Raw genomic sequence first — 57,671 nt, forward strand, 5'->3', positions numbered from 1 at the left:
CTGATGCTGATCGGCACGATCGGCTTCGGCGCCGTGCTCGAGGCGGGGGCGGTCCTCGTCTGGGGCGCCACCGGGCACGCCGTGCCGTCCCCGGTCGCGACCGGGCCGATCGATCTGGCCGGAATCCGCATCCCTACCTATAGCCTGCTGGTCATCGCCGTGGCCGCCGCCGCGACCGGGCTGCTGGCGCTGTTCCTGCAGCGCACCAAGCGCGGCGCGGCCATGCAGGCGGTGGCCATGGACCACCAGGCCGCCACCGCCGTCGGAATCCACGTGGGCCGCAGCAACGCCATGGCCTTCGCCATCGGCGCGGGCCTGGCGGCGCTCGCGGGCAGCCTCGTCGGGCCCATGCTGTACGTCAACCCCACCATGGGCGGCACGCTCGGCATCAAGGGCTTCGCCGCGGCCATGCTCGGCGGCTTCGGCAGCATGCCGGGTGCGATCGTCGGCGGCCTGGTCTTCGGCCTGCTCGACTCCTTCGCCGCCGGCAACTTCCAGGAGTACTCCGAGCTGGTCACCTTCCTGGTCTTCGCCGTCATCGTCATGATCCGCCCCACCGGCATCTTCGGAGAGGCAACGGTGAACCGCGCATGAAACGTCTGATCTGGCTGGTGCCACTGGTCGTGGCGGCCTGGCTGCTGCCGTACGGCCTGGGCGGTTACGCCATCCACGTCGCCGATGTCGCGATCATCTTCGCGATCCTGGCCATCGGGCTCGGCCTGACCATGGGGGTGGCCGGGCAGATCAACCTGGCCCAGGTCGCCTTCTTCGGCGTCGGCGCCTATACGGTCGCCATCCTCACCACGAAGGCGGGGTTCGGTTTCTGGACGGCGTCCGCGCTGGCGCTGCTGGCCGCCGTGGTGTTCGGCGTGCTGGTCGGCATCCCGGCGCTGCGCATGCAGTCGCACTACCTCGGCATCGTCACCCTCGGCCTGGCGCTGGCGTTCACCAACTGGGTCACCAACGCCCACATCGCCGGCCGCGCCGAAGGCATCAGCGACATCCCGGTCCCGCCGATGTTCGGCATCGACCTGTCCAGCGGCTACCTCTTCTACTACGTCGAACTGATCGTCTTCGCCGTCGCCCTGGCCTTCGCGCTGCTGGTCACGCGCTCGCCACTGGGTCGCCGGCTGCGGGCGATGCGCGACGACGACCTGGCCGCCGGGGCGCTCGGGGCGGAGATCCCGCTGCTGCGCATGACCGCGTTCGTGCTGTCCGGCCTGTACGGCGGCCTGGCCGGGATCCTGTACGCCGGGCTCATCCGCTTCGTCGCGCCCGAGTCGTTCAACATCGCCAACATGTTCCTGCTGCTCGCCATGGTCACCATCGGCGGCCGCAGCAGCATCCTGGGCTGCGTGGTCGGCGCGGTCGCGCTGGCCCTGGTCAGGGAGGCGCTGCTGGACGCCTCGGGCTATGCCCAGCTCGGCTACGGCCTCGTGGTCGTGCTCGTGGTGGTGTTCGCGCCCAAGGGGCTGGCGGGCCTGCCCGGGCAGCTCCGATCTCTGCTGCGCAGGCGCGGCGGCGGCTCGCGGGCCCAGCTCGGCCCGTTCCAGCCCTTCGAGGCCGCACCGCAGGCCGGCAAGGAGGACGCGCTGGAGATCCGGGACGTGACGATGCGGTTCAAGGGCCTGGTCGCCCTCGACCACGTGTCCCTCACCGTTCCCACGGGTCAGATCCGCGGCATCGTCGGCCCCAACGGCTCGGGCAAGACGACCTTGTTCAACGTGATCAGCGGCTTCTACACGCCCAGTCAGGGATCGGTGGTCCTGCGCGGGCAGGACGTGACCGGGATGGCGCCGTACCAGCTGTCGCTGCGCCGTGTCGCCCGCACCTTCCAGAACCTGCGCCTGTTCGAGGACCTCAGCGTGCGCGAGAACCTCCTGCTCGGCCTGGACCGCACCCGCACCTCGTGGATCTGGCGCTATCCGGGCCTGCCGTGGAAGGTGCTGGGGTATGAGCGGGCGCTGCGCCGGCGGGCCGGCGAACTCATCGAACGCTTCGGGCTCGCCGAGGTCGCCGACGCCGAGCCGCGCTCGCTGCCGTACGGGATCCAGCGCCGGATCGAGCTGGCCCGCGCCATGGCCATGTCCCCCACCCTGCTGCTGCTCGACGAACCCGCCGCCGGACTCAACGGCGAAGAGGTGCGCCAGCTCGCCGAGATCGTCCGGTCCATCAGGGACTCGGGCGTCACCGTGATCGTCATCGAGCACAACATGGGTCTCGTCATGTCCCTGTGCGACCAGGTCACCGTGCTGTCCAGCGGCAAGGTGATCGCCGATGGCCAGCCGGCCGAGGTCGCCGTGCACCCCGACGTGGTCGCCGCCTACCTCGGCGACTCGATGTCCGCACCGACCGAGGCGACCGCCGAGGCCGCCGTCGAGGAGGCTGCCCGATGACCACGCTGACCGTGGAGGGACTGTCGGTTCACTACGGCGGCGTCCGTGCCGCCCACGACGTGTCCTTCACCGTCGAACCCGGCCAGTCGCTCGGCATCATCGGCGCGAACGGAGCGGGCAAGACCTCCACCCTCAAGGCGGTCATGGGCCTGGCACCACGCCAGGCCACGACCATCCGTTTCGGAGAACACGATCTGCTGCGCGCGCCCGCCCACACCTTGGTGCGGCACGGCATCGGCTACGTCCCCGAGGGCAGGCACGTCTTTTCCGGGCTCACCGTGGAGAAGAACCTGTTGCTCGGCGCGTACACCAGCAGCTGGAAACGCACCCCGATCGACGAGGTGTACGAGCTGTTCCCGGTGCTGGGCGAGATGCGGGGCAGGCTGGCCGGCGCGCTGTCCGGCGGCCAGCAGCAGATGCTGTCCGTCGGCCGGGCCATGATGTGCCGGCCCAAGGTGATGCTGCTGGACGAGCCCTCGATGGGGCTGTCGCCGAAGCTCGTGGGGGACATCGCCGGCGTCCTCAAGAAGCTCAACGCCGCCGGCCTGGCCATCCTGCTCGTCGAGCAGAACGCCAAGCTCACCTTCGACGTCACCACCACCTGCCTGGTCATGGAGAACGGTGAGATCGCCGCGCGCGGCACCTCGGCGGAGCTGAGCAACGACCCCGAGGTCCGGCGGATCTATCTCGGCCTGTGACAGCCCGAATCTATGGTGCGTCCATCAGTCGGATACAACAGTCCACATAGTGGAACGTGAAAGGATGATCATGGTCCGTCGCAGAGAATTACTCGCGGGCGCCGTCGCCGCCGTCGCGCTCGCGGGAGCCGGGCAGAGGCCGGTCTCCGCGGCCACCAAGGTCGCCGACCGGAACTTTCCGAAGGTCGGCGGCAACCTGGCGAACCAGAGCCACACCGGGCTCCGCGACCTGCACCCGGGCAACGTCAGCCGGCTGCGGGCGGCCTGGGTGAACAACATCGAGGGCGGGCTGATGGCGGGCAACAGCCAGAGCACCGCCGTAGCCGTGGACGGCGTCCTCTACATCGAGTCGGCCCTCGGCAACGTCGTCGCGGTGAACGGGCGCACGGGCGCGACGATCTGGAAGTACGCGCAGACGCGCGGCGCGGTCACCCGGCGCGGGGTGGCGGTCGGCGCCGGCAAGGTCTTCACCTGCGGCAACGACAACTGGCTCATCGCCCTCGACCAGCGCACCGGCCAGGTGATCTGGGAGCGGCAGCACAACGGGTACGGCAACCTGGAGAAGGTCGCGGTCACCTACCACGACGGCATGCTCTACTGCGGCACCAACGACGGCCCGCGCGGCGCGGCCCTCGCCTTCGACGCCGAGAGCGGCGACCTGCTCTGGCACTTCTGGGGAACGGCAAGCCCCGGCCAGGTCGGCGGTGACACCTGGGAGGGCGACTCCTGGCAGACGGGCGGGGCCACGCCCTGGATGCACTGCGCCATCGACGCGGAGCTGGGGCTGGTCTACTGGACGTTCGGCAACGCCAGGGGCGCCCGCTCCTCCCAGGACGGCTCAGAGCGCGGCGGCCAGAACCTGTTCGCCAACTCGATCGTGGCCATGGATCTGAAGACCGGCGCCTACCGCTGGCACTTCCAGTCCATCCACCACGACATCTGGGACATGGACAACGTGATGGCGCCCGTCCTGCTCGACGCCCGCATCCGGGGCCGAATGCGCAAGCTGGTCGTGTACGGCAGCAAGACCGGCATGTACTACATCCTCGACCGCGCCGACGGCTCGGCCCCGCTGGGCATCGACGAGGTGCCCGTGCCGCAGGAGCCGCGGCAGAAGACATGGCCGACGCAGCCGTTCCCGCGCCAGGGCGGCTGGACCGAGCAGACCCCCGTGTGGCAACCGCTCGGCACCGAGATCCCCGGAGCCCCGCACCGGGCCGTGCCCAACTACACGATCGGGTCGCTGTACACGCCGCACTGGGACGAGCCCATCCTGACCATCCCGGGCCACGGTGGCGGCGCCGACTGGAACCACCAGTCCTACAGCCACAGCACCCGCCTGGTGTACACCGGCTTCGGCTACGTTGCCGCCGCCCACTCCCTCACCGAGGCGTCCAACGGCCTGCGTCCGCCCGGCGAGTACATGACCGGCGGCGTCGTGGCCGTCGATCCGAGCTCGAACCGGGTGCGGTGGAAGAAGAACATGCCGTACTCGCTGGCCCACGGCAACGGCATCCTCACCACCGCCTCCGACCTGCTGTTCATCGGCCAGCCGGACGGCAACCTGCTGTGCATGGACGCTCGGGACGGCCGTGAGCTGTGGCGCTGGCAGACCGGGGCCGCGGTCAGCAGCAGCCCCATCTCGTACGAGATCGACGGCGAGCAGTACATCGCGGTCTACGCGGGCGGGACCAGCATCCCGTACGGCAACTCCGCGGCGCGCGGCGACCACCTGTGGGCCTTCAAACTCGGCGGCACCGTGCCCCCGGCCGCCACGCCACCCGCACCCGTGGTCCGCCGCCCGGTCTCCGGAAGCCCGGTGGACGGAAGCGCCGTGAACAACACCGTCGTGCTCGCCCGCGTCTACGATTCCGCCACAGGCCAGGTGGGCACGGTCGAGTCCACGGCTGTGAACGCCATGGCGCCGACCCACCTGCGCGTGCCGGTCGGCACCACCGTCACCTTCGTCAATCCCGCCGACAACGTGCACGTCCACGGGGCCACGCAGTTCTTCGAGGGACTCTTCGACGTCCGGCTCAAGCCGGGCGAGTCGTTCCAGTACACCTTCACCAAGCCCGGCGAGTACTTCTTCAACGACAGCCACAGCCCGCGCCCGACAGGCAAGATCGAGGTCCTGCCCGCCTAGGGCGCGATCACGGCGACGTCGCTCCCCAGCAGGGGGAAACGTTCGAGCACCAGCGGATCATGGCCGGCGACCACCAGTTCGGGGCCGCCGGCCAGCTCCTTGATGCGGTCGAAGGCGCCGTACATCCCGGTCATGCTGTGCAGGATCGGGAAGGGACGGTCATTCTCGATGTTCTCGTAGAAGTGGCTGGCGTCGGAGGCCAGCACCACGGGCCCGCGGGCGGTGGCGACCCGCACCACCTGCATGCCCGCGGTGTGCCCGCCGACCAGGTGCACGCTCAGGCCCGGCACGACGAAGGCGTCGCCGTCCACCGCCTGCACCCGGCCTTCCTTGCGGGCGGAGCGCAGGTGGGCGAGGTCGTGGTCGTTGAGCAGCCAGCGCTCGCGGGTGATCCGCTCGGCCCAGGGGCCGGTCCAGTAGTCGAGCTCGGCCTGCTGCACGACGTAGCGGGCCCGGGGGAACTCGTGGGCGGTGCCGGTGTGGTCGTAGTGCAGGTGGGTCAGCACCACGTCATCGACCGACTCGGCGGCGACGCCCAGCTCGGCCAGGGCCTCGACGGGCGAGCAGCGGTAGTCGAGGCCCTCGACGCGCGCCGCCCGCTCCGGCGCGATCCCGGTGTCGACGACGACCGTGTGCTCGCCGGAGACCGCCAGCCAGACGTAGTAGGCGGTCGGGTGGGAGCTCTCCCCGCCGGGCTCGTAGCCGTGGAAGTGCTCGCCGCGCCGGGCGTCGCGCTGGGCGTAGCGTACGGCGTGGACGCGCCAGCCGCTCATACCTTCACCCGCCCCGGGAGCTTGACGCCGAGCTGCTCGGTCGGCACCCGGTAGGTCTCCTTGGCGGTCGCGACCGCGGCCACGTTCACCAGGCACACCACCGCGGTGATGATCGAGACGCCGAGCCAGCTCTCCGGGCCGGTGCCGGCCACCGCGGTGGCCACCGTAGGCGCGAAGCCGGCGATGGCGAAGCCGATCTGGGTGCCGATCGCCATGCCGGACAGGCGGACCCGCGTGGTGAACATCTCGCCGTAGAACGAGGGCCACACGGCACTGGTGGCGCTGTGCACGATGCCGAACATCACGATGCCCGCCACGAAGATCAGGAAGAGGTTTCCGGCGGAGATCGACCACAGGTAGACGAACATCAGCACCGCGCAGCCCAGCGAGCCGCCGATGAAGACCGGCTTGCGGCCGACCCGGTCCGACAGCCTGCCCCAGAGCGGGATCGTGATCACCGCGGCGACGTTGGCCAGCACGCCGACCCACAACATCGGAGTGCGCTCCAGACCCATGGTGTTGACCGCGTAGGACAGGGCGTGCACGGTGAAGATCGTGCTGACCGAGGCGATGACCGCGGCGACGACCACGCGCAGCACGTCGCGCCACTGCTCGCGGAAGAGCACGGCGAGGGGCATCTTCGGCACGGTGTTGGTGGCGACCTCCTGCTCGAACGCGGGCGTCTCCTCCAGCGTGCGCCGGATGACCAGCCCGACCACCGCCACCACGACGCTCAGCCAGAACGGCACCCGCCAGCCCCAGCTCAGGAGCTGGTCCTCGGGCAGCGCGGCGATCGGCAGGAAGATCGCGGTGGCGATGATCTGACCGGCCTGCGTGCCGTTGAGGGTGAAGCTGGTGTAGTAGGCGCGCCGGTCTTCGGGGGCGTGCTCCAGCGTCATGGAGTTGGCGCCCGCCTGCTCGCCCGAGACGGAGAAGCCCTGCATCAGGCGCAGCACCACGAGCAGGATCGGCGCCAGCACGCCGACCTGGTCGTAGGTGGGCAGGCAGCCGACCAGGAACGTGGAGCCGCCCATCATCACCAGCGTGGTGACCAGCACCCGCTTGCGGCCGAACTTGTCGCCGATGTGCCCGAGCACGAAGGCGCCCACGGGCCTGGCCAGATAACCGACGCCGAACGTGGCCAGCGCGAACAGCGTCCCGGTGGCGGGCGCAGAGGACGGGAAGAAGATCTTGTTGAAGACCAGCGCGGCCGCGGTGCCGTAGATGAAGAAGTCGTAGTACTCCAAGGCACTACCGATCCAGGCCGCAATGGCCGCTTTGCGGGGTTTGCCCTGCACCGTCACAATATGCTCCTCGCGGTGACATCGGGGGGAGTGCGGTGACAGGAAACTAACTCACTGGTTCGTACATTACAAGAGTGTTGCCGCAGGATTAAGCACTCGACCCAGGATCAGGCGCCCGCGCCCCGCAGATAGGCCACGACCGCATCCCCCACCATCGCGCGCAAGCGGGCACGGTGCTCGGGCGCGGTCATGTCCCGTCCGAACAGCGCCCCGAACGTGTGCTGGTTGGCCACCCGGAAGAAGCAGAACGAGCTGATCAGCATGTGCACGTCGATGGCGTCGGCCTCGGTGACGAAGTCGCCGCTCGCCGTGCCGGCGTCGAGGATGCGCGAGATGAGGTCGAGCACCGGCGTGCCGAGGCCGGCCAGGGCCTGCGACTTGCGGATGTGCTCGGCCTGGTGGATGTTCTCGATCGCGACCAGCTTGATGAAGTCGCGGTGCAGGTCGTGGTGGTCGAAGGTGAGCTCGGCCAGCGCGCGGATGGCCTCCACCGGGGCCAGGTGCTCCACCTCGATCGTCCGCTCCATCTCGCGGACCTCGGCGTAGGCCTTCTCCAGGACCGCGATGTAGAGCCGCTCCTTGCTGCCGAAGTAGTAGTAGATCATGCGCTTGGTCGTGCGCATGCGGGCGGCGATCTCATCCACCCGCGCCCCCGCGTAGCCGTGCCGGGCGAACTCCTGCTGCGCGACCTCGAGGATCTCCGCCTTGGTGCGCTCGGCATCCCGCTGGCGCTCGGACGTGCCGGACCCGGGCACACGCTCGGTCGTGCCGGACCTGGGCACATGGGACGCGGCGGCGGGTTGAGAGGTCATTCGCCCATCCTAGTGACCTCCCGCGTGCTGCACGGCGAGCCGGATGGGGGCGTTGCCTGCCCCGTAGCCTTGGTATCCACCGATCCGCTGGACGATCTCGAAGAAGACCCGGCCCACGGTGACGGTGTACAGGTGCAGGAACTCGCCACCGTGCTCGTCCCGGTCGTAGAGCACGCCGAGGTGACGCCACTCGGGATCGACCCCATGGCGGGCCTCCAGGTCGTCGTAGTAGTTGCCGGGGATCGGCAGGAGCAGACCGGGACGCTCCTTTCGCAGCCTGCGGGCGACGGCCAGGACGTCATCGCAGGCCAGCGCTACGTGCTGCCAAGGGAGGCCGCCGGCGCCGACCTGGGCGATGTTCAGCACCATGCGGACCACGTTGTCGGGACCCGACATGGCCTTGCTGCGCAGCAGGCCGTACGGATCGGGCAGCTCCAGGCTCTCCTGCGGGCGCAGCCCGAGCACGCTGCGGTAGAACAGCTCGGCCTCGTCGAAGTAGTGCCACGGCTGGGTGAGGGCCACGTGGTCGATGCCGGTGACCGGGCCGGCCACCGGTCCCGAGGGAGCGAAGTCGGCGAGCCAGGCGTCGTCGCAGAAGAAGATCTCGGTGCCGTCCGGCGCGGCCACCGCCTGCAGCTTGGCCTCCTCGGGGGCGCGCTCGCGCGGCAGGACCGGTGACAGCAGCGACCCGGCGTGCTTGGCCGCGCCCGCCGGGTCCGGGCTGTCCAGGCCGAGGGCGATGAGCGCGGGGTCGGCTCCGGTGGCGTTGAGCAGCAGCCGCGCGCCGCCCTGCTCCCACAGCTCAACCGGTTTCGTGGGATGCGTCCCCGTACGCGCGAAGCCGAGCGCGGCCAGCACCCCGCCGAGCGAGCCGGCAGCGTCTGATGTGCCCGAGTCCGGCACGACGGCCAGCTCGGCGAAGGCGAAGCCGGTGGGCACGGCCGGGTGCGTCACGCCGGTCAGGCTCTGCTCCAGGGCGATGAGCGAGCGCATGCCGTCCAGCGCGGTGCGCTGCGCCGACGCCTGGCGGAAGACGTCGTTGAACACCTCCAGCGACAGCGGCCCGGCGTAGCCCGTGCGCCGCACGCTGGCGACCAGCCCGTCCAGGTCGAAGCCGCCCTGTCCGGGGAAGCAGCGGTAGTGGCGGCTCCACTGCAGCACGTCCATGGCCAGCAGCGGAGCGTCGGCGAGCTGCAGGAAGAAGATCTTCTCGCCGGGGATGGCCTCGATGCCGATCGGGTCGGAGCCACGCGAGAGGATGTGGAAACTGTCCAGGCAGGTGCCGAGATTGGGGTGATCGGCCAGGCGGACGATACGCCAGGCGTGCAGATACTCGTTGACGTGCCGCCCCCAGGCCAGCGCCTCGTACGCGATGCGGATGCCGTGCTCGGCGGCCCGCTCGGCCAGCAGGCGCAGCTGCTCGGCGGCCAGCTCGTCGTCGCCGATCGCCGACGGGGAGACGTTCGAGCAGACCAGCAGCAGGTCCGCGCCGAGGCGCTCCATGAGCTGGAACTTGTGCTCGGCCCGGCGCAGATTGCGCGCCAGCACCTCGGCGGGCACCGCCTCGAAGTCACGGAAGGGCTGGTAGAGGTCGATGCCGAGCCCGAGGTCGGCGGCCTTGGCTCGGACCTCCTCCGGCGACAGCGGGCAGGCCAGCAGGTCGTTCTCGAAGATCTCCACACCGTCGAACCCGGCGGCGGCGATCGCCTCCAGTTTTTCCGTGAGAGTGCCGCTCACCGACACGGTGGCGATGGACTTACGCACGCTTCCTCCTTCAGACGGCGATGAGATCGGTCAGGTGGGCGAGCATCCGCTCGGCGTCCGGCTCCCGGCCGGTGAACAGCCTGAACGCGTGTACGGCCTGGAAGACGACCATCCCGCCGCCGTCCAGCGTCCGGCATCCCGCGGCCCGCGCGTGCCGCAGCAGCTCGGTCTCCAGCGGCCGGTAGACGATGTCGGCCACCCACAGCCCGGGATGGAGCAGCTCGGCCGGCAGCGGCAGGCCGGGATGGTGGGCCATCCCGGTCGGAGTCGCGTGCACCAGGCCTTCGGCCTGGGCCAGGAGCTCCGGCAGCTCGGCCGGGAGCGCATGGCGTGCACGCCCGGCGCCGAAGCGGGCGGCCAGCTCGCCGGCGAGGGCCCGCGCCCGCGCCGGGTCCGCGTCGACGACGGTGATCCGGTCGGCGCCCATCGTGAGCAGCGCATGCGCGACCGCGGCTCCCGCGCCGCCGGCGCCGAGCTGCACGACCTGGTGGGTGGGGGCATCGGGCAGGCCCCGCGCGAACGACTCGGCGAAGCCTGTCCAGTCGGTGTTGTGCCCGACGGCCCGCTCGCCGTCGAAGACCACGGTGTTGACCGCGCCCAGCGTGGCGGCGTCCGGCGACAGCTCGTCCAGGTGCGGGATGACGGCCTGCTTGCAGGGATGCGTGATGTTGAGGCCGTCGTAGCCGAACCGGCGGGCCGTGCGGACCAGCTCCCCCACGTCACACCCGAGGCGGTCGGTGTCGAGCAGCCGGTAGACGTAGTGCAACCCGTGGTGTCCGGCCTCCTGCTCGTGCAGCGGCGGGCTCAAGGAGGGACCGATGCCCGAGCCGATCAACCCCACCAGGAACGAGGCCATCACTTCTTCCTTTCAAGCAGGTGCGACAGCTGCGTGAGCGTCAGTGCGCGGAGGTTGGGCCCGCTGAGGACCAGGACTCGAGACATGATTCTCTAATGTACGTACTAGTGAGTTAGCTGGCTAGACCCGCGTCCTTGCTGCTCGCCGAATGCGAGCGCGCCTGGTGTCAGGTCAGCGCGTAGTCGTCGGTGCCATGCCGGCGCCCGCGGTCCAACGGATACCGTCAAAGAGCGAGCGCGCGGACCGCTTGCTCGTCCACGCCGATCCCCAGACCCGGGCCGGTGGGCACGTGGGCGACGCCATCGGCGACGGTGATGACCGGATCGGTGGCGTAGGGGCTGGTGATGAACTGCCGGCCGTTGAGGTCGACCGGCGTGTCCACGCCGAACGCGGCGAACAGGTGGAGCGAGGCGGCCAGCCCGACGTCGGACTCGGTGAGGCCGGAGCCCATGATCGCCAGGCCGGAGTCCTCGGCGAGCTGGCACTGGCGCAGCGCCAGGGTCAGCCCGCCGCAGCGCTGCACCTTGGCGACGGCGACGTCGATGGCGTCGAGCCGGACGAACGTCGCCAGGTCGCTCGGGTGGCGCAGGCTCTCGTCCACGGCCACCGGGACGGGGCTGGCGTCACGCAGGCGGCGCAGGCCGGCGATGTCGTTGGACGGCAGTGGCTGCTCGAAGACGGCGACGTCCAGGTCGGCCAGGCGCCTGGCCACCCGGAGTGCGGCGGCGGCCGTGTAGCCCTGGTTGGCGTCCACCCACAGCACGGCGTCGGGGGCGACGGCGCGTACGGCGGCCACGATGGCCACGTCCTCGTCCTCGGCGTGCAGGCCGATCTTGACCTTGAGGTGGCGGTAGCCGTGCGCGCTACCCTCGGCCACCGAGTCGGCTGCTTCGGCCGCCGACTGGCCGGCCACGATCCAGGCCAGCTCGATGGTGTCGCGCCTGCGCCGGCCCCACAGCTCGCCGAGGGACACGCCCAGGCTGCGGGCGAAGGCGTCGTGGCAGGCCACGTCGACCGCCGCGCGCGCCAGCGGCATGCCGATCGAGAAGCCCTTGCTGATGGTGCGGTCGAAGGCGCGGCAGAGCCCGTCCAGATCCCACAGCGGGCGGCCGACGGCCGCCGGGGCCAGGTAGCCGTCGATGGTGGAAACAATGGACTCGGTGGTCTCGTACGTCCAGGAGGGAATCGGGGTGGCCTCGCCCCACCCGGTGGTGCCGTCGTCGGCCGTGACCTTCACCAGGACTCTGACGGCCGGGCGGCCGCTCTGGACGACGGACCCGCCCGCGACGGCGAAGTCGCGCAGCGACGGCAGGGCCACGGTGAAGGTCTCGACGTGTGCTATCCGGTTCACGTCGCAGGCATCCCGAGGACGAACATGCCGCCTTCAGGGACCGTGACGCCGGCGGCCGAGCCGGTCAGTACGACGCGCGCGGGGTCGCGGAAGCCGGCGATGAGGCTGGCACGCTGGATCCTGGTGGGCGTGGGGACCCTGGCCTCGGACCGCCAGTGGGTGCCGTTCTCCAGGATGGAGGTGGAGACGGCCGAGGTCCCGTCGGCGGGGTTGGCGTAGACGCGGAACGCGGTCGGGGAGATCTGCTCCTTGTCGAACAGGGTCGCATCCCTGGTCATCTCGGCGATGCGCCATTCGTGTCCCTGCCACGCGGCCGCGTGCACGACGGTGGTGTCGCCGTCCTGGAGCATGAACAGCAGCACGGGGCGGTTGCCCGCCATCGACCCAACCAGATGGGTGTAACCGACGTCTCGTGACAGCGGCTTCGCCCGCTTCAGCTCGGTCTCCAGGACGAGCGGGAGCCGGGAGGCGTCGCCGCAGTCCACGCGGGTGCCGAGGTCGTCGCCGGCGGCGTTGTAGAAGTGCCGGTCGCCCGGCTGGAAGGCCGCGTAGTACAGGTTGCGGTGGTAGTAGTCGTGCTCGTGGCGGTCGGGTCCGCCGCCGGCGAGCGTCCAGACGAAGTGGAACCGTTCCGGCACGTTCCCCTGCGCCGGGGTGACCTCGATCTCGCCGATGTAGATCTCGTTGCAGTTGTCGGACCGGTCGGTGGAGCCGATGGCGAACGGGATGCCCTCCAGGTCCTTGGAGTGGGTCCAGGTACGGCCGTCATCGGTGGACAGGAGGTAGTGGATGGGCCGGTAGTCGGTGGGGAAGGACGGGTCGTCGTTGCGTGGGGTGTCCCGGAAGAAGAGGTAGATGTCGCCGTTGCTCGCCTTGACGGGCATGGGGTACGACGAGCGCGGCGCGGCGTCGACGGTCCCGTCGGTCCAGTCACCCTCGACGGTGTGCGGCTGGGAGGTGGCCAGCCGCTGGACGCTGTTGTGCGAGCCGTAGAAGACCAGGAGCCGGCCGTCGTCGGCCTGGATCATCACCGGGTAGTGGTGCGAGTCGCCCTTGGGCGACTGCCCGACCTTGATCGGCTGGGTCCACCTGCCGGTGGCGTGGTCGTAGGCGGCGACGTACGGGTTAGTGTTCTCCCCCGTCCAGGAGATGAACGTCTTGCCCGCGACGGGGTCGTACAGGCCGCCGGCCATGGCGCGCCGATCGCTCTTGGCCGCCACACCGGTGGCGACGGTCTGAACGGCGAAGCCGGAACTCGCGAGCGCGGGCGAGTCGGGCAGGAGCGGAGCCAGGGCGACTAACGTGCCGCCGAGCAGGAAGTTCCGTCTTTTGATCATGTCAGTACCATTCAGACTTGTCGACCAGATTGATCAGTTCCCGCCCGGCCACGAAACGCCGGGCGTTCTCCAGCAGGACGGCGAAGCGCCGCTCGCCGGCATGCGGCCCCACGCCAGCCACGTGCGGGGTGATGAGCACGTCGGGACGCCGCCAGAGGGGATGATCGGCCGGGAGCGGTTCGGTCTCGAAGACGTCCAGGGCCGCGCCGGCCAGGTGCCCCGCTTCCAGGGCGGCGGCGAGGTCGTCGAGCCGGACGGTGGGCCCGCGGCCGATGTTGACGATGTACGCCCCGGGCTTGGCGAGGGCAAGCCTCCGCGCGTTCAGCAGGCCCTCCGTGGCGGGGGTGTGCGGGACCGTGAGGATGACCAGATCGGCCTCGGGGAGCAGCCGGTCGAGGGCGTCGGCCGGCAGCACCTCGGCGAAGCCCGGCACGGGGCCGCCGCGCCGGGCGTCCACGCCCACGACCCTGATGCCGAACGCCGCCAGCAGCCTGCCGACCTCGGCCCCGACCGCGCCCACCCCCACCACCAAGGCCGCGGCCTCGCCCAAGGAGAGCACGGTGCCGGGGTCCCAGTGGGGTGCCCAGCGCGCGTGGGCCTGGTCTCGGGCGTACTTGGGCAGACCCCTGGCCAGCGCGAGCACGAGCGCCAGCGCGTGCACGGCCACGTGGTCGGTGTAGGTGCCGCGCATGTTGGTGACCTGCACGGGGTGCGCGACCAGGGCCGGATGGTAGAACCCCGGAGGCGGCCCGGCCTGTGGGGCCTGCAGCCAGCGCAACCGCCCGGCGTGCGCCAGCAGGTCCGCGGGCAGCGTGCCGTAGGCGGCGTCGGCCTCCGCCAGCGCGTGTGCCGCCTCCTCGCGGGTCTCCGGCCGAAGCACGACGAGGTCCGGCACCGCCTGCTCCAGCCGGGCCTGCCAGCCCTCGGTGGCCGGATCGTGCGGCGGCAGCAGGACCAGGGTGGGTAGGCCTCGGCGGCCACTGGTGCTCATGCCCTCCTCGCCAGCCCGGACTCGGTGATCTCGTACAGCAGCGGCTCTCCCGCGACGTAACGGGCGAGCTCCTCGGCCATCGCCTCCCCGTGGCGGCGCCGCTCGTGGCCCAGGCTGCCCGCCACGTGCGGGGTGACGACGATGTTGGGCATCGTGAACAGCGGCGAGCCCGCGACGGCCGGTTCCGGGTCGGTGACGTCGAGCACGGCGAACAGGTCGGTCCGCCGGCCCAGGACGTCCACGAGCGCGGCCTCGTCGACGAGGCCGCCGCGCGCGGTGTTGATCAGGGTGGCGTCGGGCTTCATCGACTCCAGCTGCCCGGAGCCGACGAGGCCGCGCGTCTCAGGGGTGAGCGGCGCGTGCAGGCTGACCACGTCGGAGGTGGCGAACAGCTCCTCCAGGCCGACGAGGCGCACCCCGAGCCGCTCCGCCTCCTCCGGGTCGGCGTACGGGTCGCAGGCCTGCACGACGAGGTCGTGGTGGGCGAGCAGCCGCGCCGTGGCCCGGCCCGTGGCGCCGAGCGAGACCAGCCCGACCACCGCGTCATAGGCGCCGATCTCGGGCCCGCGCACGGCGGGGGCGGCGGTGGCGCGCGCGGTCAGCACGTAGCGCCAGCCGTGCTTGAGTGCGTACAGGATCTGCGAGAGCGCGAACTCGGCGACCGGGGTGGCGTTGGCGGTGGCCGCCGAGGTGACCCGCACTCCCCTGGCCCACATCTCCGGGGTGACCAGCGGGCGGATGGAGCCCGCGCCGTACAACACCAGCGAGAGCTTGGGCGCGGCGGCGAGCAGCTCGGCGTCCAGCCTGGGCGCTCCCCATCCGGTCACCAGTACCTGGAGGTCGGCGAGCACGTCGGGGGTGAGCCGGTCGGCGGTGAGCGGGGGCGAGGCGATGGTCAGGTGCCGCTCGATCGCGGCCCGGGCCTGCGGGCCGTAGACGTCGTCGAAGCGGTTCGGATCCATCACGTACAGGCCGTTCAGCATTGCCTCTCCTTCAAGCGAGCCGCCGCCCGCATGCTGGCCAGGCGGGCAGGCGAGCCCAGCCCGGCGTGGTAGTAACGCAGGTGCCGCGCGCCCCCGGCGACGAGGTCGGCGGCGAGAGCCGGAATCCGGGCGTGGCCGTCCTCCAGCACGGTGAGGTTGGCGACGAGCGGGACTTCGGTACGGCTCGCCGCGGCCTTCACCTGGGCCAGTGCCGCGTCCTCCGGGCCCCAGCACTTGAGCACGTACGCGTCGACCGGCGCGTCGAAGGAGGCCAGGTCGATGCCCACGTCGGGGCCGGTGACCTGCGGGTCGTCGGTGGCCATGAGCAGCAGCTCGCGGTCGCCGGCCAATGCCGCCACACCGTGGACCAGGCCGGCGATGACCTGGCCGCGGTGACCGTACAGGGCCTGAGCGCGCTCGCGGCCGAGCGCTTCGTCCAGGCTGGTCCCGGCCGGGACGCCCTGCTGGAGCTCTCCGTCCACGGCGGCGCGCACGTCGCGCGCCAGCTCATCGACGTCCAGGCCGCCCCCGGCCAGCGCGGCCCGGCAGGCCGGGCAGAGACAGAGGGACAGCAGCGCCCTACCGCACGCGGACAGGTGCGCGCCGGAGGTCTTCTCGTGGTGGCCGGCGTGCTCGGCGCCCAGCCAGCCGCACGCCTCCAGCATCAGCGCGGGCACGTCGTACTGCTCACACACCTCGCTCACGAGGGTCAGCGCGTAGTCGTGGACGGCGGGCTGAGCGGGGCAGAGCGCGTAGGGGTAGGGCTCGCCGTAGGCGTTGCGCACCGTCAGGTCGGGCGCTTCGCGGCCCAGCACCGAGGAGTGCGTGAGCACCAGCCAGGCCTCGGCCCGCAGCCCGGTCCCGGCCAGCGCGGTCAGCGCCGCGCCGAACCTGTCCTCGTCGGGCACCCCCCAGCTCGGCGGGTACGGCCGGAGCCGCCCACGCCAGCGCTCTGGGCGCAGCCGGAAGTAGGCCGCCGCGTGGTCGGCCTGCACGATGCGGTGGCGCGGATGCCACGGGGTGGTGGCCCGGACCGAGTGGTAGGCGGCCTGCACGGTCACCGTGCTCACGCCGAGGCCGGCGATGCGCTCGGCCGCCGCGGGGTCGCCCACGATGTCCCAGGTGTAGGCGAACGCGCCGTGCCGCACCGTCGAGGGATCACCAGCGGTGATCTTCAAGCGGATTGTCACCCCTTCGTGGCGCCGGCCAGGCCGCGCGTGAAGTAGTTCTGGAAGAAGAGGAAGATCATCAGCATCGGCAGGAACGAGATCGTCATTCCCGCGGCGAACCCGGTCCAGTCGGTGGCGTACTCACCCTGGAAGGACATCATCCCGACGGCGAGATTCTGCAGGTCGGGCTGGCCGAGCGTGAACACCAGCGGGATGTTGAACTCGTTCCAGCTGCTGATGAACTGGAAGATGACCACCACCGCGATGACCGGTTTGGCCAGCGGGAGGATGAGGCCGAACGTCTTGAGGAAGCCGGCCCCGTCGAGCTTGGCCGCCTCGAACAGGTCGGCCGGGACGCTGGAGAAGAACCCCACGAACAGCAGGACGTAGAGGGCGCCGGCGCCGCCGGACATGGCCAGGATGACCCCGGCCCGTGTGTTCAGCAGGCCGAGGTTCTCGATCAGCACGAACTGCGGGACGATGATCGAGGCGACCGGGATGAACAGGGTCCCCACGATCATCCGGTAGAGCAGGGTGCGCCCTGGGAACTCGTACCTGGCCAGCACATAGCCGCACAAGGCCGCCTTGACCAGCTCGATGAAGGTCGAGACGACCGAGTAGAGCACCGTGTTGAAGAAGTATCCGGAGAAACCGGCGTTGACCCAGGCCCGTACGAAGTTGTCGAAGTTGAGCTGGTCCGGCACGAGGCTCGCGCCGCTGGTGAACATCCCGGCCTGGGTCTTGAACGCGGCCGAGATCGTCCACAGGAAGGGATAGGCCCACACGAGCCCGATGACCAGCAGGATCGGCAGGGCGATGAGGTTGCCCCGCACGGTGTGGCTGCGCCGGGCGGCCTGAGTGATCGTCGTCATCAGACGCCGTACTCCTTCCTGAGCCGCTGCGCCCGGCGGACCGCGAGGCCCTGAGCGGAGACCAGGACGAAGGCGATGACGGAGAACAGCAGCGCCGCGGCCGAGGCGTAGCCGTAGGCGAACGGAACCCTGCCGAAGGCGTTCTGGTAGATGAAGTAGGACACCACGTAGGTGCTGGTGCCGGGCCCGCCCGCAGTGAGCGTGACGACCAGCCCGAAGACGTGCATGGCGTTCACCAGGCCGAGCAGGGTGATGATCACGGCGACCGGCCTGATGATCGGCAGCGTGATGCGGGTGAGTTTCTTCCACTCGCTCGCGCCGTCGATGGCGGCCGCCTCGTAGAGCTCGTCCGGCACGTTCTGCAGCGCCGCCATCCAGTAGATCATGTACTGGCCGAAGATCTGCCAGATCGAGACGAGCACGAGCACGAGCAACGCGCTCCACCGGTTGGCGAACACGTCGAACCCCTGGTCGACCAGGCCGAAGTCACGCAGGATCGCGTTCAGCGCGCCGTTGGACGGGTTGAGCAGGTAGGTGAAGACCAGGCCTGCCATGGCGACGGGGATGATGAGCGGCGCGAAGAACACGGTCCGGAAGAACGGCTTGCCGCGCAGCCACTTTCGGGTGAGCAGGATCGCCGCCACCAGCGAGATCGGAAGCTTGATGGCGGTCGTCAGCAGGGCGAAGACGAGCGTGTTGACCACTGAGACCCAGAACAGCGGATCGGCCAGGATCGTGCTGTAGTTGCGGGTCCCGACGAAAGGCTCGATCGGGCCGATGCCCGACCAGTCGAAGAAGGAGTAGTAGATCGTCGCGATCAGCGGCCAGATGGTGAAGCTGAGGTAGAGCAGGAGGAAGGGGGCCAGGAAGACGAGCAGCCAGACCGTGTCGAGGCCGCGGACGCGCTCGCGGGAGTGATCGACGCGTTCAGGCACACGCTCGGCGGGCGACCGGTCGCTCTCCGTCACCCTCTCCCTGCCGGGGGCAGGGGCGATGGTTGTCATGGATGTCCTCACGAAGGGAAGGGCACGCCGCCGGCGCGTGGCCGACGGCGCCGTCCGGTCTTAGCTCTTGTACATGTCCGAGGTGTAGTCCTTCGTGGTGTCCCAGTCAGGGAAGGTGTAGCAGTCCATCGACACCTTCAGGCCGCTGGCCGCCTCCTGTTTGAGCCCTTCCTCCAAGGCGGTCTGCCGCTGCTTGACGACGGCGGCGCCCACGGACGCCAGAGGCTGGCCGCTGACCAGCGCCTCGTTCATGGCCTCCCACTCCGCGTCGGGGGTCTTCGTCAGCGCGTTGACGTACGCCTTGGATTTGGCGATGTCGGGGCACTTGAGCAGCGGCTCGGGGAGCTGGACCCGGTAGCCCGGCTTCGAGCCGATCTCCATGATCTGCTTGAGCACCGGATGGGTGACCATCTTCTGGTTGTCGACGTAGGACAGCGTGCCGAAGGCGTTCTTGTAGTACTGCTGGACGAAGTAGCCGTTCGGGTCGGTCATCCATTGGATGAACGTCCAGGCGGCGTCGGGATGCTTGGTCTGCGAGCTGACCCAGTACTTGTTGCCGTCGTACGTGCGGCCGCCCGCGCCGGCCTGCCCCTCGTCCGGGTCGACGCGCGGCGCCACCACGTAGTTGTCGCTGCTGAAGCCCTGGCTGTCCCACACGCTCAGCATCCAGGTGCCGTCGAAGTAGATGCCGGCCTGCCCGGCGGCGAACTGCTGGCGGGAGAAGTTCTTGTCGTTGGTGCCCGGCGCCAGGTACCCGGCCTTCTTGAGCTCCTGGATGAAGGCGAAGGTCTTCAGCTGCCCGGGCTCGGTCAGGTTGAACTTGCCCGTCTTGTAGTCGAAGAAGTCGGTCGACGAGGTCGAGACGCTGCTGAGCAGCCCGTACCAGATCCGCTGCATGTCCTCGCCCTTGGTGGGCGCGGCGATGCACTCCGCCTTGGTCTTGGCCTTGATCTGCGCGCAGGCGTTCTTGAGGTCGGTCCAGGTCTTGGGCGGGTTGTTGACGTCCAGCCCGGCCTGCTGGAAGACCTGCTTGTTGAGGAACATGTAGCCGGAGCCCCAGTAGAGGTTCTCCGTGAACGGGAAGCCGTACGTCTTCCCGTCCTGCATGTTGATGCCTTCCAGGAAGGATCCGTCCGGCCAGCGCTTGGTGAAGTCGGCGGGGACGGTCCCGCTCGGGCTGAGCGGGCGGATCCACTTCTGGTCCAGCAGTTCCGACAGCCCGGCGGCGTTCCAGTAGAACATGTCCGGCGCCTGGTTGCTCTGGAAGGCCAGAGGCAGGGTCTTCATGTAGTCGGCCTGGGTGATCGAGCGCCACTCGATCGTGATGTTGGGATGTTCCTTGGTGAACTGCGCGCCAACATCCTTGTGGAATTGCACCTGTTCGGCGGAGAAGTCCCAGATCTTCAGCGTGGTCTGCGTACCACCGCTGCCGCTACTGCTGCTGTTGGTCGATGTGCCGCACGCCGCCACGAGTAGTGACGCGATGGCTGCGGTGATGATCGCGGCGGTGCCACGCCGATGAGGATTCATGGAGCCCTCCCTAAGAGGCGGAGGCCAGAGGGGTGCTCGGACAGACGGGAAAGCGCTTGCCCGAGGTTTGTCGAGAGTAACCCGGCTCATAACTCGATTCAAGACTTGTGAGAAAGCGGTTTCAGATCGATGCTCGGTCGGCGAAGACCTGTCGTCGACGGCTGTTACAGCTCGCCGTTACCCAGAACAAGCGGATATACAGGCATTTTCCGGCGGATCGCGGCGGTAGGGTCGCGACAGGGTTGCGGCAATCGGCAGCCTTGAAACGAAGATCTACAAGCGCTTTCTGACCACGAGGAGTACGTGTGCACCTGCTTGCCTTCACCAAGCCCTTCGGTCCCATCGATGCCGCCCGGCTGGCCGAGGCCCTGGCCTCGGTGGGCGCCGACGGGGCGGACCTCGTCGTGCGTGAGGGGCAGACGGTCAGCCCCGCCGAGCCCGGCGGCATCGCCGTCGTCGCCGCGGAGCTCGAGCGCCGCGGGCTCACCCTCGACGTCGTCACCACCGACCTGCTCGACGCCGATGCGGACGCCGAACGGATCATCGCAGCCTGCGGCGAGACCGGTGTCCCCCTCGTGCGTGCGGGCTTCTACCGCTACGACCCCGCCGCCGGATACCACCGCCGGTTGGCGGAGTCCAGGGCCGCGCTGGTCCGCCTGGCCGGCCTCGCCGCCCGGCACGGTGTACAGCTGGCGCTCCAGCTGCATCACGGTACGATCCATCCATCCGCCTCGCTCGCCCTCGCGCTCGCAGGCGACCTGAACGACGTGCGCTTCTATGCCGACCCCGGCAACCAGGCCAAGGAGGGCAGCGAGGCATGGGCACTCAATGTCGATCTGCTGGGCGATCGGATGGCCTGCATGGGAGTGAAGAACGCCGTCTGGCGATCCACTGCGGACGGCTGGGTGTGCGAGTGGCAACCGTTTGCAGACGGGGGCGTCGTCCGCTGGCCGGAGATCATCTCTGGTCTGCGCGCACGTGGCTACACCGGAGCCCTGTCACTGCACGTCCACTATCCGGCGGCCGACCCGGCGGCGGCCGTACGGCGGGATCTGGATCATCTGCGCGGGCTGCTCGGCTGATGGCCGCTTCACGGGGGTAGGAGGAGCAGGTGCGTAATCTGCGGCAGGGCCGCTCGACCCGGGTGACGATCAGCGACGTCGGGGCGGCGGCGGAGGTGTCGGTCTCGACGGTCTCCCGCGTGCTCAATGGCACGGCCAAGGTCGACCCCTTGCTGGCGGCGCGCGTCCACGACGCGGTCAGGCAGCTGGGCTACCGGCCCAACGCCGCGGCGCAGGGGCTCGCCCGCGGAGAGTGGGGCACGATCGGCGTGCTGGTGCCCGACCTGGCCAACCCCTACTTTCCCGAGGTGCTCAAGGCCGTCTCGGACGTCGCCCGCTCCCACGGGCGCCGCGTCATGGTCATGGAGTCGGACGAGGACCCCGCGATCGAGCACGACCTGGTCGAGGACCTGATGCGCAGCTGCGACGGGGTGCTGCTCTGCTCCCCCCGCATGGAGCGCTCCGACCTGGTCGGCCTGACCGCCCGGGACCATCCGCTCGTCCTGCTCGACCGGATAGTCTCCGGCCTGGCCGCGCCCGCCGTCTCCGCCGACTTCTTCGGCGGGATGATGCTGATCTGCGGCCACCTGGCGCAGCTGGGCCACCGCCGGGTCGCCTACCTGAGCGGGCCCGAGGTGTCCTGGGCCAACTCCGAGCGGATCAGGGCGCTGGAGGCGGCCAAGGCGTTCGGCCTCTCCGTCACGATCCTGCCGTGCGGGTCCACCAGCCACTCCGGGTACGAGGCCGCCGCCGAGGTGCCCGGCACCGGCGCCACCGCGCTCACCACCTACAACGACCTGGTGGCCCTGGGGGCGGTGACCCGGATGCGCGAGCTCGGGGTGCGGGTTCCCGAGGATCTGTCGGTGGTCGGGTTCGACGACATCGAGCTGGACCACGTGGCGCACACGAGCCTGACCACGGTGTCGGTGCCCCGGGGACAGCTCGGCAAGCAGGCGGCCGAGATGCTGGAGATGCTCATGACCGAGGGGCACGACGGGGAGCCGGTGTACCTGTCGATGGAGCTGCACGTCCGCGACAGCACCGCACCCCCGGTGACCAGGGAACTGGCCGGGTAGCCGTACGACAGGCCGTTGACAAGTGAGGGCGGCGGCGGGAACTCTTTCTCTGAAAGCGCTTTCCAAGGGAGAGAGACTCTGTGGACACCGACGACCGCGCAGGACGGACTGGCAGCGACCGAGATGACCTGGGCCGTCAGGTCCTAGACCTGGTGGAGCCGCTGATCTCCCGGTTCAGCCCGGGTAGGGGGCGGCTGCGGCTGGGGTTCAACACGGCGCATTACGACCAGGCGGCCTCCGAGCTGGAAGCGTTTGCACGCCCGCTGTGGGGGCTGGCGCCGCTGGCGGCCGGCGGCGGGACGTTTGATCACTGGGAGCTCTGGCGCGCCGGCCTCGCCGCCGGGACCGACCCCGATCACCCTGACTACTGGGGCGCGGTCTTCGACCGGAACCAGCGGCTGGTGGAGACCGCCGCCATCGGCCTGACGCTCGCCCTGGCCCCCGAGCAGATCTGGGACCCGCTGACCGGCCGGCAGCGCGACACGGTGGCCGCCTGGCTGCGGCACGCGGTCACCGTGGAGCCGAACAACAACAACTGGATGTTCTTCCCGGTCATGGTGGGGCTCGGGCTCCGCCGCGTCGGAGTCTCCTACGACCACGACGCCAACAGGGCCAGGCTCGACCGGCTGGAGCAGTTCGATCTCGGACGGGGGTGGTACTCCGACGGGCCCACGTGGCAGCGCGACTACTACATCCCCTTCGCCATGCACTACTACGGCCTCATCTACGCGGCGCTCGGCGACGACCCGGACAGGGCCGGGCGCTTCCGCGAGCGGGCCGCGACGTTCGCCCAGGACTTCCAGCACTGGTTCACCAGCGAGGGGGTGGCCGTCCCGTTCGGCAGGAGCCTGACCTACCGCTTCGCGCAGTCGGCGTTCTGGGGGGCGCTGGCCTTCGCCGGTGTCGAGGCGCCGCCGTGGGAGGTGACCAAGGGGCACCTGCTGCGGAACCTGCGCTGGTGGGGCCGCCGGCCGATCCGCGACACCGCCGGGCTGCTCACCATCGGCTACGGCTATCCCCAGCCGCACCTGGCCGAGCAGTACAACGCGCCCGGCTCGCCGTACTGGGCCATGAAGGCGTTCCTGCCGCTCGCCCTGCCCGCGGAGCATCCGTTCTGGGCCGCGAAGGAGGCCGACGCTCCCCCGCTGCCCGAGGTCAGCACCCAGCCGGAGGCAGGCGTGGCGCTGATGCGCTGCGAGGAGGGACGGCACGTGGTGATGCTGAGCGCCGGGCAGCGCAACCCGTGGGCGCGGCACGGCGCGGCCAAGTACGCCAAGTTCGCGTATTCCACGCGTTTCGGCTTCAGCGTGCCCGCCGGGACGCTGAAGCTCGAGCAGGGCGCCTTCGACAGCACGCTGGCGCTCAGCGAGGACGGCGAGCACTGGCGGCCGTGCGAGCTGCCCGACGACGCCTCCGCCTCCGACGGCGTGCTGCACGCGCGTTGGACGCCCTGGGATGACGTGGAGATCGAGACCTGGCTGGTGGCGCTGCCCCCGTGGCACGTGCGGGTGCACCGGATCAGAACCGGGCGGGCGCTGCGCACCGCCGAGGGCGCCTTCGCGGTCGACCGGGACCGGCCGCCCACCCGAGTCGACACCGGTCCCGGCCGGGCCAGGCTCGACTCGCCGAACGGCCTGTGCGCGATCGAGGACCTGTCCGGCCGGCGGGAGGGAGCCCTCATCACGGCCCTGCCCGGCACCAACGTGTTCGCCCCGCGCACCACGATCCCCACGCTGAAGGGCGACCTGCCGCCCGGCGAGCACCTACTGGCCTGCGCGGTCGTCGGCCTGGAGGGCGCGGGCCCGGCTTCGGCGGGACCAGATGCCGCAGGCGGGGGCGGGTGGCCGAAGCCTCCCGCGTGGGATTCCATCGAGCGTCTGCGTGTGGTCACCTGACCGCGCCGACGCACCCGTCCGGCGGCAACTGGTCCCCGCAGCCGGTCACCAGCGCCTGCCACGACCTCACCGCGTTCCCTGCGCTCAACCTGGTCGCCGGCGCCTGCGCCGGCGACGGCATCCTGCTCGACACCACAGACCCGGTCCGGCTGGACGAGGTCTCCGACCCGAACTTCGCGTACTGGCACTCGGCGACGCTGAGCAACGACGGGAAGAAGGTCGTCTTCACCGACGAGTGGGGCGGCGGCACCGGCGCACGCTGCCGGGAGACCGACGCCAGCTGTTCACCGGCGGCATCTGGTCCGCGTACTACTACAACGGCCACGTCTACGGCTCGGAGATCGCCCGCGGTCCGGACGTCTTCGAGCTGACCCCCACCAAGGACCTGGCCGAGGCGGAGATCGCCGCCGCGGCCAAGGTCAGGTACGACGTGTTCAACGCCAGCACCAGCCGCAGGTGACCTGGCCAGAGCTCTGGACCAGCGGCAGGACGACGCCATGAGGGGCGCTCCCGCCAGGAGCGCCTTCTCGCCATGGTGCTGAACCGTCCGTTCACCGGACATCCGACGGTGGAGTGGTGAGGAAGGGAGAGCTCAGCCTTCGCGGATCCGGATGCCGGGACGCCAGCCGAGCTGCCGCGAGATCCCCAGGCCACTGGCCAGGACCGAAGGCAGTGCGGCCTGGTGCTTGACCGAGCCCGCGCGGAGCACCACCGACAACGCCGCGACCACCCGCCCCTGGCCGTCGACGATGCGCGTGGCCACCGAGTCGGCCCCCTCGGTGAGCTCGCCACGCACGGCGGCGGCTCCGGTCCGGCGGCACGCCGCGATCTCGTGGCGCAGCTCCGCCGGATCGACCACCGTCCGCAGGGTGTAGCGGCGAAGCCCGCCGTTCAGGACGCTCTCGATCAGCTCCGGTCCGCCATGGCTCAGGAGCACCTTCCCGACGCCGGAGCAATGCAGCGGCAGCCGCCCGCCGACGTGCGAGACCAGGCCCAGAGCGTGCGGTGCGGAGAGCCGCTGGATGATCAGTGCCTCGTGTCCTTCGAGGACGGCCAGTTGCACATGCTGGCGAAGCGTGCTGTGGAGGTCCTCCATGAACGGCTGGGCCAGCGTCCGCAACGACTCGGTCAGCGGTGCCAGCGTCCCGAGCTGCCACAACCGCAGGCCGACCGTGAACCGCCCGTCCTCCCGGCGCTCGAGAGCGCCCGCCGCGAGCAGTTCCATGGCAAGGCGACGCACGGTCGGGTGCGGAATGCCGGTCATGCGCACCAGATCGGCCAGGCTCAGGTCAGGATGGTCAGGCTGGAAGGCGAAGAGGATCTCCAACAGGCGCGAGCTCACCGTCCGCCCCGGCTCACGCGTTCGAGGCATGCCGTGCGCGACCCCCTCGGCTCATCGGGTAGCGGCACCCTAACAGGCATGTTCATTGAATGAACACGCCGGTCCGCTGGAGCGGCGCAGTGGGGCACCATGACGCCATCGGCGTGCCGGGCAGGCGCGGTGGCCACGGCGGAAGCGGAGTGCGAGCAGATGGTCGGCGCAGGGGTGAAGAACCTAAGGATCGCGATCCTGGGAGGTGGGATCGGCGGACTCGCGGCCGGCGCCTTCCTTCGTCGTGAAGGGATCTCCGCCACCATCTACGAACAGGCGTCGCAGCTGAAGGAGGTGGGTGCGGGGCTGGTGGTGGCGCCGAACGCGGCCCGATTGCTCCGCCGGCTCGGTGTCCTCGACGACTTCCTGCGCCATGCCGTACGACTCGAGATCGGCTGGGAGTTCCGCCGCTGGCAGGACGGCACGGTGCTGTCCGCCGAAGATCTCGCCGCGGCCTGCGAGCAGCTGTACGGCGAGCACACCTACACCGCGCATCGTGCCGACCTCCTGCACGTGCTGAGATCAGCCGTCCCCGACAGCGGCATTCGCCTCGGCAAGCGATGCGTCGATCTCACCACCCGCGGCGACGGCCGGCCGGTGCTGCGCTTCGCGGACGGCGAGATCGTCGAGCCCGACGTGGTGATCGGAGCGGACGGGATCCACTCCGTCGTGCGCAGCACGATCGCCGAATCCTCGCCGGCCGCCTACTCCGGAATCTGCGCCTTCCGCGCCCTCGTGCCGTCCGAGCGCGCCCCGGCCTTCTCCCGGCGCAACGCCCAGACACTCTGGATCGGGCCCGGCCACCATCTGGTGCACTACCCCGTCTCGGCGGGACGGTTCGTGAACCTCGTCGCGTTCGCTCCCGCCGGGGACGACGCCGTCGAGTCGTGGACCGCGACCGCGACGGTGGAGGAGTTCCTGGCCGAGTTCGAAGGCTGGGATCCGCGGCTCACCGAGCTCATCCAGGCGGGTGGGACGCCCGGACGGTGGGCCCTGCTGGACCGGGCACCGCTGCGGCGGTGGAGCAAGGGCGCGGTGACCCTCCTCGGCGACGCGGCCCACCCGATGTTCCCCTTCTTCGGGCAGGGGGCGGCCCAGGCCATCGAGGACGCCGCCGTGCTCGCCCGCTGCCTCGCCGGCGAACCGGGCGACCCCTCCCAGGCTCTGCGGCGGTACGAGACGCTGCGGATCCCCCGGACCCGCAGGTTGCAGGAGGTGAGCCACGCGCGGGCGCTCATCAACCACCTGCCCGACGGGCCGGAACAACAGGCCCGCGACAAGTCCTTCGCCGACGCGGACCCCTTGGTGGCGAACGGCTGGATCTACGCCTACGACCTGGACGAAGCCCCGGAAGGGTCCGCCGCGACGAGCCGGAGCGCCATGTATTGGCGCGCCGGCAGGGGGACCCGGAAGCTGCCCGAGTAGGTGCCGGGCAGCGTTTCGACCGTCATGTTCCACGTGTCGATCACGTCGACCGTCCAGACCGTGCCGGGCTCCATCGTGATATCGCGGTAGGACGGCCGGTTGAAGCCGAAGTAGGCGATCAAATAGCGCGATGCCACGCCGCCCCAGGGGGTGTCCCAGTCACTCGGCAGCGGGTCGAGCACGCCGGTCGGTGATTCCGCGATGATCTGCTTGAGGAAGGCGATCCGATCCGGGCTCGAGCCGACGAGTTCGCCGCCCTTCGACCACCACAGCTCTTCGCGATCGTTGAGGTAGGTCTCCCCGTGTCCGACGTAGCCGCCGCGTACCGCGCCCTCCCAGAAGCGCCGGGTCATCTCCTCACCGGTGATGTTGCCCCATCCTTGGTCGATGTCGCCTTCGTAGGCGCACTCATCGATGACGACGGGTTTGCCCCACTGCTCACGCCACTGGTCGGTGTTCTCGGCGGTGCGGTAGACGTCGATGCGCTGCACACTCGCGTGGGTGACCCACGGCCGGCCGTAGTCGTAGAAGCCGAAGCAGTTGTGGATCGAGAACAGGTGCCCGACCGGGTCCTCCTCGACGACGATCGCGGCCAGCCGCTCCCAGTCGTCGGCGGTCTTCGAGGACAGCAGGTCGTATTCGTTCGCGAGCGACCACCAGACATTCGGCAACGCCGACAATCTCCGGACCACGTAGCGGATGTAGCGGTCGTCCGCGGCGGTGCCCATGTCGGAGAAGCCCCAGCGATCGTAGGCGTGAAACAGGATGACATCGGCCTCGACGCCGATCACCGCAAGATCCGCGATCCGACGCTCGAAAGCACGGAAGTAGGCGGGGTTGAAGCGCGTGAAGTCCCACCCGCCGTCGCCGTCCGGCTCGAACGGATAGAGCGGAGGCTCATTGGCGTTGAAGAGATACGACTTCGGGAAGATCCCCATCCGGATCTTGGTGAAGGGCGAGCCGGCAAGCGTGCGCAAGGTCTGTTCCTGCAGCGCTTCGCTCTGGTGCGTCCAGGCGTACGCGGTCGTGCCGAGCGGCAGATGAGGAGTGCCGTCCGCGTGCGCGAAGTGATACCGGCCGGCCACCCGGACCGGCCCTCGGCCCGTACCGGCCACCGCGGTGAGCTCCACGGTGACGCCGTCGAGGGAGGGCGTGGTCGCCTCCGTTGTGACGACCCAGCGTCCGGCCTGGTCGGGCAGCAGCCGGATGCGCCAGATCCCGTCGCCGTCGTAGAAGCCGCCGAGCCGGCGTGCCGACCCGTCGGGGGCGGTGACGCGTGCGTGCACCTCGACGTCGACGAACGGATTGCCGTGGCTGGGTCCGGCGAGTGCGAGCTCCCAGGTCGCCCACACCTCGCCCGCGGCGGGTGCGGAGATCACTTCGGCCGAACCGCGAGGCGTGCCGGTCGGCTCGTAGCGGGGATCCGGCGCGATCGGCGGCGGATCGGAGCGTACGTGTGGGTCACCGGAATCGAGTGCGGCAAGCTCGCGCCACAGGTCGTCGAGCTGTGCGGAGGTGAGCCGGGCGTACGGGCCGGCGGCCGTGATGTCGCCGAGGGAGCGCCGGCGCAACTGAATGAGCAGTGGCGAGTTCACGACCCCGGGCAACGCGCGCCGGATGATGCCGCGGGCCTCGGCGTGGTCGAGGAGGTCGGCGAGCAGAGTGCGCGGCCCGAATCCCCGGCCGTTCATGCCGTGCCACCCGGGGTGCCGCCCGGGGTGCCGCCCGGGGTGCCGCCCGGGGTGCCGCCCGGGGTGCCGGTCCCCTTGGCGGGATCCTCAGGCACGTCGATGTCCCGAGCCGGTGCCGTGCCGAGCAGCGACCACAGGTAGTCGAGATGCGCTGCCATGTCGATCGAGCGGTCGTACTGCCACTGCTGCTGGAGACCGTCCGCGACCGCGATCAGGATGCGGGACAGCATCTCGGCGTCGAGCCCCTGCCGCAGTTCGCCTGCGTCCACGGCGTGCCCGATGTCGGCGCGCACGTTTCCGGTGACCCGGCGGAAACGCTCACTGAAGAAGTCGTGTGCGGGGTGCTCGGGGTCGACTCCTTCCTGGATCAGCGCCGAGTACAGCTCCACGAGGCCGGGCACCTCGCTGTTGTGCCGGACGATGCGGGTGATGCGCGGTTCGGCGGCGTCGCTGTTCGTGAAGGCGGCGACGTCACGTTCGTCGCGGCGACGGAGCACCTCGGTCAGGAGGTTCTCCTTCGAGCCGAAGTGGTAGAGCAGGCCTGCCTTGGTCAGGTTCGCCGCGTCGGCGATCTGCTGCACGCTCGTGTTGCCATAGCCGTTCACGGCGATCAATTCCAGCGCGGCGTCGAGAATCTCCCGGCGCTTCGCCCGCCCCTTCTCATAAGGGCCGGGGCTCTCATAGGGGCGGGGGCGCGACGGTGTGGGCGCTTCCCTGTCGGGCAACAGTGTTCCCTTCATCTCAGGTCCGTGTGATCCCGGCGGTGCTGCTGGCAGCGTATCCGGCGCGGAACAATGCGTCGGCGGTGTCCCCGGGTACGTCGGGGAGGCTCGTCTCGACGGCGGCCATCGAGCGTGGCAGGTCGAACGGCAGCCGTCCCTGCGGCTTCGCCACGCCGAGGACGACGTCGAGCACCGCACGATCGGAGGCGCCGAACTCGGCCAGCAAGGTGAGTCCGGCGTCGAGGAACGGGGTGAGGATCGCGGGCCGGTCCAGCCCCACCACGAGAGCCGTCGGCGCCACCGCCGCGAGATCGAGGATCCGGGCGATGTCGGCTTCGGCGAACTCGAGCCTGCCGGCGTGGAAGCCGCTTTCCAGCATGTACGTGTCGCGGGCTTCCCACGGCGCCGCGACCCGGACCACGATCAGGTCGGCGTCGCGCGGATCGTGGACGACGTCGGCGACCCCTGCCACAGCCGTCGGGTCGAGGCCGTCGAGGTAGAGCCGCGCAGGCTGCACCGGCAACGCGTCGAGCGGGGTGAGCGCCACCATGGCGCGAGCCTGGGCGGCCAGCCCCTCGGCGACGAACTGCGGCGCGCCGACGACGGCGGCGGCCCCGTCCTCGCAGACGAACGGATTGTCGAACAGCCCGAGATCGAACTTCACCGCGAGCAGCCGGCGCGCGGACTCGTCGATCCGTGACTCGGGAATGTCGCCGCTTTCGACGAGGTCGATGAGGAGGTCGACGCACTCCTCGCCGCCGATCTGGTCGCACCCCGCCTCCACGATGCGACGTACGCGCTCGCGCGGCGTGAGCTCTTCGGCGCCCCAGGCCCGCGCGGGCAGGATGCGGCTCCCGTCGGCCGACAGCGCGTCGGTGACGAGTCCCCAGTCACTGCACACCACGCCGTCGTAGCCGAGACGCTCGCGCAGGAGGCCGGTGATGATCTGCCGGTTGAAACCGAAGCCGATCTCCTCGATCGGCTCGCCTTCCCACTCGAGGCCCATCGGTATCCCGTAGTACGGCATGAGGCCGGCGGTGCCGGCGGCGATCGCCGCGCGGAAGGGCGCGAGGTGCTCGTCGAAGCGCCCGCCGGGGTATATCTGCTCGCGCCCGTAAGGGAAGTGGGGGTCCTCGCCGTCGCGCTGCGGCCCGCCGCCGGGGAAGTGCTTGGTGATGCAGGCGACGCTGCCGGGACCGAGGGTCGCGCCCTGAAAACCCTCCAGGTACGCGACGACGAGGCGGCCGGCGAGCTCGCCGTCCTGGCCGAAGGTCGTGTACTGGCGTGCCCAGCGTGGCTCGGTCGCGAGGTCGACCGAGGGATGCAGCGCCGCCCGGAGGCCGAGAGCGAGGTACTCGCGTCGTGCGACGTCGCCGAATCGGCGGACGAGATCGGCGTCGCCGATGGCGGCGAAGCCGATCTGGTCGGGCCAGGCGGAGAAGTCGGTTGCCGCGAAGGAAGCGGCCGCGTTGTGCCCGAATCCGTGTCGCGGGTCGGTCGAAAGCGTGACCGGGATGCCGTGCGGGCTCCGCGCGGCGAGCTCCTGCACCGCGTTCTGCCAGCGCGCCATTTCCCGCGGTCCGGGCATCTCGGTCACGTTGAGGTGCGTGATGAGCCTGCCGCCGACGAGGTCGGCGGCGCCCACGCGGCCCGGTCGAATCGGCGCGTTCGAGACCCGGCCGTCTGCGGTCGCGACCACCTGGGTGTGGAACATGAGGCCGGCCTTCTCGGCGAGCGAAAGACGAGTCACGAGGTCGGCGACCCGCTCGGCAGTGGACAGTCGCGGGTCCTCGTAGGGCTCCATCGTGCCGTTGTCGTTCAGGTCTCTGAAGCGGACGCCGTCCCGCGCAGTCAGCGTGTCAGCGGCGGCCGCCGGCGAGGCAGGTGGCATGTGTGACTCCAGCTTATTGATCAAGCAAAGGCCCGGCGTATCCGGCATCATTGACATACTTACCACTGGTCAGTATGTTTCCCCTAACTGTTGGTCACACGCCACTGTGACAACGCAGGGAGGCATCGCATGACCGCCCCCACGACGAGCTTCGACGGGTACGTCGCCGCTCCGTTCCGCCCACTCATCGACGGCATCGCCGAGCGGGGGGAGTTCCGCGACGACGACCTCCAGATCGCCGCCTACGCAGGCACGGAGCTCGTGCTGGACATCGCGATCGGCCCCGAGATCACCCGCGAGAGCCTGCTCATCCCCTACTCCGTGTCGAAGAGCACGATCGCCATGAGCATCGGCCTCCTCCTCGAACACGGCCGTCTCGACCTGGACGCCCCCGTGGCTCGCTACTGGCCCGAGTTCGCCGCCGCCGGCAAAGCCGCGATCACCGTCCGCCAACTGCTCTCCCACCAAGCCGGCCTGCCGCAGACCGTGCCCGGACTGACCCGCGACGAGCTCGCCGACACCGTCCGTGGTGCCGAACTGCTCGCCGCGCAGCGCCCGCTCTGGCATCCCGGCTCCGCCTTCGGCTACCACGCCGTGACCATCGGCATCCTCGGCTCCGAGATCGTGCGCCGCATCACCGGCCGTACCCTCGCCGAGTTCTACGAGCAGGAGATCCGCGGGCCGCGTGGCCTCGACTTCTATCTAGGGCTTCCCGAGGAGCTCGAACCGCGCGCTCTCGACCTGCTGCCAATGCGCCCGGTCGCCGGCTCCGCCGGCCCGCCCTTCCCCCGCACGCCCGGCCAGCTGGGCGCCCATGTGATGGCCGGCGCCGCGTCCCCCACGAACGAGGACGAGCGTCGTCGCCAGGCCCGACGCGATCGCGCCATCGGCATGCCGGCCGCCGGCGCTACCGCGTCCGCGCGCGGCATCGCGGCCCTCTTCGCGGAGAGCACCGTGGGCCTCACCGGCGCCCCGCTGCTCTCCGCCGACACCATCGCGCAACTGGCCCAACCCCAGGTGGCCGGCATCGACGAGGTGATCGGGATCGAGCGGCGCTACGGCATCGTCTTCCAGAAGCCCGTCCCGGGGCTCCTGTTCGGCGGATTCCGTGCGTTCGGCCACGACGGCATGGGCGGCGCGCTCGGCTTCCACGATCCGGAAACCGGAATCAGCTTCGGGTACGTCGTCCGCCGCATGCCACCGCCCGGCGGCTGCGACGCCCGGGCGCTCCGCATCGCTCAGGCGATGCGGTCGATCGTCCTCCAAGCATGACGGTCAGGTGCTGAGCCGTCGCCACCGCGCCACGGACACAAGGGAGTATTCATGCACATCCGCAGCGTCGTCGCAGCGGCTCTCGCTGTCGGCGTCACCATGGGTGCCGGCGCCTGCGCCGGCGCCGAGCCGCAGAGCCCCAGCGGCGCCGCCACCAGCACGCTGACCCTGGGCAGCATCATCGCACCGCAGACGTTCGACCCCGCCGGAGCCGGCGACGCCAACTTCGTCCCCTACGCCCAGGCCGCCTATGACTCACTCATCCTGCGCAAGCCGGACGGCACCTATGCCCCCATGCTGGCGACCGACTGGAAACTCACCGACGACAACACGTCGGTCACGCTCAACCTGCGCCCCAACGTCACCTTCAGTGACGGCACTCCCTTCGACGCCGAGGCGGCGAAGGCGAACATCGAGCACTTCCACGACGGCACCGGTCCCCTCTCGAGTGAGCTCGCCCTCCTCGATTCGGTCAAGGTCGTCGACGCGGACACCGTCACACTGGCCTACACCTCGCCCGATCCCGACATCCTCTACAACCTCTCGGACGCCGCCGGTCGCATGGCCAGTCCCGCCGCGCTGAAGAACCCGCAGAGCCTCGCCACGACCCCGGTCGGCTCGGGGCCCTATGTGCTCGACACCGCCGCGACGGTGCAGGGCTCGACTTACACCTTCACCGCGCGTCCGCAGTACTGGAACCCCGAGCTGCAGCAGTTCGGCAAGGTCGTGTTCAAGATCTTCCCCGACGAGGTGTCGCTGCTGAACGCGCTCCAGAGCCGTCAGGTGGACGCCGCCAACCTCACCGGCGCCGACAACCGCAAGGCCGCCACGGCCGCCGGTATCAAACATCTCACTCCGGACAGCAACATCTCGTGGACGGGCACGATCTTCTACGACCGCACGGGTTCGATCGTCCCAGCGCTCGGGGACAAGCGGGTTCGCCGCGCGATAGCGATGTCGTTCAACGTGCCGCAGATCCGGAAAGCCTTGATGGCGGACACCGGCGTGCCCAACACGCAGATCTTCCGGCAGGCCTCCCCCGGATACGACGAAGCGCTCAACAACGCCTACGCCTACGACGTCGCCGGCGCGAAGAAGCTCATGGCGGAGGCGGGTTATGCGGGCGGCTTCGACCTGACCCTGCCGATCAACGCGAACACCACGCCCGCCGCGATGGAGAACTACAAGAACAGCCTCGGCGCCCTCGGCATTCGCGTCACATTCAAGAACCTCGGCACGATCCCGCAATACTTCGCGGGCCTGCAGAGCGGCAAGTATGCGATGTCCCCCGCGATCTTCGGCGCGGGGCCGACAGACTGGAAAGTGATCAACAACTATCTCGTCGAGAAGGCCACCTGGAATCCGCTGCACACGACCGACCCGAAGTTGTCCCAGCTGATCCAGTCCTACCCGGCCGCGGCCGAGAAGGACCACGCCAAGATCATCGGTGAGATCAACAAGTTCCTCGTCGACAACGTCTGGTTCGACCCCTGGCTGTTCATCGAGGAGCAGTACTTCGTGGCCGGCCCCGTCAACGTGACGCTGCAGAAGGACCAGAACATCCCGTCGATCTACAACTACGCGCCCGCCGCTGGGTAAGAAGCGTCGTCTCCGGACGGGCCGGGCTCGGTCCGTCCGTCCGGAGACGGTGCCGGAAAGGCAGTCAAGTTGTTGGCGTTCCTCGCGAAGAGAATCGGCGCGGGTCTGTCAGTGCTCCTGGTGGTCCCCTCCCTCACGTTCCTGCTCATGTACGGCAATGCGGCGAACGCCGCGCGGCAGATCCTGGGGGAGAACGCGACGCCCGAGCAGATCGCCGCCAAGTCGGCCGAGCTTGGCGTCGACAGGCCGCTGTACGTTCAGTTCGTCGACTATGTGGGGCACCTGTCCCTGGGCTACCTCGGCCGCTCCTGGTTCACGGCGGAACCCGTGGGCTCCCTGGTCACCAGCCGGGCCACCGTCACCCTCACCGTCGTGATCGGCTCGATCCTGGTCTCGACGCTGCTCGCCTTCGCCCTGGGCGTCACCGCCGCACTCCGCCGGGGCGTCCTCGACATCGCGCTTCAGGTGCTCGCGATCGTCGGCTTCGCGGTGCCGGGTTTCTGGCTCGCCCTGCTGCTCGTGTCGGGTCTCGCGCTGCACCTGCGACTCTTGCCTGCGACGGGATTCGTCCCCTTCACCGCCTCGCCCGGCCAGTGGCTGGCATCGATCACCCTGCCCATCGTCGCCCTCATGGTCGGCGCGGTCGCCGGCGTGGCGCAGCAGGTGCGCGGCGCCGTGATCGACGTCCTCGAACAGGACTACGTGCGGACGCTCCGTGCGCGCGGATTGCCGTCCTGGCGGGTCGTCGTGCACGTCCTGCGCAACGCGAGCGCACCGGCGCTGACGGTCGTCGCGCTCACCTTCATCGGCACGCTCAGCGGTGCGGTCTTCGTCGAGCGCATCTTCGCACTTCCCGGACTCGGCCTCGCCGCCACGAACGGGGCGATCAACGGCGACGTACCGGTCATCATGGGCGTCGTCCTGGTGATGACCACCATCGTCGTGCTGGTCAACCTCGTGGTCGACCTCGCCATCGGCCTTCTCAACCCGAAGGTGCGTCTTTCATGAGCCAGATGGTCTCGATCCCGGCCCCCGCAGCGGTCGCGGCACGGCGTGGTGTCATCAGCAAGGTGCTGCACGACCCGCTGGGGATCATCTCGCTGGTGGTCCTGCTGCTCATCCTGTTCGCGACCGTACTGGCGCCCGTGCTCGCCCCGCAGGACCCGGCCCGGTCGTCGCTCGACGACATCTTCGCTCCGATCTCCGCCGGCCACCCGCTCGGCGGCGACAGCGCCGGCCGCGACCTGCTCTCCCGGCTTCTGTACGGCGCCCAGGTCAGCCTGCTCGGCGCGACCATCGCCCTCCTCACCTCGCTCGTCATCGGACTGCCCGCAGGCCTCATCGCCGGCTACTACGGCCGGACCTTCGACTCGGTCTCCTCGTGGGCTTCGAACCTGCTCCAGGCGCTGCCTGCGATCATCGTGCTGCTGGCGCTGCGCACCGTGTTCGGCCCCTCCATCTGGACGTCGATGGTCATCTTCGGCGTCATGCTCGCGCCCGGCGCGTACCGCCTGGTGCGCGCCACAGTGAGCGGGGTACGCAACGAGCTCTACATCGACGCCGCCCTGGTGTCCGGCCTGAGCGACACCAGGATCATCGCCCGGCACATGATTCGCGTCGTACGCGGGCCGCTCATCATGCACAGCGCCATGGTGCTGGCGATCTGCATCAGCATCCAGGCCGGACTCGAGTTCCTCGGCTTCGGCGACCCGCAGACCGCCAGCTGGGGCTCCATGCTCAACGAGGGTTTCCTCAACATCTTCCAGGCTCCGCAGATGCTGTTCTGGCCCGGTCTCGCCCTCTTCATGGCCTCGGCCGCCCTCGCCCTGTTCGCGAGCAGTCTCCGGGACGCTCTGCAGGCCGGCGCCGCGAAGCCGGTCCGGCGCCGCCACCGCGCCGCTGCTCCCCCGGCCGGGAACACCGAAGGGAGCGGAGCTGCCGAGACAAGAGGAACGGCGGCCACGTCGAGCGCGCTGCTCTCGGTCCGAGATCTGCGCGTCGCCTACAGCGGCGGCTCCATCGAGGTCGTACACGGAGTCTCGCTCGATGTCGCACACGGCGAGGTCGTCGGCCTCGTCGGCGAGTCCGGATCGGGCAAGACCCAAGTCGCGCTCTCGGTCCTTGACCTGCTGCCGACCGGCGGCGAGGTCACCTCTGGGGCGATCGCGCTCGCCGGCGAGCCGCTCCTCGGCCGCCCGGCGTCGTTCCTGCGCACCGTGCGCGGGCGCCGGATCGGCTACATCCCGCAGGAGCCGATGAGCAACCTCGACCCGTCGTTCCGGGTCGGCAACCAGCTGAGCGAAGTCGTCCGGGTGCACCTCGGCCTCTCCCGAGCGGCGGCGCGTGACCGCGTGCTCGACCTGCTCGCACGGGTCGGCATCCCGGACCCCGCACGCACATACCGTGCCTTCCCGCACGAGATCTCCGGCGGTATGGCGCAGCGGGTCCTCATCGCCGGTGCCGTGTCATGCGATCCCCAACTGCTCGTCGCCGACGAGCCGACCACGGCGCTCGACGTCACGGTGCAGGCCGACATCCTCGACCTGCTTCGTGACCTGCAGCAGGAGAAAGGTCTTGGCGTGCTGTTCGTGACGCACGACTTCGGTGTCGTGGCCGACATCTGCGATCGCGTCCTCGTGATGCGGCAGGGCGAGATCGTCGAGAGCGGGCACGCCCAGGCGATCTTCGACTCGCCGCGGCATGACTACACGCGGTCGCTGCTCGGCTCGATGCTCGACGGGCGGCCGTCCCGGCTCGCCCGCGCGAAGGCTACGGGGGACTCTCGTGTCTGAATCACTGCTTGAGGTTCGAGACCTCGTCGTCGAGTATCCGTCGAAGGGCTTCCGCTCGAAACCGTTCCGTGCCCTTCACGGGGTCTCGATCGACGTGAAGCCCGGCCAGACCGTCGGTCTGGTCGGCGAGTCGGGCTCGGGCAAGACCACACTCGGCCGCGCCATTCTCGGCCTCGCCCCGGTGACCGGCGGCTCGATTCGGTTCGAGGGCCGGGAGATCGGGCACGCCTCGCGCCGTGCGCGCCGCGGGCTCGCGCGCGAGCTGCAGGTGGTCTTCCAGGATCCCTACACCTCGCTCAACCCGAGCATGACGGTCGGCGACATCCTCACCGAACCGCTCTGGGTCATCGGCGTCAGGCGTCACGCCGCCAAGGCGCAGGTACGCGAACTCCTCGACCAGGTTCGGCTGCCGAAGGATGCCGTGGACCGCTATGCGCGGGAGTTCAGCGGGGGCCAGCGCCAGCGAGTCGCGATCGCCCGGGCACTCGCGCTGCGGCCGAAGCTCGTCGTCTGTGATGAGCCTGTGTCGGCACTTGATCTCTCGACCCAGGCGACCGTGCTCGATCTGTTGATCGAGCTGCAGGAGTCGCTTGATGTGGCCTATTTGTTCGTGTCGCACGACCTGGGCGTCGTGCGCTACATCAGCCATCGGGTGGCGGTGATGTATCGAGGGCAGCTCGTCGAGGACGGGGACGGGGACGTCGTGACATCGAGCCCCGAGCATCCGTACACGCAGCGCCTCCTGCTCGCGGCGCCCATCCCGGATCCGCATCGGCAGGAAGTCAATCGAGCCAACCGCCACCGCCTGCTCGCACAGCAGGTCGAGCAGGACGTACAGGCGGGCCTTTAAGGCAAAGCTGCTCCTGTCATGTGACGTCACATCTGCGTGCCCGACAGCAAGCGCGTGTTCGCACGTCTGCGGCGCCTCCTCGCGCATGCTCGCGTCGCACGAGCAGTTGGGCGCGTGGGGGTACGGCGTCGTCCGCCGTACCCCCCACGGTCAGGCGAACGCGGGCATGATCTGGTCGTGGATCAGCCTGAGCTGGCTGTCCACATCCGCCACCTCGGGCAGCTCCCTCCCCATGAACTGCTTGACCAAGGTCGCGTCGGTGATGGCCAGGATCATGTGGTTGACGCCCGATGGCTCGATCTCGCGCTTGATCTTGGCCACGCACTCCTCCGGCGTGCCGGCGATGGACAGCCGCTCCCCCAGCTCCGGCGTGGTCAGCTCGATCGCCCTGGCCAGGTCGCCGGCGCCGAGGGCGTCGACGATCGGCTTCATCGCGTTCGGGTCGACGCCGTTGCGTTCGAGCTGCTCGGCGGGCATGGACGAGGCGTAGAGGCCGACCATGCTGCGGGCGGCCTCCTTCGCCACGGCCGAGTCCGGGCCGGTGGCGAAGACGACCCAGGCGCCGATGTCCATCGAGGAGGCGTCCTTGCCCGCCTTCTCCGCGCCGGCCCTGAAGTGCTGGACGAGGTAGTCGTAGGCCTCGCGGGTGTAGCTGAGCGCGTGGTGCACGCCATCGGACAGTTCGCCGGCCGCCTGGAAGGAGCGCGGTCCGCGCATCGCGCCGAGCTTGACCGGCACGCGGTCCTGCACGGGGCGGGCGAAGGTGAACAGGCCGCTGTACTTGAAGAACTCGCCGTCGAAGGTGATAGCGCCGTCGTCCAGCAGCGTGCGCACCACGTGCGCCGCCTCCTTCACGCGCGACAGCGGTTTGGTGACCGTCCAGTCGATGTTGTACTGCGCGAGCAGCCCGAAGTTGCCGCTGGACAGCACGACCTCGGCGCGCCCGTCGCTGAGCTCGTCGAGCGTGGCCGCCGCCTGGGCGATCAGGGACGGCTCGCGCAGCACCACCGACGAGACGCTGGGCCCGAACCTGATGCGGGACGTCTGCTGCGCCGCGGCGGCGAACAGCAGCCACAGGTCCTTGTGCCAGGTCTCGTCGGCCGCGTAGCAGGCGTGGAAGCCGAGCTCGTCGGCCAGGCGAATGGACGCCAGCGACTCGCGCAGCGGGTAGTCGGGCAGCATCACGTAGCTGAACTTCATCGTGCGACCTCCTGAGGGATGGCGTCGCCCGAAGGGGCGTCGCCCTTGTCGTACGGCCTGGCGACCAGCAGGTAGACCAGCCCGGCGGCGACCACCACCAGCCCGGACAGGGCCACCAGGTAGTTGTCGTACCAGGGGGCGTCGGGCGTCCTCGGCCAGGCCATGTTGAGGATGGCGAGCACCCCGTAGACCAGCGCCGCCACGTTGACGGCCAGGCCCGCGCGGCCCAGCGTGAACGGCCCGGACGGGCGCCAGCCGCGCAACCTGGCCCGCAACGCCGCCAGCACGACCATCTGGAAGCCCAGGTAGATGCCGAGCACCGCGAATGAAATGATCTTGATGAGGGCGTCTTCCGACACGATGGACCCGAGCACGACCAGTGCGGGCACGACGGCGGCGACCAGGAGCGCGTTCGGCGGGATGCGCCTGGCCCGGGAGAACCTCCTGAGCGCGCGACTGCCGGCGATCATGTCGTCGCGGGCGTAGGCGTACAGCAGCCGGCTCGCTGCCGCCTGCAGGCTGAGCGCGCACGACAGGAACGACAGCAGCACCACGCCGAGCACGACCTTGAGGCCGGTGGCGCCGAAGGCGGTGGTCAGCACGTTCGTGACGGGATCGGCGTCGGCCCCGGAGACGACGGCGGCGAAGTCGGGCACCGCGAGCAGCAGTGCCAGGCAGACGAACGTCGCCGCCGCGCCGCCCACGTAGATGGTCATGCGCATGGCCTTGGGGATGCGCCGGGTCGGGTCGGGCACCTCCTCGGCCACGTCACCGCACGCCTCGAACCCGTAGTACTGAAATATCCCGATAAGCCCGGCGGCCAGGAACGCGATGAAATATCCGGACTCCGACCCCGCGCCGAACGAGTCGAACAGCACCCCGAGCCCGTGGTGCCGCTGGGTGAGCAGCAGCCACCCGCCCACGGCCAGCGCCCCGATCAGCTCGGCGGCGAACCCGATGATCGCCGCTACCGCCAGAGCCCTGGTCCCGGCCATGTTGATGGCCAGCGCGACGGCCAGGATGATCAGCGCGCACAGGATTGTGTTCCCCGTGCCCACCTCGATCCCGAGAAATGCAGATAAGTACGGCCCCGCCCCGTACGCCACGCTCGCGATCGTCACCAGCAGCGCGACCAGGTACACCCAGCCCGTCATCCAGGCCCACCGCCGCCCCCACAGCCGTCTGGCCCAGGGATAGATGCCCCCGGTCAGCGGATACTGCGAGACGATCTCGCCGAAGACCAGCGCCACCAGGAACTGCCCGGCGCCCACGATGACCAGGCTCCAGATCATCGGCGGGCCGCCGACGGCCAGCGACGAGGCGAACAGCGTGTAGATCCCGACCACGGGAGACAGGTACGTGAAGCCGAGGGAGAAGTTGGCCCACAGGCTCATGTCCCTGCGGAACTCGGAGGTGTAGCCGAGGTCGGCCAGCCGGGCGTCGTCCGCCGGGCCGCTCAGTGGAGCGTCATTCGTCGAGGTCATGGAGGAGCTCCTCGCCGGAGATCACTTTGTCCGCGAAGTGCCGATGCATCCAGGCCAGATGGTCGGCTCGGGACCGGACCAGGCGCAGCGTGTCCCAGTTGGGGAAGGTCTGCTGCGTCACGTGGTCGGTCATGAGGCCGGGCTCGACCTCGAAGACGTGCTCGAACCGGGTGATCGCGACGTCGGTCACCCGCTGGGGCGGTGGAGGCGACATCTCCTCCTGATAGCGATATTTCACGATTTCTCCGCGTATGCCTGGTCGAGCAGGTACTTGCCGGGGTTCATGATGTTGTTCGGGTCGATGGCCCGTTTGATGTCGAGCATCACGTCGTATCCGCCACCGAGCTCGACGGGCACCAGGTCCACCTCGCCCTCGCGGCAGGAGCCGTGGCAGGCGCTGATCGAGCCGCCGTGCGCCAGCGTCACGGCGGCGAGGTCGCGCTTGGCCCGCACCCACGCCTCCCACGCGGCGTCGTCGAGCCGCTGCTCCCAGATGCCGATGTCGATCTCGGTGAGGTAGTCGGCGCCGGTCGCGCCATTGGTGTAGGCGAACATGCCCCAGTCGTCGAACACGTCGCTTTCCCGCCTGAGCCGGTCGGCGATCTCGTGCCAGGCCAGCCGTACGGCGGGCAGGTTCGTGTAGTTGATCGAGGCGTCCTCGCAGTGCCAGCTCATCGGGACGACCTGGCCCGACCGGGTACGGCCGTGCAGCGGCGTGGCGTACCTGTCGTGCCGGGCCGCCCAGTCGCCCTCGGAGATCTCGTCGCCCAGGTAGCGGGCCCCGAGCGAGCGGGCGATGCGCAGCAGCCTCCGGCCGCCGGCCCGGACCTCGTCCTCGTAGCCGTACATGGCGGCGCACACCAGCGCCTTCACCGACGACGGCTGCGGGATGTAGGCCTCGTCGTCGCGCCTTAGGTAGTCGACCTTCCACTCGTCGAACAGCACCGCGCCGGCGAACGTGGCCACGCCCGCCCGCGCCAGCGCCCCGACCGCGCGGTAGGCGCTGTCGTAGTCCTCGAACGCCCAGAACGGCGAGAGCTCCGCCTCCGGCTTCGGGAACAACTTCAGCGTCGCCTCGGTGGCGATGCCGAGCGTGCCCTGATGCCCCATGAACAGGTGTTTGAGCTGGTACCCGCTGGAGCTCTTGGTGATCTTCCGCCCGATGCCGTCGCCGACGTGGATGACCCGGCCGGTCGGCAGCACGTGGTCGAAGCTGAGCACCAGGTCGCGGGTGTGGCCGTAGCGGGAGCCGATCAGCGACCAGCCGCTGGTGCCGATCCGGCCGCCGACGAGCGAGCACGGGTAGGAGGCCGGATCGTCCGGATAGATCAGGCCGTGCCGGGCGATGACCTCGTTGAGCTTGAGCGCGTTGATGCCGGTGCCGACCGTGCAGGTGCGGTTGTCGAGGTCGATCTCCTTGATCTGGTTGATGCGCTTGACGTCCACGACGATGCCGCCGCGCAGCGGCACCGCGCCGTCGGTCAGCCCGGTGCCGCCGTCGCGCGGCACGACCGGGATCCGCAGGCTGTTGGCCAGCCGGAGCACCTCCGCGACCTCCTCCGTGGAGGCCGGCAGCACGACCAGATCGGGCATGCGCTCCGCCCACCGGTGCACGGGGAACGGCGCGGGCACGCGCGCCCGGTTGAGCCGGTCGGCCTTGCCGGTCAGCACGTGCTCGGGGCCGAGGATCTGCCGGAGCTCCTCGAGTACGGGGTCGCCGAGCAGGACGGTCATGACGCCACCTCCGGCGCGCTCATGGGGCCACCCCCAGCGACTCGGCCAGCAGCTCGTGCAGGTCCACGACGTCGATCGAGCGCGCCCGGCCGGCCTCCGACAACGGCCGCTCCGACCACGGGCAGGCGCTGACCAGTGTGTCCACGCCCAGCTCCGCCGCCTTCTCGACCCGGTGCTCGCTGATCTTCGCGGTCAGCTCCGGCTTCTCGACGGGCAGCCCGCCGCCCCCGCCCGAGCAGTACGACCACTGCGTCACCCGGTCCACGTCGTGGAAGGTCAAGCCGGGGATCGCCCGCAGGATCTCCCGCGGTTCCCGCCAGACGCCCTTGCGCTTGTTGAGCCGACACGGGTCGTGGTAGGTCACCGTACGCTCGACCGGGACGTGCGGCGTCAGCCTGCCCTCCCTGATCAGCTCCGCCAGCAACTCCACGACCAGCACGATCTCGATGTCGTAGGCGTCGCCGAAGTACTTCGGATAGTCCTCGGTGAAGGTGATGTAGTCGTGCGGGTCGAGCACCAGCACCCGCCGCACCCCGGCCGCCCGCCAGTCGTCCAGGTTGTGTTGGGCGAACCGGCGCGCCTGCTCCTCGTAGCCCATCTCGGCCGCCGGGCCGCCGCAGCACCACTGCTCGTTCATCAGCCCGAACTTGTAGCCGGCGAGGTTGAGGATCCGGGCCACCGAGCGTGGTACCGAGGTGCGATAGAAGGCCGCTTCGCAGTCGACGAACAAGATGGTCTCCCCGCCGATCGGCAGGTCCAGCCCATCGGCCCAGTCGCGGACCCGCGCCTGGTCGACGGGGGTGCCGTTCAGCACCGGCTCGTGCCTGCGCTCGTCGGTGAGCAGGTTCCAGCGCTGCCAGCCCGGCTGGTGCACGCCCTGCGAGACGGCCAGCCCGCGCACGGCCTTGACCAGGTCGACCGTACGGGTGCGGAAGCGGTAGAAGTCGCCGGTGAACAACGAGTTGGGGCAGCGCAGCTCGCACGCGCCGCATCCGGTGCAGTTGACGTAGTCGGCCGCGACGTCCGCGACCTCGAGCTCGCCCTTCTCCATCGCCACGACGTTGGCGTGGAAGGCGGTGGGACTCCAGGACTCGTTCCGCGTGACCTGCATGACCGGGCAGACCTCGCGGCAGAACTTGTGGCCTGAGGAGAAACAGTTGTAGGCGGCGTTGCGCCACTCCTCGGCGAACCTCTTCTCGGGATCCGGCATGTGGCCTCCCTAGGTGGGTTGCGCTTAAAACTATGAGTTCATATTTCAAAAGGCAATATGCTCTCCCTATGAATCAGCGCGCGGGGGCGCTCCCCACGGCGGCGGTCTTCGCCCCGGTCGATGACGGCTCCGGCCGGGTGGAGGTCGTGGTGCGCCGGCTGGCGGAGGCGATCGCGCTCGGCCTGATCGCCGACGGCGACCAGCTCCCCGCCGAGCTGGAGCTGGCCAACGCGCTCAACGTCTCCACCGTGACGCTGCGCGCGGCTCTGGCCGCCCTGCGCGAGCGCGGGCTGGTCGAGACCCGCAGAGGGCGCGGCGGCGGCACGTTCGTGCTCGCGCCCGCCGACCCGTCCACCGCCCGCCTACGGCGCCGCCTGCGCGAGCTCAGCACCTCGGAGCTGCGCGAGATCGGCGACTACCGCTCCGCGATCGCGGGCACCGCCGCCCGGCTGGCCGCCCTGCGGGCCTCCGCCGACAACGTCACGCGCCTGCGCCAGGTCCTCGCCCGCCTCGACGCGGCCACCTCCGTGGGCGAGCGCCGCCGCGCCGACGGCCGCTTCCACATCGAGGTCGCCGCCGCCGCCCAATCCGTGCGGCTGACGCGCGCCGAGATCGACATCCAGGCCGAGGTGGGCGAGCTGCTCTGGCTCCCGTACGGGGAGGCCGTCGACCCGCAGGACGTCGTGCTCAGTCACACCCAGGTGATCGACGCCATCGAGGCCCGCGATCCGGCCCGAGCCAGGTCGCTCACCGAGGAACACATCGACAAGGGGATAGAGCGTCTGATGGAGTTTCATTGGCGGCTCGTCGCATCCGAGTGAGGAGGCAACGATGAGCGATCGGCACGTCGGTCAGGTGGCGGAGCGGGTCCACACGATCGTCGCGGACATCTTCAGCTCGCTGGATCGCATGCTGGCGAGCGTCGCGGCCTGCTATCGCGCCTCCGGCTCGTTCGCCTGCGCCGACCTGGCCGCGGTCCGGCCGGAGATCTTCGCCTGCCTGAGCAGGACGCACGAGGTGGTGGCGGGGGCGGGCGTCATCGTCGCACCCGGCGTGCTGGCCGACCGCCGGCGGTGGCTGGAGTGGTGGCAGGCGCCGCCCGAACAGGATCCGATCTTCCTCGACGTGGACCTCGACCCGGAGAGCCTCGACTTCTACGACTACACGGCCGCCGAATGGTTCGCCGTGCCCGAGCGCACCCGCCGCCGCCACATCGTCGGCCCGTACGTCGACTACGGCGGCACCGACACCTACATGCTGACGTTCACCGCGCCCGCCGAGGTGGACGGCCGCTTCCTCGGCGTGGTGGGCGCCGACGTGCGGGCGGCCAGGTTCGAGGCATTGCTGCTCGGCGTGCTGGCCGCCAGCCCCACGCAGATCACGCTGGTCAACGCCGAGGGTAGGGTGGTGGCGACCAACTCACCGCGGTTGCCCGCCGGCTCCCTGCTCCTGGATCCGGGGTCGGACCGGCTCCCGCTGCCCGAGTTGCCCTGGAGCATCGTCACATCCGCCAGGGACCGGGCGATCAGCCCCCTGTAGGGTAGAGGCCTTTTCGTGAAGAGCTCGACCAGCCGGCCGCACCGCACTCTGGGGCTGGTGGTGCACCCGGACCGGCCGGTCCGGGACTCCGTACAGGTGATCACCCGGTTCGCACGGCGTATCGGGGCCACCGTCATCGCCCGCCGGAGCGACGCCGAGCGGGTGGGGCCGGAGGTCGACACCGTGCCGGCCGAGGAGTTCGCCGACCGGGTGGACGGCGTGATCAGCCTCGGCGGCGACGGCACCATGCTGGGCGCGATGCGCCTGGTGGTCGGCCGCCAGGTGCCGGTGCTCGGCGTCAACCACGGCCACCTGGGCTTCCTCATCGAGGTCACTCCGTCGGAGCTGGAGCCGGCCCTCGAGCGCCTGACCGAGGGCCGCTTCACGCTCGAGCCGCACAGCTGCCTGGATGCGGGCGACTTCACCGCGTTCAACGACATCGTGGTCGCCTCGGCCGAGCCGCTGTCGAGCCTGACGCTCGACCTCGAGGTCAACGGGCTGCGGCACGGCTACTACCGGGGGGACGCGGTGATCGTCTGCACGCCGACGGGCTCAACGGCTTACAACTACGCCGCGGGCGGCCCCGTCATCTCGCCGTCCACCCCGGCCGTCGCCCTCACCCCCGTGGCACCGATGTCCGGCATCAGCCGCTCCGTCATCCTGGGCAAGGACGACCACATCGTCCTGCGCAACCCGTCCGACAACGTGCCGCTGATCTTCTCCGTGGACGGCACCCCCGCCGACCCGCTGCAGCCGGGGGCCGACCTGTCGATAAGGCTGCGCACCGATGCCGTGGACATCGTCCGATTCGACGTCGGCGCCCACCTGCAGCGCAACCGGGTCAAGCTCAGCCTGCTGGATCTGCCGCTCAGACCGGACCAGCTCGTGGAGCTGATCCCCCAGCCGCTGCGCGAACAGGCCGAGCGCCTCCGTCAGGCACGCACGGACTAGCGCAGGCCTGGAGGCCCGCTCATCCTGACTTTCGACGGTGAAAGTCAGTCAAACGGGCAGCCATCGAAGGGTCGCATCGGCAAGAATCGGCGGAGACCGAAATCAAGGAGGTTCTCCGTGCGCGCAGTCCTCGCCGCCGTGCTCGCGACGCTCACCCTGTTGGCCACCGGTGTCGGTTCGGCCAGCGCCGCACCACGCCGGTCGGCCTTACCCGGTGGAAAGGCCAACTTTGTGATCAGCCAGGGCTTCTTGCGCGCCGGGTCCACGCAGAACTGGGTGCGTCTGGGCACATACCAGTTCAAGGCCAACGGCACCGTCAGCGCGAGCACCTACCTCTGGTGGCAGCGCAACCCCGAGGGCAGACAGGCCACCGGTGTCGTCCCCGATTCCAGCTGCTCGACCAAGGCAGGCGGCTCCAGCTCACGTGTACGCGCCTGCGACGTGCTGACTGCCGGCGGTTTCACAGGCGCCCCGGACGAATCCCGTACCGGGACCTACAGCATGGCCGGCAACGTGGTGAGCATCAGATGGAAGATCGCGCAGACCTGGACCGAGAAGTGGCGCGTGCAGCTGTCGCCTGACGGCAAGCTCGCCCGGCTGCAGTTCGCGGGCGGCACCCTGGCCACCCACGGATACGGCTACGGAAGCAACTCCTCGTTCGCCACTCGCCGCGCCATGAGCTCCGTACGGACCTTCGCCGGAGCGCTCAGACAGGACCTGGTCTCCTGGTCGGGTCAGCGCATCGTGAATTCCGCTAACCAGCCGTTCAAGCCGGGCGCCTTCCGCGGCTGCGCCACCACGACCTCGTGCCTGACCTACCTGCAGCCGTCGTCCGCGAACGCCTGCCAGAAGAGCGGCGGCTGCCCCAACGTCGGCGGCGGCACCAAGGCGAACATCAGCTCCATCCAGTACTACCTCGTCAAAATCTCCAACCACGATCGCCGCGACACCATGTGGCACTGGTGCACCTGTCTGGCCATGGAAAGAAAGCAGTTCTGCTATTCGGGCAACTCGCACATGAAGCCGCTGCTGCAGATCATCGACGACAGCGGCGCCTTCCGCGGCTGGGTCGGCGCCGAGGCGTCCTTCTACCCCGGGTCCGGGACCAGGGCCAAAGACATGATGGCCGTATTCCGGATCACCGACTTCCGCTGACGCGTCCGCGCGTTCAGGTTCACCGCCGCGTCCGCGAAGTGTTCACGAGTCCTTTGCGGTCTTTGTCGTTATTCGACACGACAAACGGTGATCATTGCAGTGTCCGTCGCACCCACGAGGAGGCTACGTGCACACACCGCGACGCTCCCAACCGTCCTGGGCGGTAAGGCTTACCGTCATCCTCACCGCCATCACGTCCCTCATCGGCCTGGTCGGCATCACCCCCGCCAACGCCGCGGTCTACAGCTCCTGCACCATCTCGCGGTGCGCCGACGCGCGCACGGCCAAATCGATCTGGGCTTCCAAGGGTTACCCCACCACCAGAAACTGGTATTCGTGGCCGGACGGCAGGTACAACTTCGCCGGCGGACGCTTCTACAACCGCGAGGGCCAGCTCCCCAGCGGCGCCACCTACTATGAGTACGACGTGTACTCCCGGTCGATGGGTGCCGCGCGTGACGTCTACCGGATCGTCGTCAACCGCAGCACCGGCGTGGCGTGGTTCTCGCCCAACCACTACACCGACTTCTACCGGCTCTAGGAACCTCATGGCCTCCACCGCACGTCCGCTGCCGCACTGGCTGACGGTGTCCACCGGCCCAGCACCGGCAGTGGTGGATGGGCGGGCCTGCCGGACCCGCGCCGCCTTCTTCGAGGAGGTGGCGCGGGCTCTGCGCTTCCCTGACTACTTCGGCCGCAATTGGGACGCGCTCACCGACTGCCTGCGCGATGCGGGCGCCGTCGCCCTGATCGTGGAGCACGCCGAGGACCTGCTCAGCGCCGAACCTCCCGAGCAGTTCGACACCTTGCTGGCCGTCCTTTCTGACGCCGCCGGGGACGGGCTGACCGTGACTCTGTGCACCGACCCCGCCCATGAGACTCCGCTCCGGCAACGGGCCGCCGCCGCACTGACGTGAAACTTTCAACCCATCCGTGCGCCCGGCCTGCCGGGGGCGCCGGCGCACGCTTGCGATAGCCCTGGAACTCCTTGACCGGCCGCGGTGTTCGCGTTAACACTGAGCGCACAGCTTCCGTAGTCAACTGTCAGCGCCACTGTCAGGAAGAATGTTAGCGCTAACATCATGGAGTGCTCAATGAAGAGACGCACCGCCCCTCTCTTAGGACCCGGCTGCCGCCTCGGAAACACTGCCATCGCGGTCGTCGCAACGGTGCTCATGGTGTGCCAGTCGCTCGTGGCCGCAGCCCCGGCGACCGCCGCGACCATCGATACCAACGCCTCCTATGTGCTGGTCAACCGGCACAGCGGCAAGGCCATGGACGTCTATAACCGCGCCACCTCCGACGGCGCCCCCATCGTCCAGTGGGCCCGCAACGACGGCGCCTGGCAGCAGTGGCAGTTCGTCGACTCCGGCGGCGGCTACTACCGCCTGCGCTCGCGCCACAGCGGCAAGGTCCTCGACGTCTCCAACCGCTCTACGGCCGATGGCGCGAACGTCGTCCAGTGGAGCGACCTCAATGGCACCAACCAGCAGTTCCGCGTCGTCGACACCGACAATGGGTTCGTCAAGCTGATCAATCGCAACAGCGGCAAGGCGCTGGAGGTGTGGGAGTGGTCCACCACCGACGGCGGCCGCCTGTCGCAGTACACCGACCTCAACGGCGCCAACCAGCAGTGGCAGCTCCTCAAGCTAGGCGATTCCACCACGCCGCCGCCTGGCTACCCCAATCCCGGGTACGTCACCGGCGACGTCAATGTCCACGACCCCGAGGTGACCAAGACCCCGGGCGGCACGTACCTGCTGGCTCACACCGGTGACGGCATCCCGCTGAAGACCTCGGCCGACCGGACGGCCTGGCGGAATGCCGGATCGGCGTTCCCGGGCGGCGTCCCGTGGGCCCATCCGTACACGGATGGAGGCAACACGCTGTGGGCGCCGGACATCACCCATGTCAACGGCCGCTACTCCATGTACTACTCGGCCTCCACGTTCGGTTCCAACCACTCGGCGATCTTCCTGGCCACCAGCTCGACCGGCGCGTCCGGATCGTGGACCAACCAGGGCCTGGTGATCGAATCGCGCACCTCGGACGACTTCAACGCGATCGACCCCAACCTGGTCATCGACGATCAAGGCCGCTGGTGGCTGAACTTCGGCTCCTTCTGGTCCGGCATCAAAATGGTCCAGCTCGACCCCGCCACCGGCAAGCGCATCGACTCCACCATCCGCAGCATCGCCGGCCGGGGCGGCGGCGCGATCGAGGCGCCCTCCATCTTCCGCCATGGCGGCTACTACTACCTGCTGGTCTCCTTCGACCTGTGCTGCCGCGGCGCCTCCAGCACCTATCGCATCATGGTCGGCCGTTCCACGTCGATCACCGGCACGTACGTCGACCGCAACGGGACGGCGATGACCTCCGGCGGCGGCACGCAAATCCTGGCCGGGCATGGAAGCATCCACGGCCCTGGCCACCAGGCCGTCCTGCCCGACAACGACGGAGACGTGCTCTTCTATCACTGGTACGCCGACGACGGTTCCTCCCGGCTCGGCATCAATAGGATCGGCTGGGACGCCGCGGGCTGGCCTTTCGTCTACTGACCCACTTTGGGCTGAGTGTCACGTCAGGTTGTGGGCGCAGGCGGTAAGCAGGGAGGCCAGCTTGTGCACCTCCCCGGAGGGAAATCCGGTGATCATGCGTTCCTCCACGCCCCAGGTGCACATGCGCGAGGCCGCCGCCATCGCCGACCAGTTCGACCCCCACCTGCACACCGTCGAATCCGTGCACCACCGATGACCGCGACCCGGCCCTCGTCTCACGCAGACCTGGGCCGTCGCGCCTGCTCGGACACAAGTCCGCCGCGCGGCCACCGTCGCACTCCTGAAATCCGCGCGTAACGATCCCGCAAAGGCCTCTTCCCCGAGGAGCGTGTGACCGCTCACACTTACGCTCATGCATGTGACCGGTCACACCAGCGATGGAGGCCGGTCCGAGTCAGCGACGCCCCCTCGGGTCGCACCCCCCAGCCGGGCCGACCAGCCCGGCACCCAGGAGAGGACAGTCATGCACCGACATCGGTTGTTGCGGCATGCCGGCACGGCGGCCGCCCTGGCGACGCTCGCCGCCCTGACCGCCACCCCAGCCACCGCAGCCGCCGCACTCGACGTGGTCGCCGTGGATTTCGCACAGCGCACCGGTCCCGTCCACGGCGGTGCGACCGGCATGTTGTACGGCCTGTCGGACCCCGGCGTACCGGGAGATTCCCTCCTCGCCGGCGCCCGGCCGCGCACCATCGCGCAGAAGGCCCCGGACGGCGACCAGCATCCCAACGGCGACGCGCTCGTGGTCGCGGACGGCTTCTTCGCCGCCGGAGGCGAGGAGGTCGTCATCTACATGCAGGACGTCTATAGCCAGTGGCCCTATGAGAACCGCGGCATCGATGACTATCTGGCGAAGGTCGACACGATGGTGCGCAAGGTCGTCCGGGAGCGGCCACGAGACAAGGACAAGTTCGTCTGGGTGCCGTTCAACGAGCCCGACGGGATCTGGTACCAGGACTGGGCGGCGCTGAAGCAGAAGTTCTTCGACGACTGGAAGCTGGTGTTCGAGCGCATCCGGTCGATCGACCCTGACGCCAGGATCGTCGGTCCCAACGAGGCGGCCTACAACCCCGGCCGGCTGCGCGACTTCCTCACCTGGGCCAAGGACGCGAGCTGCGCCGGCGGGAACTGCCTGCCGGACATCATGGCCTGGCACGAGCTGCAGCGCGACAAGCTCGCCTCCTACCGCGGCCACTATGAGCACTACCGCGCGATGGAGCGCGAGCTCGGCATCGGCCCGCTGCCGATCAACATCGACGAGTACGGCAACCGGCGTGACATGTCCGTCCCCGGCCAGATGATCCAGTGGATCTCCCTGTTCGAGGACACCAAGGTCGACGCCGACATGGCGTACTGGACCTACGCCGGCAACCTCGACGACCACGCGGTGCGCACCCGCCAGGCCAACGGCGGCTGGTGGCTGCTCAAGTGGTACGCGGACCTGACCGGGGAGACAGTCAGGGCGACCCCGCCCCGGCTGAACGTCGCCGACACGGTCCAGGCCGTCGCGGCGATCGACGAGTCCGCCCGGCGCGGCACCATCCTGGTCGGCGGCGGCTCGGAGCCCGTGCAGCTCGACATCGCCGGGCTCGACCCCGCGGTCTTCGGCAAGCAGGTCGACGTCGTGGTGTCCAGGACCACTTGGACCGGGTACGAGGGCGACGCGCTCAAGCCGCCGGTCACCGCCACCCGGCGCGCCACCGTGTCCGGGGGCAAGCTGCGGGTGGACCTGCCCGGCGGGGACGTGATGGCCGCCTACCGGGTCACCATCGTGCCCGCGAGCGGCGCTGAGCCTGAGCCCGACGCGCCGTGGACGGTCTCGGTCGAGGCGGAGTCCGCCGCGCTCACCTCCGCACAGGCCTTCAACCAGGACACGACGGCGAACCCCCAGCTGTACGCGACCTCCGGCCGGCGGGATGTCGGCGCCATGAATCGGGTCGACTCGGCCGTGACGTTCCCCGTCACCGTGCCTCGCGACGGCCGCTACCGGCTGGGCATCTACCAGGGCGCGAACAAGGCGCCGGGCAGGCACGCGCTGTTCGTGGACGGCAAGCTGAACCAGATCGTGCAGTATTCGGCGAACCTCGGCTGGACCTACCGCGGGCGCACCGACGTGGACGTCGAGCTGACCGCCGGCACCCACGAGCTGTCCGTGCGCACCAGCGCCGACGGCGCGAGCCGGCTGCCGGGCAGCGACATCACGCTGGACAGGTTCGACCTCACCGAGGTGACCGGGGCCGAGCGCGCGGTCTACTCCGCCGACGAGGCGCGGCTGTCCGGCGGCGCGCGGATCACCCGCGAGGCGAAGGGCCCCGCCATCGCGCTCGGCGGTGACGCACTGGCCACGTTCTTCGTGGCCGCGAGCGAAGACGGCTACTACGACCTGACGCTTACCTACCGGGCGGCCGGCGCCGGCGAGCTGCCGGTCCGAGTCGACGGGCGCGCCATCCGCGGCCTGCGGGCGACGCACCCCGGCGAGGGCTCGTCACGGGCCCGGGTGTACCTCCCGGCCGGTATCTCCACGATCGACGTGAGCGGCCCGGCCCGGCTGGAGCTGCGCGGGCTCACCATGGTACGGGTGGCGCAGGCGGACGCGGCCGTCCACCGGATCGAGGCCGAGCAGGCGACGCGCGCCGGGACCGTGAACGTGGTCAACGTTCCCGCCACGAGCGGGTCGAACGCCTCCGCGGGCGCGTACGTCGGCAACATCGGAAACGGGCCGGGCAACACGCTCACCCTCCCCCGCCCGGACGGGTTCGGCCCCGGCGAGTACGTCCTGGTGGTGCACTACGCCAACGCCGACAGGAACACCGGCCACCCGTACAACACCGACGTCATCAGCCGTTTCCTCGACATCAGCGAGACCGGCGGCACGACGACGCGCGGCGTGTTCCGGCACAACTACGCCTGGGACAACTTCTGGCCGCAGGCGACGCCCCTCACGCTCACCACGGGCGCGGGCGCGGTCGTCCTCGGGAATGCGGCGGCGTACGGACCGGACGTCGACCGGCTCGAGCTCGCTCGTCTCGTCCTCGAGACCGACAACAGATCACGCGGCTGACGCCACCACGACCCGCCGCACCCCCGTGCGGCGGGTCCGCCACTCGCGCAGGTCACCCCGGCTCCGGTCTGGACGTTGAGGACCGAGGCGAGCGTCACGGTGACACGGTGTCGAGTTGTTCGAGGATGCGGTGGGAGATCCGCCCGAGGGCGGCGAGCTCGTCTGGGCTGAGGGCGTCGATGACCAGGCGGCGGACCATGGCCACATGCTGGGGGGCGGCGGCTTCGATGACTGTGCGGCCGGCGGGCGTGATGACGACGAAGGCGCCGCGGGCGTCCTCTGGGCATTCCTCCCGGGCCACCAGGCCGCGTTTGCACATTCTCGCGATCTGGTGGGACAGCCGGCTTTGCTCCCATTCCACCGTCTTGGCCAGCTCCTGGAATCGCTGCCGGCCCTCCGGAATGTCGGTGAGCGCCACCAGGATCTCGAAGTCGGCGCCGGACAACTTGGAGTGCGCCTGCAAGTCCCGGCTCAGCTTGGCGCTGAGCTTCTGGTGCAGGCGGACGAAGGCACGCCAGGCGTGCTGCTCGGCCGGGTCCAGCCACTGGGGTACATCGCTCATACGCTAATAGTCTACCCAGGAGCTTGACATGTCATGCATCCTTCGGGACGGCACTGTCGGTCAGTTCCTTTACCCGCTCCGCGGGCACCACCGGGTTCGCTGCGCCAGCTGTCGGCGAGCGTGCCGATGTCCACCACGTCGTAGCCCAGGGTCGTAGGTTGCCGTCATGATGCCAGCACAGACATTGGCGAGCTTTCCGAACGACATAAGCGCCGGCACCGTCCTGCTCATGGCAGGCCGCCGCGACGACGGGCCGCAGCCGGTGGTCGAGCTCATCGAGCATCACCGGTCACCGGATCCCGCGCGCTCCCATGATCACCGCAAGGTCGCCGTCCCGCTCAGCGCGCTCGATGTCGCGGTGCCGTACTTCGAGCAGAAGCTCGGCGGCTCACACAGGCAGCAGGCGGGCGGCCTGGCGGACCGGCTGATCGCCTGCTGGGCCGTTCTGGCCGGCCGGGGCAAGCCACGCGAACTCAACGAGGTCACGGGGTTCTACAGCTGCGACACCGTCTCCCTGGTGGCCGCTTGGTGCACCGAGGCGGGTGTGTTCCATGAAGTGATGCGGGACTGGAACGGCGCGACGCTCCGGCGCATCCGCCGTCATGTCCTCTTGCGGGTACAGCCGGAGCCCGGCGGCGGTCACAGCCGCCATCTCGTCCTGGAGATCAGCGACAGGGAGGGGCAGGGAGTCTCGGTGGAATTCCTCGAGTCGTACAAGATCTCCGGGCCTGGGAACCAGGCTTCTCCGCACACGGTCAGGGTGGACTGCGAGAGGCTGGATCCGCTCGTCGCGATGCTCGATGCCCGTCTGGGCCGCTCGCGTGCCGGGGGTCTGGAACACCGCCTGGTCGACGCCTTCGCGGGGTTGATCGGGTGCGGCGAATTAGGCGATCATCTGCCGTTCCGGCATAACCGCGACCGGGTGCATGCCTGGTGCGACGAGGCCGGCCTGGCCTGCCGCCTGGACGGACCTCGCCGCCGCCACGACCTCTTCCGTACGCACGACCTCCCGGGCGGGGGCACGCTGTTCCTGAGCGTCGACGTCCAGACCGTGGATGGCCGGCCTCGCATCGAGTTCGGCCAGATGTACTTTCCCCCCGATCGGCGTGACGAGGGCGCGCCGGTCCGCAGCAGCGTCATCGCTCCGCTGACGTCCCTGGACACGCTGGTCGCGTTCTTTGAACGGCGGCTGGGCCTGCCTGCGGAGCCCGGCACGGAGGACCGCCTGTTCGACTGCTTCACCGCCCTGGTAGAACGCGGTGACCTGGGCGCCTCGCCAGGGGAAGGGCGCTCGCCCCAGGACAACGCGGACCAGGTCGCGACATGGTGCGCCGCGGCCGGGGTGCCGTACGAGACGCGGGGCGAACGTACCCACACCCTGCTCAAGACCCACCGGGAACGGACCGACTGTCTCTTCACGTTGAGCGTGTCGCTGGACTCCCGGGTCGCGGGCACGCCTGTCGTCCGGCTGACGGCGGTCCGATTCCACGAGCACTACGATTACCTGTCTCGCGCGGGAGACGCGGGGCGGGAGTACGCCTACAGCGTCGCGCTGACGCACGTACCCGCGGAGCCGCTCGCCGCGGCCTTGGAGCAACGGATCGGCATGCGGGCGCAGGGACGGGACCCCGACGAGCGGCTGATCGCCTGCCTGACCGCCTTGGTGGAACGCGGTGAGCTGAGCGCGGACCTGCCGTTGAAGGCCAACCGGGACCGGGTCGCCGCCCTTCTCGGTGATCTTGGTGAGATCGGTGGCGAGGTCACCACCGATTCGTGGAGCTGGTTCAACGACTGAACCGCGAGGCGCCCGCGGTTCAGCCGCGCCTTCGCGATCAGTTGCCTCGGAGCACGGTCGTGGCCTTGTTGCCGGCGTAGTCCTCCAGGACCGCGACCACCTTGCTGGTGGCGCTGGACATGGTCACCGTTTCGGCGGCCCGGGTGGTGCGGCCGCGGATGATGTGCGGCTTGGCGCCCGAGTTGTAGGTCGTCGCGAACGTCTTCGCCTGACCGTCCTCGAGGATGGTCAGGGTGTGCCAGTCCGGAAGGGTCGGCCGGGCGAACGTGAACGTGTTCCCGTTGATCGTCACCGCCGAGGCCGGATAGGGGCTGATCTCGGTATCGGCGAACGTTCCGCGTATCCCGGTGGTCGTCCCCGTTCCCGCCCGCACGGTGAGGAGATAGGCGTCGCCATTGACGGGCACACCGGTCAGGGTCGTGCCCGTGCCGGTCACCGTGACTTCCTTGGTGTACGGGCGGGCGGTGTCAAGGCTGCGGACCTTCACGGTGATGGGAGCGCCGGACGGCGGCGGGGTCCAGGCGGTGGTCAGCGTGCCGTCCGGCTTGGCCTGCGCGGTGACCTGGCGCGGCGCCGTGGCCAGGTCGAACGACACGGTCGCGGCAGGGCTCTGCGACCCGTCGTGGCCGACCGCCACCAGCTTGATCGTCCCTGACGTGGCCGTGAATCGCTTGATGTAGTAGACGTCGTCGTAGATGCCACCGAGATAGGTGTCATCCAGGTAGACGTCGTAGCGGCGCACCTCGTCGTAGCCGGCACGCTTCCACGACAGGAACAGCTCACCGGTCTCCGGCAGCAACTGGGTGATCCGCAGGTCTCTGGGCGCGGCGGGCGTGTGATCGACGCCGTCTCGCAGGACCAAGGAACCCAGGTTGACCTGGTAGCCGGAGATCGGCTGGGCGCCGGCGGCGACGACCAGGCCGAGCGCGGCGACGCGCTGACCGGCGTACGCCGACAGGTCCGCCGACCGGGTCGTCCAGCCCGTGGTGCGCTCGCCCGACCCAGTCAGCGGTAGCTGGATCACTTTGCTCGGGTCGGAGGCCAGGACGAGGCCGAGCCGGAGTTCGGAGTCGTCGCTCACCGAGGGCTTGGTGTAGGTCAGGTCAAGGGCCGAACCCTTGGTGATCTTCAGGTCCGTCTTGTAGAGACGCACGGTGTTGTCGCTGTCGAGGGTGCCGCTGAGGACGAGCGAGCTGCCGCCGTTGTAGGCGCCGATCTTCTGGTACGAGAACCGGCTCGCCGGCGTGTACGTGGGGCCGTAGTCGTAGTCGGCGCTGAGGGGCGTTCCTGCCGCGTCGATCCACCACTGCCAGGTCACCGGGATGTCCTGGAGGTTGATGTTGCCCCACTCCTTCGGGTTGGACAGCCGGCCCTTGGTCCAGGTGGACAGGCCGTGGCCGGTGTTGAAGGAGGTGGCGAACGTGGTGCCGCCGATGACCGAGCGTTCGGCGATGTACCTGGAGATGCCCTTCCAGGTGCCCTCCGGCGTGGTGGTGCCCTGTGAGGAGCCGGTCCACCAGCGGCGTTCCCGGTCGAAGACGTCCCGCTGGGCGGCGTCGTCGGTCTTGCCGGCGTAGTCGGAGGAGACGAAGTCGGCGCCGAGGGTGGCGATGGCGTTCATCGGCGCACCACTCGCGTCGAGGTTGTCCTCGAGGTTGTAGGGCTGGTTGAACTGGTCTTTCCCGGCCTCCACGCCGGCGAAGACGCTCTTGCGGGAGTCCAGGCCGAGGCTCGCGGCGTAGCTCTTGGAGTTGGTGAGCTTGGTTCTGTTCCACCAGTAGTTGAGGAAGATGGAGTCGGACACGTCGCCGAGCTTCGGGTCGCGTACGAACGGGCCGTTGACCCCGTTGAACTCGTTCTGGTAGGAGATCGCGCCGGTGGAGTCGTCAATGGAGTCGTACCACTGCACGTAGAGGCCGCCCTCGCGCATGGCCTGCAGGAACTGCTTGTACGCCGGGATGTCGGCCGGAGCGACCCGCGACTCCTGGTTGATGAAATAGCCGTCGAAGCCGTAGAACTTGGCGACCTGGATGAGTTTGTCGGCGACGGGGAAGCCGCCGTCGCCGTCGCGGACCAGGAGTTCGGTGTAGGCCTGGTCGCCGCGGTCGTGGTCGGAGAAGAAGATGCAGCCCAGTGAGCGTGCCCCGTTCGCGTGGGCCGCGTTGGTGTAGCCGGGGTTGGGCAGGTTGAGCATCCCGAACTCGAACCATTTCTCCCGCCAGTCGGCGGTCGGGTCGTAGTAGCTCACCGGCACGCCCTCGGTGGGCATGCCGTGCCAGGAGGCGTAGAAGTCGGCGTACTGCCAGAAGCTGAAGAGATGCTGGCTGAACTCGTTGGTGTAAGGGTGGCTTTCGAAGAAGGCGTTGCCGTAGTCGCCGGCCAGGCTCAGCAGCTGGGTGTCGGCGGGCAGGGCCGGATTGCGCTGCGTGGCGGCGTTGGCGGGGTTGCGCTTCTGGAGCGGAACCTTGGCGCGTAAAAATTCGGCGTGGGTGTCGTCGGCGGGGTTCCAGCGCAGCAGGTCGGTGGTGGAGTAACCGTGCTGGTAGGGCTGGTTGGCGCCGACTGCGCTCTCGCCCGTCCAGGGCAGTGTGTCGCTGGCCGAGGCGCCGCCGGCGGCGAGCACGACGGTGAGCATCGCGGCCAGGGCGGCGGTGCCCGCGCGGGTCGTCACCCGTCTGCCGGTGCGAGGTGATCGGGACATCACGACTCCTTACTGTGCGTCATGGGCTCGGCCGATCCGGAGGGGATGTCGGCCTGGGGGGACTGAGCGGACGGATGGTCTCGTGGAGG

General features: G+C 69.6%; 49 protein-coding genes (2 of these 49 cut by a window edge). 23 read left to right on the forward strand and 26 right to left on the reverse strand.

Features of this window, described 5'->3' with window-relative positions:
* From OHA25_RS48890 to OHA25_RS48905, 4 genes are all read left to right on the forward strand, one after another.
* On the forward strand, window positions 1–594 hold the 3' portion of the coding sequence (locus tag OHA25_RS48890; protein WP_327583685.1) for a branched-chain amino acid ABC transporter permease. Its footprint begins 276 nt before the window's first position; the window shows 594 of its 870 coding nt (coding positions 277–870); its start codon lies off the left edge, out of view; its stop codon occupies window positions 592–594.
* Entirely contained in the window at window positions 591–2,396 is a 1,806-nt protein-coding gene (locus OHA25_RS48895; RefSeq protein WP_327583686.1) for a branched-chain amino acid ABC transporter ATP-binding protein/permease, read from the forward strand. Before OHA25_RS48890 ends, OHA25_RS48895 begins: the two co-directional genes overlap by 4 nt.
* A complete protein-coding gene (locus OHA25_RS48900) occupies window positions 2,393–3,094 on the forward strand; it encodes an ABC transporter ATP-binding protein (RefSeq protein ID WP_327583687.1) in 702 nt (233 codons plus the stop codon). The genes OHA25_RS48895 and OHA25_RS48900 overlap by 4 nt, the downstream gene beginning before the upstream one ends.
* Window positions 3,095–3,164: 70 nt before the next feature.
* Window positions 3,165–5,240, forward strand: a complete 2,076-nt coding sequence (locus tag OHA25_RS48905; RefSeq protein ID WP_327583688.1) for an outer membrane protein assembly factor BamB family protein — start codon at window positions 3,165–3,167, stop codon at window positions 5,238–5,240.
* Here the strand turns inward: OHA25_RS48905 and OHA25_RS48910 are convergent.
* The 13 genes from OHA25_RS48910 to OHA25_RS48970 form a co-directional block, all read right to left on the reverse strand.
* Window positions 5,237–6,013, reverse strand: a complete 777-nt coding sequence (locus OHA25_RS48910) for an N-acyl homoserine lactonase family protein (protein WP_327583689.1) — start codon at window positions 6,011–6,013, stop codon at window positions 5,237–5,239. The two genes, OHA25_RS48905 and OHA25_RS48910, sit on opposite strands and share 4 nt — an antisense overlap.
* Entirely contained in the window at window positions 6,010–7,317 is a 1,308-nt protein-coding gene (locus tag OHA25_RS48915; protein WP_327583690.1) for an MFS transporter, read from the reverse strand. The genes OHA25_RS48910 and OHA25_RS48915 overlap by 4 nt, the downstream gene beginning before the upstream one ends.
* Before the next feature lie 107 nt (window positions 7,318–7,424).
* A complete protein-coding gene (locus OHA25_RS48920) occupies window positions 7,425–8,129 on the reverse strand; it encodes a TetR/AcrR family transcriptional regulator (protein WP_327583691.1) in 705 nt (234 codons plus the stop codon).
* A gap of 9 nt (window positions 8,130–8,138) precedes the next feature.
* Window positions 8,139–9,893 (reverse strand): bifunctional sugar phosphate isomerase/epimerase/4-hydroxyphenylpyruvate dioxygenase family protein, encoded by a 1,755-nt coding sequence (locus tag OHA25_RS48925; RefSeq protein WP_327583692.1) that lies wholly within the window; start codon window positions 9,891–9,893, stop codon window positions 8,139–8,141.
* Window positions 9,894–9,903: 10 nt separating this feature from the next.
* Window positions 9,904–10,749: a shikimate dehydrogenase gene (locus tag OHA25_RS48930; protein ID WP_327583693.1), complete on the reverse strand. Its 846-nt coding sequence runs from the start codon at window positions 10,747–10,749 to the stop codon at window positions 9,904–9,906.
* A gap of 223 nt (window positions 10,750–10,972) precedes the next feature.
* Entirely contained in the window at window positions 10,973–12,100 is a 1,128-nt protein-coding gene (locus tag OHA25_RS48935; RefSeq protein WP_327583694.1) for a mandelate racemase/muconate lactonizing enzyme family protein, read from the reverse strand.
* Window positions 12,097–13,437 (reverse strand): BNR-4 repeat-containing protein, encoded by a 1,341-nt coding sequence (locus OHA25_RS48940; protein WP_327583695.1) that lies wholly within the window; start codon window positions 13,435–13,437, stop codon window positions 12,097–12,099. The genes OHA25_RS48935 and OHA25_RS48940 overlap by 4 nt, the downstream gene beginning before the upstream one ends.
* A gap of 1 nt (window position 13,438) precedes the next feature.
* Window positions 13,439–14,428 carry a D-2-hydroxyacid dehydrogenase gene (locus OHA25_RS48945; RefSeq protein ID WP_327583696.1) on the reverse strand — a complete coding sequence of 330 codons (990 nt, stop codon included), beginning with the start codon at window positions 14,426–14,428 and terminating at the stop codon, window positions 13,439–13,441.
* A complete protein-coding gene (locus OHA25_RS48950; RefSeq protein WP_327583697.1) occupies window positions 14,425–15,411 on the reverse strand; it encodes a hydroxyacid dehydrogenase in 987 nt (328 codons plus the stop codon). The genes OHA25_RS48945 and OHA25_RS48950 overlap by 4 nt, the downstream gene beginning before the upstream one ends.
* Window positions 15,405–16,589, reverse strand: coding sequence for a hypothetical protein (locus OHA25_RS48955; RefSeq protein ID WP_327583698.1), 1,185 nt, complete (start codon window positions 16,587–16,589; stop codon window positions 15,405–15,407). Before OHA25_RS48955 ends, OHA25_RS48950 begins: the two co-directional genes overlap by 7 nt.
* 8 nt (window positions 16,590–16,597) lie before the next feature.
* Entirely contained in the window at window positions 16,598–17,452 is an 855-nt protein-coding gene (locus tag OHA25_RS48960) for a carbohydrate ABC transporter permease (protein ID WP_305916170.1), read from the reverse strand.
* Entirely contained in the window at window positions 17,452–18,456 is a 1,005-nt protein-coding gene (locus OHA25_RS48965) for a carbohydrate ABC transporter permease (RefSeq protein ID WP_327583699.1), read from the reverse strand. Before OHA25_RS48965 ends, OHA25_RS48960 begins: the two co-directional genes overlap by 1 nt.
* Before the next feature lie 60 nt (window positions 18,457–18,516).
* Window positions 18,517–19,986, reverse strand: a complete 1,470-nt coding sequence (locus OHA25_RS48970) for an ABC transporter substrate-binding protein (RefSeq protein ID WP_327583700.1) — start codon at window positions 19,984–19,986, stop codon at window positions 18,517–18,519.
* A gap of 305 nt (window positions 19,987–20,291) precedes the next feature.
* On the opposite strand from OHA25_RS48970, the gene OHA25_RS48975 reads away from it, so the two are divergent.
* The 3 genes from OHA25_RS48975 (at window position 20,292) to OHA25_RS48985 (ending at window position 24,018) form a co-directional block, all read left to right on the forward strand.
* A complete protein-coding gene (locus OHA25_RS48975) occupies window positions 20,292–21,068 on the forward strand; it encodes a sugar phosphate isomerase/epimerase family protein (RefSeq protein ID WP_327583701.1) in 777 nt (258 codons plus the stop codon).
* A gap of 29 nt (window positions 21,069–21,097) precedes the next feature.
* Window positions 21,098–22,123, forward strand: a complete 1,026-nt coding sequence (locus OHA25_RS48980; RefSeq protein ID WP_305916166.1) for a LacI family DNA-binding transcriptional regulator — start codon at window positions 21,098–21,100, stop codon at window positions 22,121–22,123.
* Between the two features lie 80 nt (window positions 22,124–22,203).
* On the forward strand, window positions 22,204–24,018 hold the full coding sequence (locus OHA25_RS48985) for a DUF2264 domain-containing protein (protein ID WP_327583702.1): 1,815 nt from the start codon (window positions 22,204–22,206) through the stop codon (window positions 24,016–24,018).
* Here OHA25_RS48985 and OHA25_RS48990 read toward each other — a convergent pair.
* The gene (locus OHA25_RS48990; RefSeq protein WP_327583703.1) at window positions 24,011–24,247 is read right to left on the reverse strand and encodes a hypothetical protein; all 237 of its coding nucleotides are present in this window, start codon (window positions 24,245–24,247) and stop codon (window positions 24,011–24,013) included. The two genes, OHA25_RS48985 and OHA25_RS48990, sit on opposite strands and share 8 nt — an antisense overlap.
* 6 nt (window positions 24,248–24,253) lie before the next feature.
* Here OHA25_RS48990 and OHA25_RS48995 point away from each other — a divergent pair, with 6 nt between their 5' ends.
* Window positions 24,254–24,478: a hypothetical protein gene (locus tag OHA25_RS48995; RefSeq protein WP_327583704.1), complete on the forward strand. Its 225-nt coding sequence runs from the start codon at window positions 24,254–24,256 to the stop codon at window positions 24,476–24,478.
* Between the two features lie 132 nt (window positions 24,479–24,610).
* Here OHA25_RS48995 and OHA25_RS49000 read toward each other — a convergent pair whose 3' ends face one another.
* Window positions 24,611–25,360: an IclR family transcriptional regulator gene (locus tag OHA25_RS49000; protein ID WP_327583705.1), complete on the reverse strand. Its 750-nt coding sequence runs from the start codon at window positions 25,358–25,360 to the stop codon at window positions 24,611–24,613.
* Between the two features lie 159 nt (window positions 25,361–25,519).
* On the opposite strand from OHA25_RS49000, the gene OHA25_RS49005 reads away from it, so the two are divergent.
* Window positions 25,520–26,815, forward strand: a complete 1,296-nt coding sequence (locus tag OHA25_RS49005) for an FAD-dependent monooxygenase (protein ID WP_327583706.1) — start codon at window positions 25,520–25,522, stop codon at window positions 26,813–26,815.
* On the opposite strand, the gene OHA25_RS49010 is transcribed toward OHA25_RS49005, so the two are convergent.
* The 3 genes from OHA25_RS49010 to OHA25_RS49020 are packed head-to-tail and all read right to left on the reverse strand — an operon-like array spanning window position 26,719 to window position 31,119.
* Window positions 26,719–28,506, reverse strand: coding sequence for a DUF5605 domain-containing protein (locus OHA25_RS49010; protein WP_327583707.1), 1,788 nt, complete (start codon window positions 28,504–28,506; stop codon window positions 26,719–26,721). The two genes, OHA25_RS49005 and OHA25_RS49010, sit on opposite strands and share 97 nt — an antisense overlap.
* Entirely contained in the window at window positions 28,503–29,246 is a 744-nt protein-coding gene (locus OHA25_RS49015) for a TetR/AcrR family transcriptional regulator (protein ID WP_327583708.1), read from the reverse strand. Before OHA25_RS49015 ends, OHA25_RS49010 begins: the two co-directional genes overlap by 4 nt.
* A 1-nt stretch (window position 29,247) precedes the next feature.
* Window positions 29,248–31,119, reverse strand: coding sequence for a glycoside hydrolase family 3 protein (locus tag OHA25_RS49020; RefSeq protein WP_327583709.1), 1,872 nt, complete (start codon window positions 31,117–31,119; stop codon window positions 29,248–29,250).
* Between the two features lie 129 nt (window positions 31,120–31,248).
* Here OHA25_RS49020 and OHA25_RS49025 point away from each other — a divergent pair, with 129 nt between their 5' ends.
* From OHA25_RS49025 to OHA25_RS49045, 5 genes are all read left to right on the forward strand, one after another.
* Window positions 31,249–32,391 (forward strand): serine hydrolase domain-containing protein, encoded by a 1,143-nt coding sequence (locus tag OHA25_RS49025; RefSeq protein WP_327583710.1) that lies wholly within the window; start codon window positions 31,249–31,251, stop codon window positions 32,389–32,391.
* 51 nt (window positions 32,392–32,442) lie between these two features.
* On the forward strand, window positions 32,443–33,990 hold the full coding sequence (locus OHA25_RS49030; RefSeq protein ID WP_327583711.1) for an ABC transporter substrate-binding protein: 1,548 nt from the start codon (window positions 32,443–32,445) through the stop codon (window positions 33,988–33,990).
* 72 nt (window positions 33,991–34,062) lie between these two features.
* The gene (locus OHA25_RS49035) at window positions 34,063–34,998 is read left to right on the forward strand and encodes an ABC transporter permease (protein WP_327591156.1); all 936 of its coding nucleotides are present in this window, start codon (window positions 34,063–34,065) and stop codon (window positions 34,996–34,998) included.
* Window positions 34,995–36,782, forward strand: a complete 1,788-nt coding sequence (locus tag OHA25_RS49040; protein ID WP_327583712.1) for a dipeptide/oligopeptide/nickel ABC transporter permease/ATP-binding protein — start codon at window positions 34,995–34,997, stop codon at window positions 36,780–36,782. The genes OHA25_RS49035 and OHA25_RS49040 overlap by 4 nt, the downstream gene beginning before the upstream one ends.
* Entirely contained in the window at window positions 36,775–37,632 is an 858-nt protein-coding gene (locus tag OHA25_RS49045) for an ATP-binding cassette domain-containing protein (RefSeq protein WP_327583713.1), read from the forward strand. Before OHA25_RS49040 ends, OHA25_RS49045 begins: the two co-directional genes overlap by 8 nt.
* A 150-nt stretch (window positions 37,633–37,782) precedes the next feature.
* Here OHA25_RS49045 and OHA25_RS49050 read toward each other — a convergent pair whose 3' ends face one another.
* Genes OHA25_RS49050 through OHA25_RS49070 form a run of 5 tightly spaced genes read right to left on the reverse strand, consistent with a single transcriptional unit; the run spans window position 37,783 to window position 43,260 of the window.
* On the reverse strand, window positions 37,783–38,832 hold the full coding sequence (locus OHA25_RS49050; RefSeq protein ID WP_305916152.1) for an LLM class flavin-dependent oxidoreductase: 1,050 nt from the start codon (window positions 38,830–38,832) through the stop codon (window positions 37,783–37,785).
* A complete protein-coding gene (locus OHA25_RS49055) occupies window positions 38,829–40,316 on the reverse strand; it encodes an APC family permease (RefSeq protein ID WP_327583714.1) in 1,488 nt (495 codons plus the stop codon). Before OHA25_RS49055 ends, OHA25_RS49050 begins: the two co-directional genes overlap by 4 nt.
* Entirely contained in the window at window positions 40,300–40,554 is a 255-nt protein-coding gene (locus tag OHA25_RS49060) for a hypothetical protein (RefSeq protein WP_327583715.1), read from the reverse strand. Before OHA25_RS49060 ends, OHA25_RS49055 begins: the two co-directional genes overlap by 17 nt.
* Entirely contained in the window at window positions 40,551–42,050 is a 1,500-nt protein-coding gene (locus OHA25_RS49065; RefSeq protein ID WP_327583716.1) for an FAD-binding oxidoreductase, read from the reverse strand. The genes OHA25_RS49060 and OHA25_RS49065 overlap by 4 nt, the downstream gene beginning before the upstream one ends.
* 19 nt (window positions 42,051–42,069) lie before the next feature.
* Window positions 42,070–43,260, reverse strand: coding sequence for a (Fe-S)-binding protein (locus OHA25_RS49070; protein ID WP_327583717.1), 1,191 nt, complete (start codon window positions 43,258–43,260; stop codon window positions 42,070–42,072).
* 68 nt (window positions 43,261–43,328) lie between these two features.
* Between OHA25_RS49070 and OHA25_RS49075 the strand changes: the two genes are divergently transcribed.
* The 8 genes from OHA25_RS49075 (at window position 43,329) to OHA25_RS49110 (ending at window position 52,524) form a co-directional block, all read left to right on the forward strand.
* Window positions 43,329–44,081: a FadR/GntR family transcriptional regulator gene (locus OHA25_RS49075; protein ID WP_327583718.1), complete on the forward strand. Its 753-nt coding sequence runs from the start codon at window positions 43,329–43,331 to the stop codon at window positions 44,079–44,081.
* Between the two features lie 10 nt (window positions 44,082–44,091).
* Window positions 44,092–44,799 carry a PDC sensor domain-containing protein gene (locus tag OHA25_RS49080; RefSeq protein WP_327583719.1) on the forward strand — a complete coding sequence of 236 codons (708 nt, stop codon included), beginning with the start codon at window positions 44,092–44,094 and terminating at the stop codon, window positions 44,797–44,799.
* Window positions 44,800–44,814: 15 nt separating this feature from the next.
* On the forward strand, window positions 44,815–45,750 hold the full coding sequence (locus tag OHA25_RS49085; RefSeq protein WP_327583720.1) for an NAD(+)/NADH kinase: 936 nt from the start codon (window positions 44,815–44,817) through the stop codon (window positions 45,748–45,750).
* 117 nt (window positions 45,751–45,867) lie between these two features.
* On the forward strand, window positions 45,868–46,905 hold the full coding sequence (locus OHA25_RS49090; RefSeq protein ID WP_327583721.1) for a hypothetical protein: 1,038 nt from the start codon (window positions 45,868–45,870) through the stop codon (window positions 46,903–46,905).
* A gap of 127 nt (window positions 46,906–47,032) precedes the next feature.
* Window positions 47,033–47,446, forward strand: a complete 414-nt coding sequence (locus tag OHA25_RS49095; RefSeq protein WP_327583722.1) for a ribonuclease domain-containing protein — start codon at window positions 47,033–47,035, stop codon at window positions 47,444–47,446.
* Window positions 47,447–47,453: 7 nt separating this feature from the next.
* Entirely contained in the window at window positions 47,454–47,822 is a 369-nt protein-coding gene (locus tag OHA25_RS49100) for a barstar family protein (protein WP_305916138.1), read from the forward strand.
* Window positions 47,823–47,999: 177 nt separating this feature from the next.
* The gene (locus tag OHA25_RS49105; protein ID WP_327583723.1) at window positions 48,000–49,463 is read left to right on the forward strand and encodes a family 43 glycosylhydrolase; all 1,464 of its coding nucleotides are present in this window, start codon (window positions 48,000–48,002) and stop codon (window positions 49,461–49,463) included.
* A gap of 463 nt (window positions 49,464–49,926) precedes the next feature.
* Entirely contained in the window at window positions 49,927–52,524 is a 2,598-nt protein-coding gene (locus OHA25_RS49110) for a hypothetical protein (RefSeq protein WP_327583724.1), read from the forward strand.
* Window positions 52,525–52,618: 94 nt separating this feature from the next.
* Here OHA25_RS49110 and OHA25_RS49115 read toward each other — a convergent pair whose 3' ends face one another.
* Complete coding sequence (locus OHA25_RS49115; RefSeq protein ID WP_327583725.1) at window positions 52,619–53,086, reverse strand: MarR family winged helix-turn-helix transcriptional regulator; 468 nt, start codon at window positions 53,084–53,086, stop codon at window positions 52,619–52,621.
* A gap of 229 nt (window positions 53,087–53,315) precedes the next feature.
* Here OHA25_RS49115 and OHA25_RS49120 point away from each other — a divergent pair, with 229 nt between their 5' ends.
* A complete protein-coding gene (locus OHA25_RS49120; RefSeq protein WP_327583726.1) occupies window positions 53,316–54,881 on the forward strand; it encodes a hypothetical protein in 1,566 nt (521 codons plus the stop codon).
* A gap of 37 nt (window positions 54,882–54,918) precedes the next feature.
* Here the strand turns inward: OHA25_RS49120 and OHA25_RS49125 are convergent, their stop codons facing one another.
* Window positions 54,919–57,582: an endo-beta-N-acetylglucosaminidase gene (locus tag OHA25_RS49125; RefSeq protein ID WP_327583727.1), complete on the reverse strand. Its 2,664-nt coding sequence runs from the start codon at window positions 57,580–57,582 to the stop codon at window positions 54,919–54,921.
* A gap of 19 nt (window positions 57,583–57,601) precedes the next feature.
* Window positions 57,602–57,671, reverse strand: the end of a protein-coding gene (locus tag OHA25_RS49130; protein ID WP_327583728.1) for a glycoside hydrolase family 3 N-terminal domain-containing protein. 2,237 nt of this gene lie beyond the right edge of the window; only the last 70 of its 2,307 coding nucleotides appear in the window; its start codon lies beyond the right edge, outside the window; the stop codon is at window positions 57,602–57,604.

This window comes from Nonomuraea sp. NBC_00507, from assembly GCF_036013525.1.
Taxonomy (GTDB): domain Bacteria; phylum Actinomycetota; class Actinomycetes; order Streptosporangiales; family Streptosporangiaceae; genus Nonomuraea.

Bases quoted from the DNA above. Each gene is read 5' to 3' on its own strand.
- OHA25_RS48895 (WP_327583686.1), top strand. From the start codon at position 591: ATGAAACGTCTGATCTGGCTGGTGCCACTGGTCGTGGCGGCCTGGCTG.
- OHA25_RS48900 (WP_327583687.1), top strand. From the start codon at position 2,393: ATGACCACGCTGACCGTGGAGGGACTGTCGGTTCACTACGGCGGCGTC.
- OHA25_RS48905 (WP_327583688.1), top strand. From the start codon at position 3,165: ATGGTCCGTCGCAGAGAATTACTCGCGGGCGCCGTCGCCGCCGTCGCG.
- OHA25_RS48910 (WP_327583689.1), bottom strand. From the start codon at position 6,013: ATGAGCGGCTGGCGCGTCCACGCCGTACGCTACGCCCAGCGCGACGCC.
- OHA25_RS48920 (WP_327583691.1), bottom strand. From the start codon at position 8,129: ATGACCTCTCAACCCGCCGCCGCGTCCCATGTGCCCAGGTCCGGCACG.
- OHA25_RS48930 (WP_327583693.1), bottom strand. From the start codon at position 10,749: ATGGCCTCGTTCCTGGTGGGGTTGATCGGCTCGGGCATCGGTCCCTCC.
- OHA25_RS48940 (WP_327583695.1), bottom strand. From the start codon at position 13,437: ATGATCAAAAGACGGAACTTCCTGCTCGGCGGCACGTTAGTCGCCCTG.
- OHA25_RS48945 (WP_327583696.1), bottom strand. From the start codon at position 14,428: ATGAGCACCAGTGGCCGCCGAGGCCTACCCACCCTGGTCCTGCTGCCG.
- OHA25_RS48950 (WP_327583697.1), bottom strand. From the start codon at position 15,411: ATGCTGAACGGCCTGTACGTGATGGATCCGAACCGCTTCGACGACGTC.
- OHA25_RS48960 (WP_305916170.1), bottom strand. From the start codon at position 17,452: ATGACGACGATCACTCAGGCCGCCCGGCGCAGCCACACCGTGCGGGGC.
- OHA25_RS48965 (WP_327583699.1), bottom strand. From the start codon at position 18,456: ATGACAACCATCGCCCCTGCCCCCGGCAGGGAGAGGGTGACGGAGAGC.
- OHA25_RS48970 (WP_327583700.1), bottom strand. From the start codon at position 19,986: ATGAATCCTCATCGGCGTGGCACCGCCGCGATCATCACCGCAGCCATC.
- OHA25_RS49010 (WP_327583707.1), bottom strand. From the start codon at position 28,506: ATGAACGGCCGGGGATTCGGGCCGCGCACTCTGCTCGCCGACCTCCTC.
- OHA25_RS49015 (WP_327583708.1), bottom strand. From the start codon at position 29,246: ATGAAGGGAACACTGTTGCCCGACAGGGAAGCGCCCACACCGTCGCGC.
- OHA25_RS49020 (WP_327583709.1), bottom strand. From the start codon at position 31,119: ATGCCACCTGCCTCGCCGGCGGCCGCCGCTGACACGCTGACTGCGCGG.
- OHA25_RS49025 (WP_327583710.1), top strand. From the start codon at position 31,249: ATGACCGCCCCCACGACGAGCTTCGACGGGTACGTCGCCGCTCCGTTC.
- OHA25_RS49030 (WP_327583711.1), top strand. From the start codon at position 32,443: ATGCACATCCGCAGCGTCGTCGCAGCGGCTCTCGCTGTCGGCGTCACC.
- OHA25_RS49040 (WP_327583712.1), top strand. From the start codon at position 34,995: ATGAGCCAGATGGTCTCGATCCCGGCCCCCGCAGCGGTCGCGGCACGG.
- OHA25_RS49050 (WP_305916152.1), bottom strand. From the start codon at position 38,832: ATGAAGTTCAGCTACGTGATGCTGCCCGACTACCCGCTGCGCGAGTCG.
- OHA25_RS49055 (WP_327583714.1), bottom strand. From the start codon at position 40,316: ATGACCTCGACGAATGACGCTCCACTGAGCGGCCCGGCGGACGACGCC.
- OHA25_RS49065 (WP_327583716.1), bottom strand. From the start codon at position 42,050: ATGACCGTCCTGCTCGGCGACCCCGTACTCGAGGAGCTCCGGCAGATC.
- OHA25_RS49070 (WP_327583717.1), bottom strand. From the start codon at position 43,260: ATGCCGGATCCCGAGAAGAGGTTCGCCGAGGAGTGGCGCAACGCCGCC.
- OHA25_RS49075 (WP_327583718.1), top strand. From the start codon at position 43,329: ATGAATCAGCGCGCGGGGGCGCTCCCCACGGCGGCGGTCTTCGCCCCG.
- OHA25_RS49080 (WP_327583719.1), top strand. From the start codon at position 44,092: ATGAGCGATCGGCACGTCGGTCAGGTGGCGGAGCGGGTCCACACGATC.
- OHA25_RS49100 (WP_305916138.1), top strand. From the start codon at position 47,454: ATGGCCTCCACCGCACGTCCGCTGCCGCACTGGCTGACGGTGTCCACC.
- OHA25_RS49105 (WP_327583723.1), top strand. From the start codon at position 48,000: ATGAAGAGACGCACCGCCCCTCTCTTAGGACCCGGCTGCCGCCTCGGA.
- OHA25_RS49110 (WP_327583724.1), top strand. From the start codon at position 49,927: ATGCACCGACATCGGTTGTTGCGGCATGCCGGCACGGCGGCCGCCCTG.
- OHA25_RS49115 (WP_327583725.1), bottom strand. From the start codon at position 53,086: ATGAGCGATGTACCCCAGTGGCTGGACCCGGCCGAGCAGCACGCCTGG.
- OHA25_RS49120 (WP_327583726.1), top strand. From the start codon at position 53,316: ATGGCAGGCCGCCGCGACGACGGGCCGCAGCCGGTGGTCGAGCTCATC.
- OHA25_RS49125 (WP_327583727.1), bottom strand. From the start codon at position 57,582: ATGTCCCGATCACCTCGCACCGGCAGACGGGTGACGACCCGCGCGGGC.